The 52,877-nt window shown below is 40.9% G+C and carries 42 protein-coding genes and 1 pseudogene; 20 read left to right on the plus strand and 23 right to left on the minus strand.

The genetic code is table 11. From position 1 onward, the window contains the following. The coding region (locus tag ACE1AT_RS02010; protein WP_374865645.1) for a methyl-accepting chemotaxis protein at nucleotides 1-1,109 on the plus strand (1,109 nt) is incomplete at its 5' end. Between the two features lie 66 nt (nucleotides 1,110-1,175). Beyond that, entirely contained in the window at nucleotides 1,176-2,441 is a 1,266-nt protein-coding gene (locus ACE1AT_RS02015) for a response regulator (protein WP_374865646.1), read from the plus strand. A gap of 415 nt (nucleotides 2,442-2,856) precedes the next feature. On the opposite strand, the gene ACE1AT_RS02020 is transcribed toward ACE1AT_RS02015, so the two are convergent. Together ACE1AT_RS02020 and ACE1AT_RS02025 are read right to left on the minus strand one after the other, a co-directional pair. Beyond that, nucleotides 2,857-4,305: an AAA-like domain-containing protein gene (locus ACE1AT_RS02020; RefSeq protein ID WP_374865647.1), complete on the minus strand. Its 1,449-nt coding sequence runs from the start codon at nucleotides 4,303-4,305 to the stop codon at nucleotides 2,857-2,859. A gap of 10 nt (nucleotides 4,306-4,315) precedes the next feature. Continuing rightward, complete coding sequence (locus tag ACE1AT_RS02025) at nucleotides 4,316-5,089, minus strand: MinD/ParA family protein (RefSeq protein WP_374865648.1); 774 nt, start codon at nucleotides 5,087-5,089, stop codon at nucleotides 4,316-4,318. Between the two features lie 259 nt (nucleotides 5,090-5,348). Between ACE1AT_RS02025 and ACE1AT_RS02030 the strand changes: the two genes are divergently transcribed. Continuing rightward, the gene (locus ACE1AT_RS02030) at nucleotides 5,349-5,696 is read left to right on the plus strand and encodes a type II toxin-antitoxin system Phd/YefM family antitoxin (RefSeq protein WP_374865649.1); all 348 of its coding nucleotides are present in this window, start codon (nucleotides 5,349-5,351) and stop codon (nucleotides 5,694-5,696) included. Beyond that, on the plus strand, nucleotides 5,696-5,986 hold the full coding sequence (locus ACE1AT_RS02035; protein ID WP_374865650.1) for a type II toxin-antitoxin system RelE/ParE family toxin: 291 nt from the start codon (nucleotides 5,696-5,698) through the stop codon (nucleotides 5,984-5,986). The genes ACE1AT_RS02030 and ACE1AT_RS02035 overlap by 1 nt, the downstream gene beginning before the upstream one ends. Before the next feature lie 2 nt (nucleotides 5,987-5,988). Here ACE1AT_RS02035 and ACE1AT_RS02040 read toward each other — a convergent pair. From ACE1AT_RS02040 to ACE1AT_RS02050, 3 genes and pseudogenes are all read right to left on the minus strand, one after another. Then, a pseudogene (locus ACE1AT_RS02040) lies at nucleotides 5,989-6,273 on the minus strand (XisI protein); the annotation flags it as partial. 38 nt (nucleotides 6,274-6,311) lie between these two features. After that, entirely contained in the window at nucleotides 6,312-6,665 is a 354-nt protein-coding gene (locus ACE1AT_RS02045) for an element excision factor XisH family protein (RefSeq protein ID WP_374865685.1), read from the minus strand. A 113-nt stretch (nucleotides 6,666-6,778) separates the two neighbouring features. Then, nucleotides 6,779-7,678, minus strand: coding sequence for a pyridoxamine 5'-phosphate oxidase family protein (locus ACE1AT_RS02050; protein ID WP_374865651.1), 900 nt, complete (start codon nucleotides 7,676-7,678; stop codon nucleotides 6,779-6,781). A gap of 243 nt (nucleotides 7,679-7,921) precedes the next feature. On the opposite strand from ACE1AT_RS02050, the gene ACE1AT_RS02055 reads away from it, so the two are divergent. Continuing rightward, complete coding sequence (locus ACE1AT_RS02055) at nucleotides 7,922-11,575, plus strand: NB-ARC domain-containing protein (protein WP_374865652.1); 3,654 nt, start codon at nucleotides 7,922-7,924, stop codon at nucleotides 11,573-11,575. A 3-nt stretch (nucleotides 11,576-11,578) separates the two neighbouring features. Here the strand turns inward: ACE1AT_RS02055 and ACE1AT_RS02060 are convergent, their stop codons facing one another. Both ACE1AT_RS02060 and ACE1AT_RS02065 read right to left on the minus strand, forming a co-directional pair. Beyond that, complete coding sequence (locus tag ACE1AT_RS02060) at nucleotides 11,579-11,800, minus strand: DUF3368 domain-containing protein (protein ID WP_374865653.1); 222 nt, start codon at nucleotides 11,798-11,800, stop codon at nucleotides 11,579-11,581. After that, nucleotides 11,797-12,045, minus strand: coding sequence for a UPF0175 family protein (locus ACE1AT_RS02065; protein ID WP_374865654.1), 249 nt, complete (start codon nucleotides 12,043-12,045; stop codon nucleotides 11,797-11,799). The genes ACE1AT_RS02060 and ACE1AT_RS02065 overlap by 4 nt, the downstream gene beginning before the upstream one ends. Nucleotides 12,046-12,287: 242 nt before the next feature. On the opposite strand from ACE1AT_RS02065, the gene ACE1AT_RS02070 reads away from it, so the two are divergent. Beyond that, a complete protein-coding gene (locus ACE1AT_RS02070) occupies nucleotides 12,288-12,542 on the plus strand; it encodes a YlcI/YnfO family protein (RefSeq protein ID WP_374865655.1) in 255 nt (84 codons plus the stop codon). After that, entirely contained in the window at nucleotides 12,535-12,966 is a 432-nt protein-coding gene (locus ACE1AT_RS02075; protein ID WP_374865656.1) for a type II toxin-antitoxin system VapC family toxin, read from the plus strand. Before ACE1AT_RS02070 ends, ACE1AT_RS02075 begins: the two co-directional genes overlap by 8 nt. Here the strand turns inward: ACE1AT_RS02075 and ACE1AT_RS02080 are convergent. The 7 genes from ACE1AT_RS02080 to ACE1AT_RS02110 all read right to left on the minus strand — a co-directional run bounded on the left by ACE1AT_RS02080 (nucleotide 12,960) and on the right by ACE1AT_RS02110 (nucleotide 24,978). Continuing rightward, entirely contained in the window at nucleotides 12,960-13,088 is a 129-nt protein-coding gene (locus tag ACE1AT_RS02080; protein ID WP_374865657.1) for a hypothetical protein, read from the minus strand. The two genes, ACE1AT_RS02075 and ACE1AT_RS02080, sit on opposite strands and share 7 nt — an antisense overlap. Before the next feature lie 30 nt (nucleotides 13,089-13,118). Then, nucleotides 13,119-13,862, minus strand: a complete 744-nt coding sequence (locus ACE1AT_RS02085) for a hypothetical protein (protein WP_374865658.1) — start codon at nucleotides 13,860-13,862, stop codon at nucleotides 13,119-13,121. 45 nt (nucleotides 13,863-13,907) lie between these two features. Then, nucleotides 13,908-14,801: a reverse transcriptase family protein gene (locus ACE1AT_RS02090; RefSeq protein ID WP_374865659.1), complete on the minus strand. Its 894-nt coding sequence runs from the start codon at nucleotides 14,799-14,801 to the stop codon at nucleotides 13,908-13,910. Continuing rightward, a complete protein-coding gene (locus tag ACE1AT_RS02095; protein WP_374865660.1) occupies nucleotides 14,788-15,096 on the minus strand; it encodes a helix-turn-helix transcriptional regulator in 309 nt (102 codons plus the stop codon). The genes ACE1AT_RS02090 and ACE1AT_RS02095 overlap by 14 nt, the downstream gene beginning before the upstream one ends. A gap of 707 nt (nucleotides 15,097-15,803) precedes the next feature. Then, nucleotides 15,804-23,066, minus strand: coding sequence for a LamG-like jellyroll fold domain-containing protein (locus ACE1AT_RS02100; RefSeq protein WP_374865661.1), 7,263 nt, complete (start codon nucleotides 23,064-23,066; stop codon nucleotides 15,804-15,806). A gap of 192 nt (nucleotides 23,067-23,258) precedes the next feature. After that, nucleotides 23,259-23,456: a hypothetical protein gene (locus tag ACE1AT_RS02105; protein WP_374865662.1), complete on the minus strand. Its 198-nt coding sequence runs from the start codon at nucleotides 23,454-23,456 to the stop codon at nucleotides 23,259-23,261. Nucleotides 23,457-23,694: 238 nt separating this feature from the next. Continuing rightward, a complete protein-coding gene (locus tag ACE1AT_RS02110) occupies nucleotides 23,695-24,978 on the minus strand; it encodes a flavin-containing monooxygenase (RefSeq protein ID WP_374865663.1) in 1,284 nt (427 codons plus the stop codon). A 257-nt stretch (nucleotides 24,979-25,235) separates the two neighbouring features. Between ACE1AT_RS02110 and ACE1AT_RS02115 the strand changes: the two genes are divergently transcribed. The 4 genes from ACE1AT_RS02115 (at nucleotide 25,236) to ACE1AT_RS02130 (ending at nucleotide 31,335) form a co-directional block, all read left to right on the plus strand. After that, nucleotides 25,236-26,867, plus strand: a complete 1,632-nt coding sequence (locus tag ACE1AT_RS02115; protein ID WP_374865664.1) for a cyclic peptide export ABC transporter — start codon at nucleotides 25,236-25,238, stop codon at nucleotides 26,865-26,867. A gap of 171 nt (nucleotides 26,868-27,038) precedes the next feature. Beyond that, nucleotides 27,039-27,224 (plus strand): DUF4278 domain-containing protein, encoded by a 186-nt coding sequence (locus tag ACE1AT_RS02120; protein ID WP_374865665.1) that lies wholly within the window; start codon nucleotides 27,039-27,041, stop codon nucleotides 27,222-27,224. 55 nt (nucleotides 27,225-27,279) lie between these two features. Beyond that, entirely contained in the window at nucleotides 27,280-27,591 is a 312-nt protein-coding gene (locus ACE1AT_RS02125) for a hypothetical protein (protein WP_374865666.1), read from the plus strand. 159 nt (nucleotides 27,592-27,750) lie between these two features. Continuing rightward, nucleotides 27,751-31,335, plus strand: a complete 3,585-nt coding sequence (locus tag ACE1AT_RS02130; RefSeq protein ID WP_374865667.1) for an AAA-like domain-containing protein — start codon at nucleotides 27,751-27,753, stop codon at nucleotides 31,333-31,335. A 195-nt stretch (nucleotides 31,336-31,530) separates the two neighbouring features. Here the strand turns inward: ACE1AT_RS02130 and ACE1AT_RS02135 are convergent, their stop codons facing one another. Both ACE1AT_RS02135 and ACE1AT_RS02140 read right to left on the minus strand, forming a co-directional pair. Further along, nucleotides 31,531-32,811 (minus strand): fasciclin domain-containing protein, encoded by a 1,281-nt coding sequence (locus tag ACE1AT_RS02135; protein ID WP_374865668.1) that lies wholly within the window; start codon nucleotides 32,809-32,811, stop codon nucleotides 31,531-31,533. Between the two features lie 673 nt (nucleotides 32,812-33,484). Beyond that, the gene (locus ACE1AT_RS02140; RefSeq protein ID WP_374865669.1) at nucleotides 33,485-35,605 is read right to left on the minus strand and encodes an ATP-binding protein; all 2,121 of its coding nucleotides are present in this window, start codon (nucleotides 35,603-35,605) and stop codon (nucleotides 33,485-33,487) included. A 242-nt stretch (nucleotides 35,606-35,847) separates the two neighbouring features. Here ACE1AT_RS02140 and ACE1AT_RS02145 point away from each other — a divergent pair, with 242 nt between their 5' ends. From ACE1AT_RS02145 to ACE1AT_RS02155, 3 genes are all read left to right on the plus strand, one after another. Next, on the plus strand, nucleotides 35,848-36,222 hold the full coding sequence (locus tag ACE1AT_RS02145; RefSeq protein ID WP_374865670.1) for a response regulator: 375 nt from the start codon (nucleotides 35,848-35,850) through the stop codon (nucleotides 36,220-36,222). 200 nt (nucleotides 36,223-36,422) lie between these two features. Further along, a complete protein-coding gene (locus ACE1AT_RS02150; protein ID WP_374865671.1) occupies nucleotides 36,423-36,797 on the plus strand; it encodes a response regulator transcription factor in 375 nt (124 codons plus the stop codon). A 6-nt stretch (nucleotides 36,798-36,803) separates the two neighbouring features. Then, nucleotides 36,804-38,213, plus strand: a complete 1,410-nt coding sequence (locus ACE1AT_RS02155; RefSeq protein WP_374865672.1) for a sensor histidine kinase — start codon at nucleotides 36,804-36,806, stop codon at nucleotides 38,211-38,213. A 349-nt stretch (nucleotides 38,214-38,562) separates the two neighbouring features. Here ACE1AT_RS02155 and ACE1AT_RS02160 read toward each other — a convergent pair whose 3' ends face one another. The 4 genes from ACE1AT_RS02160 to ACE1AT_RS02175 form a co-directional block, all read right to left on the minus strand. Next, on the minus strand, nucleotides 38,563-39,318 hold the full coding sequence (locus tag ACE1AT_RS02160; protein WP_374865673.1) for a sucrose-phosphate phosphatase: 756 nt from the start codon (nucleotides 39,316-39,318) through the stop codon (nucleotides 38,563-38,565). 86 nt (nucleotides 39,319-39,404) lie between these two features. After that, on the minus strand, nucleotides 39,405-40,832 hold the full coding sequence (locus tag ACE1AT_RS02165) for a glycosyltransferase (RefSeq protein WP_374865674.1): 1,428 nt from the start codon (nucleotides 40,830-40,832) through the stop codon (nucleotides 39,405-39,407). Between the two features lie 92 nt (nucleotides 40,833-40,924). Then, entirely contained in the window at nucleotides 40,925-41,146 is a 222-nt protein-coding gene (locus ACE1AT_RS02170; protein ID WP_374865675.1) for a hypothetical protein, read from the minus strand. A 338-nt stretch (nucleotides 41,147-41,484) separates the two neighbouring features. Then, complete coding sequence (locus ACE1AT_RS02175) at nucleotides 41,485-42,186, minus strand: response regulator transcription factor (protein ID WP_374865676.1); 702 nt, start codon at nucleotides 42,184-42,186, stop codon at nucleotides 41,485-41,487. Nucleotides 42,187-42,273: 87 nt separating this feature from the next. Here ACE1AT_RS02175 and ACE1AT_RS02180 point away from each other — a divergent pair, with 87 nt between their 5' ends. Beyond that, nucleotides 42,274-43,674, plus strand: a complete 1,401-nt coding sequence (locus tag ACE1AT_RS02180; protein ID WP_374865677.1) for an ATP-binding protein — start codon at nucleotides 42,274-42,276, stop codon at nucleotides 43,672-43,674. A gap of 41 nt (nucleotides 43,675-43,715) precedes the next feature. Here the strand turns inward: ACE1AT_RS02180 and ACE1AT_RS02185 are convergent, their stop codons facing one another. Continuing rightward, on the minus strand, nucleotides 43,716-44,393 hold the full coding sequence (locus tag ACE1AT_RS02185; protein WP_374865678.1) for a signal transduction histidine kinase LytS: 678 nt from the start codon (nucleotides 44,391-44,393) through the stop codon (nucleotides 43,716-43,718). Nucleotides 44,394-44,811: 418 nt separating this feature from the next. On the opposite strand from ACE1AT_RS02185, the gene ACE1AT_RS02190 reads away from it, so the two are divergent. The 5 genes from ACE1AT_RS02190 (at nucleotide 44,812) to ACE1AT_RS02210 (ending at nucleotide 50,309) form a co-directional block, all read left to right on the plus strand. Continuing rightward, nucleotides 44,812-45,450, plus strand: a complete 639-nt coding sequence (locus tag ACE1AT_RS02190; protein WP_374865679.1) for a hypothetical protein — start codon at nucleotides 44,812-44,814, stop codon at nucleotides 45,448-45,450. A 546-nt stretch (nucleotides 45,451-45,996) separates the two neighbouring features. Continuing rightward, nucleotides 45,997-46,743 carry a M48 family metallopeptidase gene (locus ACE1AT_RS02195; protein WP_374865680.1) on the plus strand — a complete coding sequence of 249 codons (747 nt, stop codon included), beginning with the start codon at nucleotides 45,997-45,999 and terminating at the stop codon, nucleotides 46,741-46,743. A gap of 163 nt (nucleotides 46,744-46,906) precedes the next feature. Continuing rightward, a complete protein-coding gene (locus ACE1AT_RS02200; protein ID WP_374865681.1) occupies nucleotides 46,907-47,206 on the plus strand; it encodes a hypothetical protein in 300 nt (99 codons plus the stop codon). 253 nt (nucleotides 47,207-47,459) lie between these two features. Continuing rightward, nucleotides 47,460-47,675 carry a hypothetical protein gene (locus ACE1AT_RS02205; RefSeq protein WP_374865682.1) on the plus strand — a complete coding sequence of 72 codons (216 nt, stop codon included), beginning with the start codon at nucleotides 47,460-47,462 and terminating at the stop codon, nucleotides 47,673-47,675. Between the two features lie 33 nt (nucleotides 47,676-47,708). Next, entirely contained in the window at nucleotides 47,709-50,309 is a 2,601-nt protein-coding gene (locus ACE1AT_RS02210) for a chloride channel protein (RefSeq protein ID WP_374865683.1), read from the plus strand. Nucleotides 50,310-50,383: 74 nt separating this feature from the next. On the opposite strand, the gene rppB is transcribed toward ACE1AT_RS02210, so the two are convergent. Both rppB and rppA read right to left on the minus strand, forming a co-directional pair. Then, complete coding sequence (gene rppB, locus ACE1AT_RS02215; RefSeq protein ID WP_374865686.1) at nucleotides 50,384-51,712, minus strand: two-component system sensor histidine kinase RppB; 1,329 nt, start codon at nucleotides 51,710-51,712, stop codon at nucleotides 50,384-50,386. Between the two features lie 35 nt (nucleotides 51,713-51,747). Further along, a complete protein-coding gene (gene rppA / locus ACE1AT_RS02220) occupies nucleotides 51,748-52,479 on the minus strand; it encodes a two-component system response regulator RppA (RefSeq protein WP_374865684.1) in 732 nt (243 codons plus the stop codon). Nucleotides 52,480-52,877: the final 398 nt, after the last annotated feature.

The raw sequence follows: 52,877 nt of genomic DNA on the forward strand, positions 1-52,877 counted from the left end.
CTAACAATATTTACGAAGCTGGTTTAACCGATTGTCATATTAACCAACTCAAACCCTTTGCTGTCAAAGCCAATTTAGTTGCACCCATTCTTAAAGATGACCAGCTATTTGGCTTATTAATTGCCCATCAGTGTTCTAGTACCCGTAATTGGCAGCAATTTGAAATTGATTTGTTTGCTCAGATTGCTATGCAAGTTGGATTTGCTCTTGATCATGCGAGGGTTCTTAACCAGGTAGATCAAGCATACCAAGCTGCGGAAGACATTTTTCTCCAGCAGCGTCAACAACAAGAAAATCTCCAAAATCAAGTTTCAGAATTGCTCAAAGGTACTGAAACAGTTGTCCAAGCGTTTTCAACAGAGGTTGCTATCAACCAAGTTGAGTCTATTACATCTACCTACAATCAAATTCAAATGTTGACTGATTCAGCTGAGAAAATGGTTGCTTCTGCTCAACAAGTAGAATTTCAAGAACAGCAACTTACTCAGATTGTAAAGGATGAATATGAATCTATTAACCAAATTTTAGATAGCATCTTTACGACGCAAGAAATACTTGTGAAAGCTACCAAAAAAGCCCAGTGTCTTGATCAACCTTCTCAACAGCTTTCTGAGATCGTAAGTCTTATTAGTAACGTTGTCTCTCAAATCAAGCTCCAAGCGATGCATACAGCACTGGAAGCATCTCGCACTGGAGAACCAGGTCAAAAATTTGCTGTGATTGCGGAGAAAGTACTTTCTTTAGTGCAGCAGCTAGACTCGGATATGACAAAAATCAAACCACTCATTGTAGAAATTCAAACAGAAACCAATGAAGTTGTTGCTGTGATGAAGTCTGGAGCAGAACAAGCAATCAGTAGGATGGAATTGGTAGAAAAAACTCAACAGCAATTTGAACAAATTATCACTGTCAATGACCAAATACAAGCACTGGTAATAGAGATTGCTCAAACTGCTACTGTCCAAGCACAGACTTCTACCTCCGCAAACCAATCTATTTTGGAAGTTGCTGATATTGCTAGCCAAACTTCAAAGCAAGCTCTAGCAGTATCCGAGTCCTTAGCCAAGTTAGCGATATTTGTTCAAGACTCATCGCAGGCTGTGAATTAGTTCAACAATTTCCTGCTACTAATTTCAACATTTGTGTCATCTTAACTTAAACATAGGAACACAGTGATGGTTCTGGAATTTGGTATAAAAGAAAACGTTTTTCCGCACTTTGTTCAAACAGCCGTCTCCAAGATGAGGTTCACCACAGAGGTGGCTCAGGCGTTAGAACACCTAGAAATGATTCTGGCTCACTCTCAAGGTGATGAATTAGTTGAGCAACTCACAACAGAGATAGAAGAGTTTTTGGAGTTGGGCGAATTCTTCCAATTCTCAGAGTTGATCGCGATCGCTCAAACGACTCTAGCTAGCCTACAAGCAAGCCCCCAAGTAGCTCAAACCCTTGGTAAGCTTGCCTTAACAGGTTTGCGTGCAGCTTATGAGGAAATTTTGAAAAGCGATCGCATCCATAGCTCTACACATCCACTTAAACTTGCAACTTCTAAGCTACTTGTCTGGGCTAATGGTTGTCATGTCTTTATCCTGAACTCTGACAGCGTTGAAGAAATGTTAATTCCGGAAGCTGATCAGATGATCGACTCCAGACAAAAGCGATTTTTGCACTGGCGGGAACAAATGATTCCAACCTATCAACTCTCAGAACTACTAAGCTACACCAATTCAGTACTAGAAACAACAGCGGTTTACGAGCCTAAAAATCAGCCAGAACCCATGTTAGTAATCAGCAAAGGTCAACAAATTCTAGCTTTAGAACCACAGATGGAGTACCTAATCACAGAGCCAGAGTTAGTTATTAAACCTTTGGGAGTGGACATCGAGCTTCCTAGTTATATCTGTGGCTGTACCATTTGGAAAGAGCGCCTGTTCCAAGTCATTGATATTAATATTCTGTTGAGCCAGATGATTAGTCACACAGCTAAAGTGTCTAATTTACCAGGCAAAGCAATATTTAGCAAAGCAGTAGTTGACAATAGAATAACATCAGCAATGACAAAGGCCAAAAAGGCCACTATTCTAGTCGTAGATGATGCCAAAAGTGTGCGACATCTCATATCCCTGACTCTGCAAAAAGCAGGTTACGAAGTTTTACAAGCACAAGATGGAAAAGAGGCGATCGCAAAATTGCAGCAAAATCCAAGCATTCAATTAGTGATCTGTGATATTGAAATGCCTAATATGAATGGCTTTGAGTTTCTCAGTCATCGACGGCAAAATCCTTTGTTAACAAAAATACCAGTCGTTATGCTTAGTACTTGCAGCACCAATAAACATCGCCAGTTAGCAATGCAATTAGGAGCAACTAATTACTTTACAAAACCCTATATTGAGCAAGAATTTTTAGCCGCGCTCAAAGTGATGAGTAAAATTCAGTAGACCCTTAAGTTTTTCTAGAAATCCAGCACGTTTTTTGCTGTTGGCTAAAAGAGCCATAGAACCTAGTAGTAATCTTTACATTACACCATTTTTACACCACTTTTGTATCTAAAGGTATCCAAAAACAACCAAAATTGACATAAAGACTAGAACATTTGTCCTCTATTTTACACGGGTGAAAAAGCATAAACCCCTTGAAATGGTTGAATTTCAAGGGGTTTGATTTTGTATGCCAGGAACCGGACTTGAACCGGTGACACGAGGATTTTCAGTCCTCTCTCAACCTTCATTTATCAGTACTTTCACGCTTTACAAAACTCCTTTACCCCCAAATTACCCCAAAAAATTGCGGACAATATTTACCTTGCCTAATTTATTTGGGTGTTGCTCTTTTGAAAAGACGCTTTTTATCTGTCTATAACTCATCTACTGTCATAGCTCTCCCAAAATACCGTCGATATAATTCACAACTGATTGCCACCTGATTCTCTCGTAAAGTAACGAGTCCCATACTGTGTAGCTTAAATGCTAAAAGCTGTTCTAACTCTACAGGTTGTGATGACTTTAAAACCTGCTCGTATGCTGCTGCCAATTGAGGATGCTCTTGAAGATTTCGTAAATGCCGATGCAGGTGATTGCTATAAATTCCTGCATCTGTAGCAGCCATTTGCACTAGCTGATTGAGAGTTAGATCATGCTGTGCTAGGTGATAAAAAGCTTGTTGCACTAAATAAGGATGTCCTGCCACAAGTTCCATTAACTCAGATATTTCACTTTCTGATAGATTCAATCCATAACATGAAAGCAAATCAAATACTTGCTCGGTTGTAAACGCTTGCAATTCAATTGCCAATCCTACATTAAAAGGAGACTTATTAATATCTAAAGGAATATAAACCTCTGTAGAATGAACAATAATTAAGCGTAGATTTTGCCATAGAGGATTGCCGCTATCTCCATAAGCTGCCTCTTCGTACCACGATCGCAACAACGTAAAGAAATCATCGGCAATTTCTGGATGCAAGAATACTTCATCAAGTTGATCCAAAGCTAAAACTAAAACACCATTTATATCTGGTAGCAAACAGTCTTCAAAGTAAGCTGTACAGTTGCTCTTGCTACCAAATGTTTCACTCCAATAATCCTCTACTCTATGAGGCAAGTGGAGCTTGCGAGTAATAGATGCACAGAACCAACGTAAGAACCGATCCAAGTCAGTGAAGGCTAATCGATCTGCTTGCTGTAAACTCAGGGCTACAGTATGTACTTCCAGTCCATCGTCGCTATCAAAATTCTGTTTTTTCGCATGAGCGAGAATTCTCACCATTAGAGAAGTTTTACCCATTTGACTAGGCGCTTTGATGCGGATTAGCGCTCCTGATCGAGTAATTTCTTCATAACAACGTGATTCTGCGGGAGGACGTTCTACGTAAAAAGCAGAGTTCAACACTACCAGTCCAATCGGTGGTTCTAATTTTGAAGAAGATATGGAGATGGGAAGACGTGGTGACACGGCGAATCTCTCAAGAATAATCTCCCTATCTCTGTTGTCCCGTTTCCCCGTATCCTCTTCCTGAATAGCTCGCTGTGCCAAAACCGCCATAAAATTAGTTTTATTGACTTTCTCTCCCAGGCTAGATGAAAGGATATGCCACAGTTTTGGTCCAACATCATGTTTTATGTATTCAGGAGTATAACCACTCTCTAGTGCAATTTGGTCATATTTTTGACCTAGCCAAGCTCCTCGTAAAACAGCAACTTCAATGTTTCTCAAGTGTCTAGAGTTCTTGGCAAAAACAGCCGCATTTGCTACCTTTAAGGCTAGTTCAAAAGGTATAATTTGCTCTCCAATACTATCAGCCATTTGTCTTCACTTATACCAGTTGGCAAATTTCCATAATTGCTTTTTCTGCAATCTGTTTAAACATCCCAGTTAAAGGATGATTGGGATATTGCAAACAAAACAAACCACAACTACCTAGTTGCACCATATCTTCTGACAGTGGCAAGATCCCTGCTAGGGATATGTTATAAGTTTTTTCTACTTTTTGTTGTAGTGCTGGTAAGTCCGTCTTTATTGGTGTTTTATTAACGACTAGCATCATGTTACGGACTTTGATCTGACGAGCAACATCGATTGTAACTGCTGTTCCCTCAAAGTCTTGGCAATCTGGGCGCATGATCACCAACAATAGATCAGAAATAGCGATAGATAATAAAGTTTCTCGACTCAGACCAGGGTGAGTATCAATAAATAGGTAGTCTAAATTTAGTTCTGCGATTAATTGTCGAAATCCACTATTGAGTAGACTAACGTTGTATCCTTCATACTCAATTCTGGCAATTTCATCAGCACTTACACTAGAGGGAATGAGGAAAAGTTTACCTTTGCCTTCTACCCTCACATGAGAGCTAATATCGCAAGCCGTTTCACAAATAACACTACGATGCCACAAATAATCATTTAAAGTATTTTTAATAACAATCTGATCAGTGTGAAACAGGTTATGAATACCTGGAGACTTAAGGTCAGTATCCACGACTGCAACTCGGTTTCCCTTTTGGGCGATCGCCACTGCTAAATTTGCTGTTAAGTTAGATTTACCAGTTCCGCCCCGAAAAGAATGAATAGCAATAATTTTAGACATAAGACACCTCGCCAGCGTTGGGAGCCTACTGAGCGTGGGAGTATTCTCCTAACTGTTCCATTTCTTAGAATGGCGCGATCGCACTGGAATGCGAAAGATCAGTTTTGCGGCGAAGAATAACTTGAAAAACTGGTCTTGACGAAAATATGTGTTTGTGTATTTAAATGAGCGATCGCTTCAATTTACGATATCAACGCAGTAGTAATTTTGATAGTATTGAATTAAGACTTAATTGAGCCTTTAATTCAATATTTAATTTATGATTAATCTGGAGAATATTCACTCTCTGACAGACTTCAAGCGCAACGTTAAGCAATTCCTAGAGCGCATCAAGACGACTAAATCACCCCTTGTTCTTACCGTCAATGGCAAAGCAGAAGTCGTGATTCAGGATGCAAGTACTTTTCAGGAAATGATAGATAGGCTTGAGCGTACTGAGGAAGAACTGCGAAAGCTGAAGTTAGAAGCATTACAGCGCGATATTGCAATTGGAGCCGAACAACTCAAGAATGGCGAGTACACCGAATACGATGATGAATCTTTACCCAGTTTGTTGGAAAATATCAAGGTACGGGGACAGCGTAAGCTGCGCCAGGAGCGCGCTTAATGAATCGCTACAGACTTTCCCAGCAAGCCGAACAAGACTTGGAAGATATCTGGACTTACCTCTCTCAACAGGATCAACTTGTAGCTGATCAACAGATAGCTCAAATTCTAAATCGGTTTCCAATGCTTGCTCAGTTTCCTGATATGGGCAGAAAGCGAGATGATTTACTCAAGGAACTCAGAAGCTTTCCAGTCCAACCTTATGTGGTGTTTTATACCAAAATTTCTGATGGGATTGAAATCGTCCGAGTCTTACATCAATCAAGAGATGTTGAAAGCCAATTTTCTTAAAACTAAGCCACAGCAAAGCCTGTATAAGGTCTAACTTCCGGCTCATGAAAGCCCAACACAATATCATCTTTAGAAATACCAGCTTGGACTAATTCATTAGTAATTCCATCTTCTGTCCCATCTCTTTGTACCCAAACTTTGCTATTAATAATACTGACGTGAATTAGACATCCGTGAATGCGACCATCCTTATCCCAACCAACAGAAACAATTAAATATTGGTCTGTCTCCGGGTCAAAAACAGCTTGATTTTCGATGTCAGCATTTGCATAGGAAATATTCACATATTGTTTAAGAACTTACCGGATAATTTGACGATATTTATCTAATTTATCCATTTTAAAATCACCTCAGCTTTGGGGTCAAAAATAATCAGTTTAATCAATCTTTTTTCCAACAAAGTCTTACCAATAACTTCTTCAAATAGCTCATTATAAACATTCTGGCGGATAGCAAGATATAATTCTCTATCTGGCTGGGCTAGTTCCAGAGAATTCTGATAAATAATATATTGTCCTACTGCATTTTTGAGGTCTTCAATTTCAGATGCACCCACAAAACTTTTAATTTCAACAGCAATTTTGCGACCATCTTTTTCCGCAGCCAAAATTTTCTCTGCACCCAAGTCTATAAACAAGTCTCTTTTACCAACTCTCAGTGTCATAGGATCATGAGTAATTGTCTACAAGTCTTTGATTAAGGCATTTCTAACACTGTCATGATAGATATCTTTTGCTGGCACTCTAAATTTTGAGAAACGAACAATTATATTATTCAGTATATTTCTGCTTTTTAGCCAGGATTCACTGGCGAATATTCCCCAAATCGCCAGCGCAAGGGAGTAGCATTTTGGGTTTCCAAAATTTGGTCTACCTCAAACTCAACTAAACGCTGCGCCCCTGCAAAACTACTTAAGCGTTCTGCATCCCAAATTACTTTTGCTTTTCCAGTTAATTGCAGAGTATATCCTTGTTCAAAATCAATAAACAATAAACCAGCATTAGGATTCACAGCCAAGTTGCCGAAGGTTTGAAACATATTGTTACCAGCGTAATCGGGAAACACCAGCTTGTTACTATTTAAAACTTGCACAAATCCCGGATATCCGCCTCGATGTGATGCATCTGTACCAACTTCCGAATGGGAACTGGCAATGAAAAAAGTATCGGCTTGGGTAATCGAGTGTTTGTCCTTCTCATTCAAAGCCTCTCTAGTAAAGATTACAGGGTTTTCTAGAGATTCTGTTGTTCCTGTTTCTAAGTGACGCACTTGAATATACTTAGGACAATTAAAAAACGCTTGCTCAATACTGACGTTTATCTTTCCTCTTGACTGAATTTCGGCTTTACCATTGAGACGCAAGCGCCTACGATTTACCAAATCAATTACAAGTAAACCGATTTGTGGATTATCACCCAGGTTTTGATGTAACAAATCGCTTGCTAAGAAAAACCCATCAATCTGTAAAGTCTGCTGGTTTAACACTTGCACAAAACCGGGTTCTCCTGTAAGCAACGATGCCCAAACTCTACCTTTTGCATCAACTGTACTCGCAATAGCCAATTGCTGGCTACGCAAGAATTCTTGAGCAGCTGGTTTAATAACACTGCTGATGAGACTACACAGACGCTGCGCCTCTTCTCTCACCCCCGCCTGGGTTTGGACGGCGATTTCTCCAGAATGGAAAGACATTGGAATTTTAGATTTTGGATGAGTCAGTAATTCAGTAACGTCATTTCTTAATATTTCATTACATAACCTGAATTGCTCAAGATCAGTTTGGCAAAAATTCAGCACAATCAAAACTGATCTTGGCGAATATTTATTAATATGTTATTGCAAATGACATTCTGGTTCTGCAATATTTATACCTAGAAAGTTGAGGTGATTCTCAGCAATTTCTATTCATACTCAGGTGAACACACTTAAAAAATCGTGGCTACTCTCAAAGCTTCTCAACAGGGACTAGCAAAAATTAAGCAAGCCAGAATTGCAAAGGAGTGGTCTGTCGATGATTTTAGATGGATTCAGTCAGCTAGTGAAGTTTTAGGAGTTTATTGGCAAGAACAAGGGGTTCTGGCGAATGGTATCTCAGAAGGAACTTGGAAGCGCTTCTTAGCAGGAAAACACCCTATTAACGCTGAGGCGTTTAAAGCTTACTGCCAAGTTTTGGGGGTGAATTGGGAAGAAGTTTCACAGAAGGAGTCAAAAGTCAAGGGTCAAGAGTCAAGAGTCAAGAGTCAACAGTTATTCCCCGCGTCTTCCTCTCATCCTCACGCAGACTGGGGTGAAGCGCCTGATGTCTCAATTTTTTATGGACGTGCAGAAGAATTAAACACAGTTCAACGCTGGATTGTACAAGAAAATTGCCGCTTGGTGACGCTACTGGGTATGGGTGGAATTGGTAAAACCTCTTTGGCTGTCAAGCTAGCGCAACAAATCTTTGTAGAGACGCAAAATGTAGCGTCTGTTATTTGGCGGAGTCTTCGTAATGCTCCTCCAATTGAAGATATTTTGGCTGAGTTGATTCAATTTTTATCCAGACAACAGGAAACAAATTTACCAGCTAACTTAGAAGGCAGAATTTCGCTGTTACTAAAATATTTACGTTCGTCGCGTTGTCTGTTGATTCTGGATAATGCTGAGTCAATTTTACGCTCAGGCGATCGCACTAGTCGTTATCGAAGTGGATACGAGGGGTATGGTGAACTTTTGCGATGTGTGGCGGAAACTTCGCACCAAAGTTGTTTAATTTTAACTTCGCGAGAGAAACCACAAGGACTCGCAAGATTTGAAGGAGAAAGTTTACCTGTGCGTTCTCTGCAACTTACAGGTTTAGCAGAGACAGAAGGACGCTCATTATTTAATGTTAAAGGAAAATTCACAGGCTCGGATGCTCAATGGCAAGCTTTGATTTCGCGTTATGGTGGAAATCCCCTAGCGTTGAAGATTGTCGCTTCTTCTATTCGCGACTTTTTTGATGGTAGTATTTCGCAATTTCTGGAAATTTCCCAGCAAGGTGCATTTATATTTGATGATATTCGCGACTTACTTGACCAACAGTTCCATCGTCTCACTACGTTGGAACGAGAAATTATGTTTTGGATTGCAATCAACCGCGAAAGAGTTTCATTATCAGAATTACAAACAGATTTCGTTACCCATATTCCACCGCGTGAGTTGCTAGAGTCTCTTTCGTCTTTACAAAGACGTTCTTTTATCGAAAAAAGTGCTGGTGGCTTTACTCAGCAACCTGTTGTGATGGAGTATGTCATTAACCAGATAATTGAGAGGCTATCTGAGGAAATAGTTACTCAAGAAATTTCTCTGTTTGCAAGTCATGCATTAATTAAAGCTTTAGCCAAAGATTATGTACGGGAGACACAGATAAACCTGATTTTGCAACCTATTATCAACGAATTGACTACACAGCTTGGTAGTTCTGAAAATATTTCCTGTAATCTTAATCAAATTCTCTCAAATTTACGCGGACAAACACCCAAACAAACGGGGTACGCAGCAGGAAATACTCTGAATTTATTACACCAGGCACAGATTGATATCAGTGGCTTTGATTTTTCGGGTTTAACACTTTGGCAAGCATACCTTCAAGGCGTAAACTTGCATGATGTCAATTTTTCTAATTCAGATTTATCTCACTGTGTTTTTACGGAAATTTTAGGTAATATTTTATTTGCTGCCTTTAGCCCAGATGGTGAGTTATTGGCGACTTGTGACACTGATTGTCATGTGCGTCTGTGGGAAGTGAAATCAGGAAAATTATTGTTGATTTGTCAAGGTCATACAAACTGGGTGCGCTTTGTAACCTTTAGTCCAGATGGGGAAATTTTAGCAAGTTGTGGTGCTGACCACACAATTAAACTTTGGAATGTTGCTGATGGTGTGTGTATAAAAACGTTAATTGGACATGCTCATGAGACATTTTCTGTAGCATTTAGTCCTGTAGGCGAAGCCTTCTCTGAAGGAGTTGGTAAAATCTTAGCTAGTGCTAGTGGCGATCGCACAATTAAACTCTGGAATATCCGCGATGGTATTTGCCTGAAAACGCTGACTGGGCATACAGATTGGGTACGTTGCGTTGCTTTTAGTCCCGATGGACAAACTTTGGCTAGTGGTAGTGCTGACCACACAATTAAGCTATGGGATGTAAGTGAAGGTGAATGCTGGAAAACTTTGACTGAACATCAAGGTTGGGTACGTTCAGTAGCGTTTAATCCGGATGGGCAAACTTTAGCGAGTGGGAGTGGCGATCGCACAATCAAACTCTGGAATTATCATACTGGTAAATGCATTAAAACTTACACAGGACACACCAACAGCGTCTATACAGTTGCTTTTAGTCCCCAAGGTGAAATACTTGTTAGTGGTAGTGGTGACTATACTGTTAAACTTTGGGACTGTCATACCCACACTTGTATTAAAACACTACACAGACAAACCAATGAAGTTTGTTGTGTTGCTTTCAGTCCAGATAATCAAACCATCGCTTGTGTCAGCTTAGACCAAACCATGCGGTTATGGGATTATCGCAATGGACAATGTTTAAAAACTTGGTACGGTAATACAGATTGGGCGCTGCCTGTTATATTCAGTCCCAATGGGCAAATTATTGCTAGTGGTAGTAATGACAAAACTGTGAAACTATGGGACTGGCAAACAAGCAAATGTCTTGTCAGCCTAGAAGGACATACAGATTTTATTTACGGGCTGGCTTTTCATCCCAATGGAGATATATTAGCTAGTGCTAGTACTGATGCCACAGTGCGATTGTGGAATGTGAACACAGGGCGATGTTTACAAATTTTACAAGGACACACAGACTGGGCTTATACTGTGGCTTTTCACCCCCAAGGTAATATCGTTGCTAGTGGGAGTGCTGATTGTACGATTAAACTGTGGAACTGGCACACCGGGCAATGCCTGCAAACTTTTACTGGTCATCGCGATAAAATTTTTGCGATCGCCTTTAGTCCAGACGGAAAAATTTTCGCTAGTGCCAGTGTAGACCAAACTGTGAGATTGTGGAATTGTGAAACTGGTCTTCTGCAAAATTTAGCAGCTCATGATGCCAGGATTTACGCTGCGATATTTAGTCCAGATCATCAGATTTTAGCAACTTGCAGCACAGACCAAACAATTAAACTTTGGGATTGGCAGACAGGGAAATGTCTGAGAATTCTCACAGGACATACCAACTGGGTTTTTTCTATAGCTTATAGTCCTGATGGGCAGATTCTTGCTAGTGCTTCCCATGACCAAACAGTGAGAATTTGGGATGTGAAAACTGGGGAATGTCGTCATATCTGTGTAGGACATACGCATTTGGTGTCTGCCGTGGCTTTTAGTCCAGATGGGCAATTTGTTGCCAGTGGTTCCCAAGACCAGACGGTGAGGGTTTGGGATGCGGAGACGGGGGAATGTGTAAGAATGTTGAGAGCAAAAAGACTTTACGAGGGGATGAATATTACTGGTGTGAAAGGGTTGACAGAAGCGACGATTTTGACTTTACAAGCGCTGGGTGCGGTGGTGGGTGGGATAGCGTTCGCCCTCAACCCTCAACCTCCTTGAACATCATGCTTCATCCACCATCTCTAAAATCTGATTGTATAGAGATGAAGATACTCTAAACTCGGACGTAGCAATCAGGGCATCCATTAACGGCTTGATAGCAACAATGAGATTTTGGTGTTTAGCCTCAACCAAAATACCCAGCAACCCAGTAATCCTTAACCCCAAACGATTGGCTTCTGCTCTACCGCGACGCTCATCAATCAACAGTAAATCGGCATTCAAAGCCGTCCCAACTCCCGCAGATTCTTCAAGTCAAGTTCAAAGTCTTCAACGTCGTAGGAATAGAGAGGGATATTTCGCTGCTTCAGGAGTTGACGAAAGTCGTTTGGTTGCATATCTGCTAGTTGGCTGGCATAACCCAGTGTTAAACGACCTGTTTGGAACAGGTATAGTGCAATCTCTTGGCGAAACTCACTCTTAGTAAGCCCAGATGCTTGCAGGATTTCGTCTGAAATTATGACACTCATAGCAGGATTGTCTCACCAGTCATATTTTTAGGGTAGCTCATTGCTCGTCTACCAACTCATAGACTACATAATTCGCGATCGTCCGTGATTAATTGAGAAATCTGTTGTATTTTGAATGGGCGATCGCTCACAGCAAAGAATCACTCTAACCTGAGTCTATATTACTTGTGCGAATTGTTTACCAGCCAAGTAAAAATGGTTGTATAATATGGTATTAGAAATTGGTTGCATAAAGTGTAATCATGGAACGTGAAGCCTTAACAATTCGCTTCCCGGCAAAATTGCTTGAGAAAATCCGGGCATTGAAGCGAGACAATGAATCTCTCAATGATTTAGTCGTTGAAGCCCTGGAAAAAGAAATGAAGTGGCGTAGTGCTTGGTTAGCCCACGAACAAATTCAAACTATTCGAGAGCAAGTCAAGCAGCGGACTGGGGTACATCCCGATCCAGTACCGTTGATTCGTCAACTGCGCGAAGGAGAAGGTAGACGTGACTGAGGCACTGTGTATCGATACCAGTGTGATGATGAAGTACCTCTGCCCAGATGAACAAACATCAGAAGCGATCGCTTTAATCACCAATGCCTTAACTCAACAAACCAGACTTGTAGCACCGTGCTTTGCCTGGGCAGAGGTGGGTTCAGTTCTTCGTAAAAAAGTGAGAGTCAAGCTATTGACTTCGACTGAAGCCCAACAACTTTACACCGCCTACATCAGCCTACCGATTGACTACATCGACAGCGAAATTCTGCGACTCGAAGCTTGGCAACTTGCTGAACAATACGAGATGCCTACGTTGTATGATGCCGTTTTCTTAGCCTGTGCCAAGGCAGAGTCTGCCGACTTCTGGACAGCGGATGATGCAATGCTCAATCTATGTTCTCCTCGACCCGCTTACGTCTACAGACTGGGAGATTACTGATGGCGATCGCCTTTGTTATGAGCCTGTAATTCCCTGATTAATTGAGAAATCTGTTGTATTTTTAGTAGGCGATCGCTCAGAGCAAAGAATAACTCAGCTTTGACCACTTTAGACTCATCCAACTGCTTATTTCGCTCAAGACCTATAGATCACTAAGCAGCCGAACTCGTCATCTCATTGACTTGAGATAATCGCTCAAGCCAAAGCTCCTTATAAAATTCCATCTGATGTGGGGTGAAAAGGAATTCATTATAAGAACCATCACGAATCAAATAAATCAACACTGCCTGTTCAACAGGATATAGAGTTTCAATTGGAATATAATAAGCTGCCAATTGAAGAATTTTGTCTTGAACCCAATCTATAGAAAGCTTGGGCTTGAGAGATGTTTTCAAATCACTGAGAGTTAGATTTTCCCGATAAAAACCTAGCTGATCAATCTTCCCCAAGTATTGATATTTGAAGCTCACAACAAATTGTTCTGATAGAAGCGTATCTCCAAAATTTGGCAATAATGTATTCAGAGCTTCCAGATAAAATTCATAGGACTTGCTAACAGGTTTGATTTTTCCTCCAGTCAAGTAGGAGTGAAGATATGCATGAATAGCATTTCCTGCACCAATTGCTTCATCTCGAATACGTTTAGCTTCTTTCTGTCCGACTCTAGCTACCCACTTGCGAAGAGCCTCTTTAGAACTGTTGTCTTGTGTTAGTTTGAGAATATTGCTGACGCTACGTAGAGCATTCTGTCTCTTGACTTCTGTACCTTGGGGTACATAATAAGACTCGCCATCGAAATTTACTCTAGAAAGGATGGGTAAGTTCTTTTCACTAGAATTGAGAGGATGGAGTGTTCCATCAAAATGACGATAGTAGAGTGCTGCTTCTGTTAACATTGTTCTTAATCTATTGAATTGAATATTTATTTAGATTTCATCTGCTTAGGTATCATTAGCTTTATTAATTTGCTGTGCTTGCGATTCTAAACCCCTCAATCGCTGTGTCAATTTATCATATTTTTTAGAGTCAGTTTCTACACATATTTGCTTGCGGATATTATACATTTTCTTATGTTGTCGATTAGGGGTCTTCAAAGTGTTTCTTTGAATAATGATTCCAGTAACCTCACGTGACTTTTTTCCAACGTAATACTTCTCTTTCTTCTTATTGCTACGTAAACCACAACGATGAAACTGCTTTTTAATTTGCCAAATTAGCTCACCCGTTACAGAATTTCCTGAGATTGTTACGTCATCCATATAGACAGTCAGAGTGCAACCTGCACTCTCAACAATATCATTGATATCCTCCCACATATCTATATGAGCAAAGTAGGATAAAATTGGACTTAATGGACTTCCTGTTGGCAAATGTTCTTTATAAGTTGACAGCTTTGTTAAAATCCCAGCGACATCTGAAGAACATTTCATCCGTTTGTGGAAAAACCAATAAACCCGTTTTGATGTTGTAGATGGGAAATATTTCTCTATGTCAAGGCTTCTCACTACAGCACTATTTAGATGAGCTTTTGCGTTACTGACGTAAGAGTGGCCCTTGGCTGGGCCATGAATATAGTTAGGGAGTTTAATTTGCTTTAAAAGCTCTTCAATTCGCTTCTGAATTCGCTTTAATTCAGGTTTTGGTTTTTCCACAATACGAGATTTTTTTCTCTCAGGATTAAAGATTTCTTTTTCTACATACATATCCTCGGAGAGAGTAAATTCTTTGAGCTTAGTGAGACTTAAGCACAGGAGCCTTGCAAGTTTTGCTTTAGATTGCAAACAATAGAAAGGCGATTGATCTAATTCATATCCTGTTTTTCTACTCCTCAGCATAAGTATGAGCAGACCTTTCAGCTATAAAATTGAGGATTGCAAGAATCTTAGAAGATACAAACATCCTCAACTTTTCTGTTCTTACATCTTTGTTCAAGCTTTCAGAAAAGAACATAATTGAAGAGACAGGTATATCAAAGAACTCTGAATAGCGATTGAGTAAATCAAGCGTTGGAATCTTTTTCCCTGACTCTATTTCAGAAAGATAGGACTTGGATATTCCTAGTTTCTCGGCTAGCTCCTTTTGAGATAAATCATGGAATACCCTCATCAACCTTAGAGCTTCATTCAACATATTTAGTTTTCCTTGGCTAGAGGGTTTGCATGGGAGTTGTATAAAAGAGTTAGCAGTCTAGTCCTGCAACAAATCGATCAACCACTTCAAAAGTTTGAAAATGATTGGACCGGCTTGAAATAACAGACGAAGCGTTTGAGGTTTACGGAGCCATTTTAGGAACCGCTGATAACGCTTTTTTGACTGCTCCTGCCGTTTGTCGGGATGTTGGTTATTCATATTGAATCTCCTCAACTATGGGTTTGATTGCACTCACTCACTAAACGTGAATGAGCTTTGCCTCAAACAAACCCGGAGAACGGCAGTTTTAACCCTCCTTATACCGGCGCAGCCGCTTTGCCTTGGCTGCGCTTGTGTGCTGCTCCTTCAGTACCTTTGCTTCGTTACTTATCTCAGTTGGATTCACCGCGCTCGCACTGCTTACTACTGAGTAGTTGATGAAGCTTGCTTACTGTTTAGTTAGCAAAACACGGTAGAAGATCAAACATCTTCCTCAGATCGTAATAACGATCCAGTGAGTGGCAAACATCTCCTTTAACCCGACTAAACCCAATTTAGCACAATTTTGTGAATTTGGTTCGCTATTAGCGAACTTAAAATTATTGTCTTAATCGATGTTCTAGAACTGTTTCCTTGATTGAAATAAAGATGCGTGAGGCTTTTCGTCTCACGCACCCTGCATTTTAAGTCTTATTCCCTCGTGTTAACTAATTCACTCCCTCCACACCGAAATAATTAGCCAACGCCAATACAACCTCCTGAGTCAAACCCTCAGACAACTCTGGTAAATAAACGCGGATGGCATTCCTCACAGCAGCGTCGAATTGGGCAGCATTAGCCGTAGCATTACGGACAAATGGCTCAACTAATTTGATTAATTCGTAACTGCTGCTTAAGTCAGTATTTTGAATTGCCCGATCTAGAGGTGGGGCTGTGGGGTCGGGAAATTCTGGGAGGATGCGGCTAACGAAGGTAACGCGGTGGAAGATGCGCCAGCAAGCGGGGCCGCCTTGGGGTTGTCGTGCTTGGCGGAGTGCTTGAGCGTTGGGGGAATTATTCTCCTCTAACCAGATGGGATCGACGACTTCATTAAAGAAAGCGTCGTAATTTTGGGTATCTGGGGTGAGGTAGAAGCTTAAGAAGCGATAGGCGTTGACTTTACCGGGAGCATCCAAAGGATTACCATTGGCATCGAATTCGCGGATGGGGCGACCGGCTTCATCTCGTACCAAGTTACCTCTTTCATCTAGCCTAAATCTCTGTAAATCGCCTTGGGTGTTATTTGTCAGATCGATTCTAAAAGATTGGCTGGCTTCTTTGGTTTTGGATTTGGTGAGGTTTAAACTACCACCGAAAGATGCTTTAGTTTCTATGTTTAAACTGATACCAACTACTTCCCCGGTGGCGGCAGCACTGAAGGTGGCGTTACCTGTGAAATTATAAGCCCCACTGGTAGATTCTTGCTGTACATCTGTGGTTTCTGTGGATTCAGCGAAGAGTCCACCGTCTGCTGTCCAAATGTAGCTGTTGACTAAGTTACGTTTACTGTATTGTTCTGGTAAATCGTTGTTGGAAGTCAAGGCATCGATTAAACCACCGGCGGCAATTCCCGCAGCCGCTACAAAGGGTGCGGCTGCGCCAGCAACTGAAGCTCCGGCGATCGCGCCTGTGAGTCCTCCAGCTAAAACACCAGTGGCACCGGGGGGGGTGGTGCGGAAGTCTTCGTAGTAGGTACGCAAGCGGGTTTCTTCGGCTTGGATACGCTGACGTAGGGCGTAAGCTTCGCTGGGTTTGAAGTAGCTATACTCGCCGTAGGTTGTAGCTTCGGGATAATTCGGATCTAGGACTTTGCCGTTTTGGTCATAACCGACAGCACCATCTAGTGTGCCTTGTTTTGTGTAACCAGGTTTGATGGGGAAAGGAATGATGTTGGTATCCTTGGGAATATTGGGATTAGGAAGCATCCTGAAGGTAACGAGGGCGCGATTATGTGCCAAGCGCAAGGCATAGATATCAGCGGTTTCCGACTCTACTAGAGCAAAGCCGACGTTAGATGGTTGGTAACGACGAGGCATGGCTTTATTTAGCCGTCGGTTAATATTTGGATCTTCCCAAGCGCCACCCAAACCAACAGTTGTCATTTTGCTAACATTGGTTTTGTTAGTTTGTTGCTGGTTACTCGACCATCTCAACTCGGTGTCTAATTTGACTGAGCCACCAAATTTAACACCGCCAGCAATAATATCTCTAGTGATAATACCGAAGCCTAAAGGAGCAACTACACCATCGATATTTTGACTCACTTCTCCAGTGATGGATGCTTCAAAGGAGGAGTTGAAACTACTGCTTTTACTCGCAGAAATTGTGTAGGAAACGCTATCAGCTTCGACAAATTCTACAGAAGTGGTATTAACGTAAGTGCTGGAAGAATCATCAATTGGCCCGGCGGTGAGGTTTTCGGAAGGAACGGGGGGCGCACCTTCGATGTAACCTTTGATTTGCGGGTCGAATTGGACTTGACTAATCCATTCGGTAATTAAGTTACCAACTTTGTAACCTGTGAGCAAATACCAATGACTGTCTTGAATGAAAGCGTAACAGCGTTTGTGAACTCCAGTGATTTCGCCGTTGTCGGCGGTTTGGATGTCTGCGTATTCGGCGATCGCTGGGCGGCTGGTAATATTACTGTTGTATCTGTTACTTACACTACCCAGAGCATTCCTGACTAAAGGTATGTCATCAGACAGGGGTGCGCGGGAAAAGGTATGTTGAATATCGGCATTGTTGCTAGCTGTGAGGTGATTTCCCCGCAGGCTGCTGTCGTTGACGGTGGTGACTTTTCCTGCGGTTGTAGGATCAGATTCAAATTCGTAGTAAGCTAGCAGGTTTTCCCGTTCGCCTTTGAGTTGTCCAAACAGGTTATCGAGAATTTGTTCTTGAGTGCGGAACTGTTTCCAAATGCGGACTTCATCAATTGCTCCCCGGAAATCTCGACCCAAGGTAAACTGATTTTGTGGCAGGGTGACAGAGTTTATCGGGTCAATCTGGGCAGGGATACCGTTGATGTATAAATCTAGTCTGGTAGCTGTGGGTGCAGGGTCAGGAACCCAAGTTGCACCGATGATTCTGGCTTCATCATTACCGATTAAATTGGCGGTAGTGTTACCGGAACCTTCATTAATCCGCCACTCACCTGCTAATTTATCGCGATCGCTATTATTTTGGTGTAATTCACCCATACTTAAAGCACGGTTCCACACCCGCAAGCTGCTGATGGTTCCCAACAGATAACGAGGATAGCCATTAACAATTGTTGTACCTTGGGGTATACCATTACACCTACCTACTTCCAGAGGTTGTAAACTGGTGACTGGTTTACCGCTACTAGTTCCAGTTCCCCTAAATTGTCCGTTCCAGTATAAGTTAACTGTGTAGCCATTATCAGTTTGTGTACCTGTGACGGCGATGTTCACCGGAGTACCAGGGGTAGGTGCGTTAACGGGGGCGATCACCAGGCGTAGTTGTTGATTATCTTCATAACCAAAGCACAGGCTGTAGTTTGTTGCAGAATCTCGTCTGACGTATAGCCAAGCAGTAAGTTCGGGGTTGTCTCTGCCAATTCTACCTTTGTGCAACAAGGGGAAGAACATTTGATTGTTGTTAGGTAGAGTTACAGTCAATTCAATTGTTAGTTCGTTGTCTACCCCTAAACCAACTTGATTGCCACAGTCGAGGTAATTATCTACACCATTGAATCTCAAGGCATAGGCTTCAGCGTAGGTGGCGGCGATGTGTTCCCAAGTAGTTGTCCACATTGGTTCAGTGCTGGTGAGGTAGCGGTCTCTCACCCCAGCGACAACGTTGTAGGCGGTGAGTCCTGATTCTACTCTGGGGAGACTGCCGAAAATTTGCCCATCATTGCTGGCGTTACCAGTGCGATCGCTTGCTGTTCCATCTTCAAAGTGATAGTATGCCCGCAATCCTGATTCGTTGCCATCTAAACGACAGTCTTTAGTATCATTAATCTCAGCTTGGCTACGTACTTTCCCCCAAACCCGGATTTCATCAATCGCACCTTGGAAATAAAACTCTTTGGAGGGATTCTCTATTGTTCCCATCAGTAATGCCCCTGTACCTTGATAAGCTGCGGTGGCAATATCATCAGCAACACGAGTCCCATCTCTATAAACAATGCGTTTGCGACTTTGGGCATCAAAAGTACAAGCCCAGTGATGCCAATTAGTATCATTAACAACACCAGTTGGTGTATTCAAATCGTTGCCATAAAAGGCGAAGGTGAAGACTCCGTTCTTACGGAAACCGAAGTGTAGTTGATTATTATTAGTAGGTCTTCCTTGGGTGAGAACTGCGGAAAATAAGGCATTAAGGCTAGCAGAATCTCGTTTTGCCCAAAATTCGATGGTGAAGGATTGATTCGCCAAGTTGAGGTTAGCGGCTTGGATATAGTCACTTTGTCCATTGAATCGGAAGGCAGAATTTACAGGCTTTCCTTGAACCCCCAAGGAATATCTAGATGTGGGGGAATTTTGCGAGACAATCCAAGTAATGTTACGAGAGATGTCTTTATCAGGACGAATCCAAGCTTCTAGGGAAATGTCGCCTTGATTTGATAACTCGGTAGCATCGCCGCTTAAATGTCCACTGCGAATTTGCAGCGCATTTCCTGGGGTGTCGGAAATCCAAGCGTTGGGTTGAGATAAGCCAGTCAGGGGACGGGTGGCGAGATTTTCAATGTTACCTGTGTTGGATACCCCAGCCACTTCTACCAAAACCGAACCAAATTTGAGATTATAAGGAGCATTCATCAGCTCGCCTGTGTTGCTGAAGCTGCTGTAACTGTCATAACCGTATTCAACCAAGTTGATGGTTGTACCCGCAGGTAAGGTATCTGTAAAGGTAATTTCGCTAATGCTAACTTCTTTTTCGCCGGGTGCGATCGCTTTCCTTAAAGTCAGAGTTCCTGTACCAATTACCAGGGTTGCACCTTGTTCGTAGCGTTGAGTCACAGGTTCCGCCAGGGTAATTGTATCAACTTTGCCTGTGACAGCTGCACCCAAACGACCGAGATAAACCACCTCCCGCGCCTGTCCACTCAACACTCGTGCTAATCCCATCGGGTTGCGGGGGACTCGTTGCCAAGTTTCTGTGATTTTCAGCAGGCTATTTTCCAGGGTGACATTGCAAGTATTAGCATCTTCCCCATCGGTAATCTTGACAGTAGTAGTATCAGGATTGGCATCACTAGCCATAATCACTTTCACTTCACTGCGTCCCAATCCTGGAGAACGTTCCTGTAGTTGCACGCTATTAGAAAGTAAAATACTAGCACGGGCAACATTGGTGTTGTAACTAACAGCAAAAAATTGGTCTGCACTACCCCGGAAATACAACCGCAACATTCCGTTAGCACTTTCAAACAATTGCGGTGCATCATTTGTCCAAGCAAAATCTAGCAGTCCACCCACCACATTCAAACCATTGGAGTCAATATGGATTAATTGCATGGGAAAAGCAAATTTACCTTGCAATTGGGCGCGTAAATCAGCTAGTTGGGCTTTGAGGTTTTGCAGATGTTCTGTTTGTGCTATCAGCTGCTTATTTAAGTTGGGAAGAATTACTGTTTGAATGTTGGTAATTTGTTGGTTGTAGCCCTCGATTTCCGAGTTGTAAGTATTCAGTTGATTCTGAAAACTTGCAGTAGTACGCACCCTCGCACTCATGTAATTACTCAAGAAATAAGTGCCACCTAATCTGCTTTCGTCCTCATATTGGGCGCGGGAAGCACCTTGGAAGTTTGGTTGTTCATAGAGGATGACATACAAACCTGGATCTGGTTTTACAGAGTTAATCGCAATTCGTAATGTTGGATGTTCGCCTATGCCTAATCTTTGACTAGCACCTGTAAATTGAGGCTGGGAATATCCTGTAACACCTGTACCGTTTTCAAGATTTGCTCTCAATCGTTCTCTGTTTGCCCTCTCTATAATTAATCTTTGAATTGTTGCTTGTTGCGTAGCAATTTCTCTATTGAGAGAGTCAATTTCCCGTTGGGTATTGGGAATTTCAGTTTGTTCTAATTGAATGATTTGGTTGATAAAGGTATTCGGGTCTTTTGTCTTTGTGTCTATCAACGGTAGATTGATATTGTCGGGAATTTGCGATAACCGACCCCGTTTACTCACAGCCAAGTCCAGAACAGCTATTTTTTTGACATCCAAGTTTTCATCGGCTGTTGCTACCGCAACTAACACACGGGCATTTTGCTTGATGGGTGCGGGTGTTCTATCATATCCTGAAGGTACTTCCTCTTGCTGATAATACAGCACAGATGAGATACCTTTACCTGCCACAGTGCGATCGCCAAATCCAAAACTCGTCCGTTGGATACCTGGATTATCGCCTACAGGTGCGTCAGATTGTATCCACTCGGCTTGTCCTTCGACAATACCATTGTTGAGGGAATCAGTGTGATCGTAAACCGTTGTACCGTTTCCTTCGTCAAATTGCCAATAAGTAATTAAACCAGGTTCATTTCCCGCCTTACGGAACTTTTTAGTTTCTCTAACTTCCAGTTCTGAACGTTCCCGTTCCCAAATCGATAATTCATCAACAGTTGCAACAATAGGTAAAGCGGGTTGCGAACCACCGTACAACGAACCGACATTTCTGCCAACAACCATGTAAGTTGTCGTCGCGGTAGTCGTGGGAAACAATAAATATTGATTTTCTTCCCCAGCACCGTTAACAACCGCATCCCCTACTTGAATTTTCACCACACCAGAATTTGCAGGTGCATTGATATTATCTGGAGCCGGAGCCAGAGAAATACTAATATGATTCCATTGCCCCATTTTGATCGCATTAGCCGCAGAAGTAACTGTCTTGGAGTTAGCAGTTACCTGAATACCGTAACCAGGAAGAAATCGTCCATCAGTATTTAACTGAGTTTCAACCAATTTTATTTGGAAAACTGCTGCTGGTGTTCCTTCGGAGTAAATTACACCAGTAGTTTCTGGTTTAATCCAAGCGGAAATATTAAACTCTTTTTTGTTGATGACTTGCGCTTTACCTGCAACATAGGTATCAGCATCTAACTTTATAGCTGATTCTGCATAACCCATTTTCGTAAACGCATCTGGACTTTCTGTACCTTGAGTATTGAAAAATCCATCAGCAGAACGTTCGATATTGTAAGCATCAATTCTGTTAGTCCGTTGATTATGGACAAATATTTGCCAACGTTTAATATCAGGAATACCCGTGGGGACTTGCAAAACTGTAAACCGTCCATCAACCAAATTCCGGACAAAACCTAACTCCATAGTTGGTTCAAAAAATGGACGATTATCCATATCTGTAGCACCGAGAGTATCTTTTGCACCATTCTTGAGAATTTTATGGCGACTGCGACGATAGCGGACTTCTCTAGCTGTTTTCAGTTGCGTACCAGAAAGAATAAATCTATCTACTAAGAGTGTTTGATCAACAACTGGAATTGGTCTTGAATTATCTGAATTGCTGACAGTAACGTTATCAGGATGATTACCATCAATAGACTGTCGGAACAGGTAAATATATTGTCCATCACTCAAAGCTTGAAACGGTGCATCTGCTGTTAATCTTGCCGTTGTAGAACGGAAGAAATCGATTTCTGAAAGATTTATTGCAGGTTGACCATTGCTTCTCACTGTCGGTAAAACTTTGTTGGGCAGAATACCAAACCCAACTTGTGTAATTTCGTTGGGAAAAACCAATTCTTGGGGTGTAGATGACCAATTTCTCGCATCAATTGGATTGGGGTCATCTTGCTGGTCAAGAACAGTGTAATATATACGGCGATCGCTATCCATTGCCAATGATATCAATACCCCTGTATGCTCGACCAGAGTTGTATACTGATAAGATTTGTTAGTATATGTCTGTAAATAGTTGTCCCATTGTGGCTGCATATTTTTCTCCTAGTTGCTAGTTCATGTGGTGTAAAACTTTTCGTTTTATCGCTTAGTAAAACAGAATGCAGGAAAGAACTTACACAAAGTTTCTATGTGTAAGTTCTATGAATTTTGACAAATGAATCGGGAGATTCAAATTTTCGGAAACTTTTGATGAAAGATTAATCTTGCTGATGCCAGAAGAAGAATTTAATTACCACCATGATTGAGTGGAGATTTAACAGAATTCTGAGCAATAGATGATGTAGGATTAGAAGGATTGTCTTTATCGCTCAAAATTCTTCTTGGCGCACAAGCTTGTGTAAATAACAATATGCTGATTGGTAAAGCAATGGTCAAAAATTTGTTCCAGCGCATATTGTTCATAGAATTCATTACACGATTCATCAGTTCAACTCCTTGATTTCAGATATTCTGTTATCTTTATAGAATTTGTAAATAAAAAAGTCGATACAGAAAAGTTAAGGAATTAAAACTGGAAGCTAACTTAACTCGAAACTTAACTTTTATGGCATCAAAAAATATTGATAAGTTTGTAGTAAGCATTTTATGCTTAGAAAATAAGGACTAAAGTCCTTACTACGAACAAGTTTAACTTGACTATCACAATTAATTAGACAGACCACTAGAGTAAAACATTATATTCTTGACGCGATGAAAATTGGCTTTCCAGCAATTGCAAAGCAATTCTTTTACCTGTACACCAGCCATAATATCCATAAGTTGCGGATGCACCCACTATTTTCTCAAAGCCTACAAAGTAAAGTGTAGGGTCAATAATAGATTGGCATTTACCATCTGTTTTTGGTAATAACCTATCATTCACATTTAGATACAACTCAGGCTGTCTCAAAATTTTATTAATACCAGGGCGAAAGCCAGTACCTAAAATAATTGCATCATAATCTTGTGCTACACCATTGGCAAAAATTACGCCTGTTTTTGTGAGTTGCTGAATACTACTACTGGTGACTTGAATATTGCCTTTTTTGATTTGTTTAACAGTACCTCTATCCACCCAAGCTACACGGCCATGATTAACTTCCATATCCATTGGCCCTTTATCATCTGGATAGATAGAGTACGGACTCAAATCTAAAGCAAAACGCTGAATAAATTTATCTGTTTCCTTGATGTCTGCTTGTAATTCTTCTGGAGAGAAATCTATTGCTCTCTCCATAGCTGCTATTCTCGTATCTGTTGTATTTTGATTAAACAAATTTTTAAAATATGACCTACTGCGCCATAACAAATATTGTAGCGATCGCAGTCTCGGATAAAGAGGAAATACCCAACGTTTACCACGTATTAACATATCTACACGAGCAGCACCGTGTTCATATAAATCAAGTGCTATTTCTGCTGCTGAATTTCCCGAACCAATGACTAAAACTTTTTTATTTTTATAAGAAAAACCATTTTTATAGGCACTACTATGAATAATCTTCCCTACAAAATATTCTTGCCCAACAAATTTTGGTATCATAGGTTCATTATTTAGTCCAGTACATATAACAAGAATCTTGCTGTATAGAATGTCTTTAGTTGTTTGTATCTGCCAGTTATAATCTGTTTGATTTTGATTATAAATCTTGGTAATACTTTGTACCTCCTCACCAAAACGAATATACGAATAAACCTGAAAATGATCTGCATATTCTGTTAAATACTGCACCATTTCCTCTTTGCTCTTAAACGTGGAATATTTTCCCTTGCCCTCAAAGAAAGGTAGAGTAAAATAAGGATTTTGAGTAACTAATCGTTCATAGGCATTTTGCCAGATAGTTGCGACAGTTTCACCCTTCTCTATCACAACAAAATTCTTAATCACAAATTTTTTTAAACTTGCAGCTACAGTAATACCGCAAAAACCAGCCCCAATGATGATCACGTCTAGTTTAGCGTTCATAAAATTGACTTTGATGGCAAATCTTAACTGTTCTCTTTCTTTATAAAATGTGGGGCTGCAATAGTCGATGTAGATTAGTTAGGGAATTTGAGCCGTTGCCAACCTACTGAAATCTCGTTTCTACCTTCTCTATTTATTTGTTAAGTTTGTAAGTTAAGTTATTTTCCTCCCTATTTCCTTAACTTTTCTGTATCGACACTGCAATCATCCAACTTCTATATATAAACAGCAAGACTATCTATCACAAAAGAGTTGGCATGAACTTAATAACTTTACTGTTACGTTCTTCTTGGAGAATCCTGATTCTTGCTGCCTTCATGGGTTTATTAAGTGGGGTTAGCACCGCTGGATTGCTTGTTACAATCAATACTCAAGTTAATCATTCATCACAGATGACAGCATTAATTTGGAGTTTTGTCAGTCTTTGTTTTATAAAATTTATTACTAACATCATTTCTAAATATTTACTAATAAATCTAGCAGAAAAAGCAATTTTAGAATTACGACTCATTTTGAGTGAGAGAGTTTTAGCTGCACCACTATATTATTTGGAGAGTTTAGGAAAGCATCGCATTTTAGCTACACTAACTGATGATGTTTTGGCAATTTCTAACACGGTTTACGTTATTCCTACATTATGTATTGACATTACTATTGTAGTGACTTGCCTTTTTTATTTGTTTTGGTTATCTCCAACAATATTTTTGCTGGTGGTCATTTCTTTACTACTAGGAATATTTAGCTATCAACAGGTAGCACACAAAGCAACCTCATTCTTTATTTTAGCTCGTCAGCAAGAAGATAAATTATTTAATCATTTTCAGAGCATTGCTGAGGGAACCAAAGAACTGAAACTTCACTATCAGCGACGACAAACATTTTTAAAGAAAGAACTGAGAGAAACTGCACAATTATATCGGCGTAACAATGTAGTTGGGATGACTATATTTGCAGCGGCTGCTAGTTGGGGAAATATTTTATTCTTTGTAGTTGTTGGACTGGTAATTTTTGCTCTGCCTAATCTCCAAACTATCCCCATTCATATTTTATCTGGATATGCGCTGACTATTCTCTACCTGCTTTCACCTTTAGACTACATTATGAGTGCTATTCCTACTTTCAGCAAAGCAACTGTTGCTTTAAAGAAGGTTAATTCTCTCAAAATATCATTGTCCAATCACTGTTATGCAAGTAATTTAATGAATTGGGATGAAGCAGATAATTTTTGTCACCGTTTAGAATTTGTGGGTATCACTCATACCTATCATCAAGACTCAGAAGATACAGCTTTTACTCTTGGCCCAATTGATTTGACTGTTTCGAGTGGTGAAATTATTTTTATTGTCGGTGGTAATGGTAGTGGTAAGTCTACTCTTGTTAAGCTAATCACTGGTTTATACGTTCCTGAAAGTGGAAAAATCTATCTCAATGGCAAATTAGTTACTACAGAAAATCAAGAGTGGTTTCGCCAACATTTTTCAGTTGTATTTTCCGATTTTTGTCTCTTCGATAATTTCTTGAATTTAGGTAAAACTATTGCTGACAAGCAAATATATGATTATCTAGTCAAATTACAACTCGATAAAAAAGTTCAAGTTAAAAATGGTAGACTTTCGACTACCTTATTGTCTCAAGGACAGCGAAAACGTCTTGCTTTATTGACTGCTTATTTAGAAGACCGACCTATTTATGTATTCGATGAATGGGCTTCAGACCAAGACCCTATATTTAAGAAGCTTTTTTACACACAATTATTATCTGAGCTAAAAAATAAAGGTAAAACTGTGGTAGTGGTTACTCATGACGACCAATATTTTTATTTATCAGACCGGATAGTAAAGCTAGATTATGGCAAGGTAGACAATGTTTATAACTGTGTGATGTCTTAAGTGTTAATTTTTGCAGGATTATAGCTACGAGAAGCTTGATATGTAAAAAGTTAAGAATTTCCATCAAGAGTTAAGTCAATAAAATCCTTAACTTTTCTGTATCGACTATTGTTTGTCTCAAACCTATAAGTAGAGATGTAAGTGTTATACATTCCCTCGCAGAAAAACACTATGCAACTAACTTATCGAGCTGCTAATTACGAATCTAACCCTTATGAAACCTACATCACCGAAGAATATAGAATTGGTCTCTATAGAGGTGTAAAGACGAGATTTCATTTACCCAAAGTTGTAAAACAACAACAGTTACCACGACAATTGAAGTATCGTGGTATTACTTACATCAGCTGGCGATGAAATTTGTTGACAACTTGCATAAGACGGAGTCATTCATTTAGGTGTATTTAAAACTATGCAAATATTTAATCGCGAGGTAGATTCTCAAGCTAACCAGCCTCTTAAACCTGAAGCAAGTATCTGCAAAGTACAAGCTTCTACAGATGCTAGCGAACCAAAGAAAATTAAACTTATCTACCGTGCTTTGATTTTTGAGCGTCTTCTTACTCCGGAATGTCCTTATCGCCAACCCCGTGCTGTTAACTGGCGATTTCGCATTCCTGGCAAAAACTATAATTTGACTTCTATTTCTGAACTTGTACCTTTACGCCCCTATCCTCAGGCTCGTGCTGTTAACTGGCGATTTCAACCCCGCTCTCAGTCTTGAATTAATTAAAATCTCTTCCCTAATCCCCGATCCCTGATCCCTAATAATTCTAAGTTCCCTCTGTTTTCAAAATCCTTAACTTTTCTACATCGACAATTGACCGCTCAAACCCTAAAAATAAAGTCAGTCAACCTTTGATCAATGACGCAGGCAATCAGAATGCACGAACTGTTGTCACCCTACGAATATCAAGTTGGTGGTCGCCTGCCAGTAGATGCACCTAGCTATGTCATGCGCCAGGCAGATCAAGAACTCTACCAGGCTTTGAAAGCAGGTGCTTTTTGCTACGTTTTAAATTGCCGCCAGATGGGGAAGTCTAGCCTGCGGGTACAGGTGGCGAAGCAACTGCAAGAAGATGGCTTTGCATGTGCAACGGTTGACTTGTCTGGGATTGGGAACAAAAACATTACACCAGACCAATGGTATGCTGACATTATTATGCGTCTGGTGCGAAGTTTCCGTTTATCTAGCCAAATTAACGTCCGCAATTGGCTAGCAGAACGACAAGATTTATCGCCTGTAGGTCGTTTGGGCGAGTTGCTGCAAAACGTACTACCAGAATTAATCACTCAACCAATTGTGATTTTTTTCGATGAAATCGACAGTACCCTCAGCTTATCATTTAATACAGATGATTTTTTTGCTCTCATCCGCTCTTGTCACGAATATAAACGCCTGACCTTTGCCTTGTTGGGAGTAGCAACACCCTCAGATTTAATAGCAGATAAAACCCGGACGCCTTTTAATATTGGTCGGGCGATTGAGTTGAATGGTTTCCGTCTGCATGAAGTTAAACCATTAGAAGGAGGATTGGCTGATTCGGTAGATAATCCCAAGTCCGTACTCAAGGAGATACTTGCTTGGACGGGAGGACAGCCATTTCTGACTCAAAAACTATGTCAGTTGGTAGCACAGAAGGAGTGGGGGAACGAGGGAATAGAAGAGGGGGAGACACGGGGACGCAAAGACGCGGGGACGCACAAAGGAGGAAAATTTTCTAGTCCTCAGTATCCATTCTTGCAAAAGTTGATGGGGGAGATATTAACGCAGCATGAGGAAATTGCTGATCAAGTATCTGGAATTGTGCGATCGCGTATAATTGAAAATTGGGCGGCCCAAGATGAACCACCGCATTTAAGAACAATACGCGATCGCCTACTTAGCAATGAACAACGTGCCAGTAGACTGCTGGGACTATATCAGCAAATTCTCCAAGATGGCAGTGTCCCTGCTGATGATTCTCCAGAAAAAATAGAGTTACTCTTATCGGGATTAGTTGTTAAACATCAAGGCGTATTACAAGTTTACAACCGCATATATGAGGAGGTTTTTAACTCCGAATGGGTGGAAAAGCAACTAAAGAAATTGCGAATTTACGCAGATTTACTGAATGCTTGGGTAGCATCTAATTATCAAAATGAAACATATCTCCTACGGGGACAAGCACTCAAACAAGCTCAAGCTTGGGCAAAAGGGAAGAGTTTGAGTAACCAAGATTATCGGTTTTTAGCTGCTAGTGAGGAACTCGATAAACGAGAGGTACAAAATGCCCTCAGCACATCCGAACAAGCAAATCAAATTCTGCTTAACGCCCAACAGCAAGCGAAAAAAACCATTCGACGTGGCTTGATGGGTTTATCAGTGCTTTCGGTGGTAGCTGTGACTCTAGTGGGACTGTCAGGATTACTGACATGGCAAACGGCGCAACAAAAACGACAGGTAACTATTGGTGAGATTAAAGCGCTCACTCTTTCATCAGAAGCTGCTTTTGAATCTCACCATAACTTGGATGCCTTGCTATCAAGCATGAAAGCAAGTATTCAATTAAACCAAATGGGATGGAATAATGCGGGTACAAATTTAAAAGTGCAGGTAGAAAAGGCACTACGGCAATCTATTTACTGGGTGCGCGAAAGTAACCGCTTAGTAGGGCATACAGATGTAGTGACACGGGTAAAATTTAGTTCTGATGGACAGAAACTTGCTTCTGCCAGTTGGGACAAGACGGTAAAAATCTGGCGGCGTGATGGTAAATTACTTCACACCCTCCGGGGACATACTGATGGGGTGTGGAGTGTTAATTTTAGCCCGGATGGTAAGATGTTAGTCAGTGCCAGTCGGGATAAAACTGTTAAGGTTTGGCGTGTTGAAGATGGTCGAGAACTTCTTACCCTGCGTCATCAAGACTGGGTGGCGTGCGTAGGCTTTAGCCCCGATAACAAGATGGTGGCGGGGATGGAATGGGGTGGCACAATGCGGTTATGGAATTTGGAAGGTAAAGAATTGCGATCGTTCCATACCCATAATGCACCTACTGTTGCTATTAGTTTCAGTCCTAAAGGAGGAATGATCGCTACTGCTAGTCGGGATGGTACTGCCAAGGTTTGGAACCTCAATGGTCAAGAACTATTGACACTCAAGGGACATCGCGATTGGGTAATGTATGTTAATTTTAGTAGGGATGGTAAAATAATTGCCACTTCCAGTAAGGACAAAACCGCGAAACTCTGGAGTCTAGAAGGAAAGGAATTAGTAACCCTGCATGGACATACTGATACAGTTGGTAGTGTAGTATTCAACCGCGATAGTCAGACGATTGCTACTGCTGGTTGGGACAAAACTGTGCGACTCTGGAATCGCCAAGGCAAACAACTGCAAGTTCTCCAAGGTCATACAGATGCGATTTGGGGTGTCAACTTTAGTAAGGATGGTCAGCTACTTGCTAGTAGTGGTGAGGATGGGATGGTCAGACTGTGGAAATTGGACAATAAATCTCACCCCTCCATACTCAATCTTGGTGAAGCCGCAGCTGCTAGTGTCAGTTTTAGTCCCGATGGTCAGATCCTTGGTACTGCTGGTCGCTACACTATGGCTAAACTGTGGAATTTACAGGGACAAGTACTAACGAAACTCGGCGGTCATGACGATACTTTGAGAAGTTTGAAATTCAGTCCCAATGGCAAATTCATTGCTACCACCAGCCGAGACAAAACTATAAAACTGTGGAATCTAGCTGGTCAGGAAATTGCTACCCTACGGGGACATCAGGGGGATGTGAGAAGCGTTAGTTTTAGCCCTGATAGTCAGACTATTGCCAGTGCCAGTTGGGATACAACTGCCAAATTGTGGAATCTCACAGGTAAAGAATTGTTGACTCTACGGGGACATCAAGCAGGTGTGAGGAGTGTGAGTTTCAGTCCCGACGGTCAAATTATTGCCACCGCCAGCGAAGACGGTACAGCCAAACTTTGGAGCCGGGAAGGTAAAGAAATATTAACCTTACACGGGCATCAAGCAGGAGTAAATTCAGTCAGTTTTAGTTCTGATAGCCAGATGATCGCTACTGCTAGTAAGGATAAAACGGTCAAGCTTTGGAACCGACAGGGTAAAGAGTTGTTAACTCTCCGGGGACATGAGGGTGAGGTAAATGCTGTAGTTTTTAGCCATAACGGACAGACTATTATTACGGCCAGTGAAGATATGACAGTTAAGCTTTGGAACCTTAAGGGAGAAGTATTGCAAACCCTTGGTGGTCATACTGCTGGGGTCAAAAGTCTAAGTTTCAGTGCTGATGGTCGGGTGCTGGCTTCATCAGACTCACTAGGTAATGTCATTCTCTGGAATTTAGATTTTGATTCCAGCCCAGAGAAATTATTGATGCAAGGGTGCAATTGGGCCAAAGACTATTTGCAAAATAGCGCAAATGTCAAAGAGGAAGACCGTCATTTGTGCGATCGCACCTGATACATCTTCCTGGCTTTGTGGAATCAAAAGCAAGCAAAGTAATCAGCAGGTGGTTTGTGAATAAACAAATAGATGCAATAGACACTAGAAGAAGCCCATCTTCTGCACATCTTCATTTCCTGCTTCCTGCTAGTGGACTTCCTGTGAAAATACCGATTCAAAAAATGTTTACAACACATCCTGATGTAGAGACAGTTACTTCCTTAACTGATTCAAATTGATGTCAGGCGGTATTAAAACTTCATTAATCGCATGGATAACACCGTTACTTGCTTGGATATTCGGCTGAGTCACACTCGCATCGTTCACCGCGATTTGATTAGTGCCAGGATTAATTTGAATATTGACAGGTCTGTCCTCAAGCGTTTTCAGTTCTCCACGCTTGAGTTCATTGCTAGTTAATTCACCAGACACCACATGGTATTTCAAAATCTTAGTCAGTGTTTCTCGATTCTCAGGTTGTAATAATCTGTTCAGAGTCTCTTTAGGTAAAGCAGCAAACGCTTTATCAGTTGGAGCGAAAACTGTATAAGGGCCTTTGCCTTTGAGAGTGTCTGCTAAACCTGCTGTTTTCAATGCAGAACTCAATGTTGTAAAGTTCAATGTAGAGAGAGCATAAATGTCACCAGGCTCTGTTGTGGAAGTTGTTGAAGTGGTTGCGTTAGTGGAACTACTACTATTTGATGTAGATATAGTCGTGGAATTGGTTTGACTGACCGTATTATTGCGACCCACAATGTAATTAGTAGCCGCCACATTGTTAGCAAGTGGTTCTATTTTTCCTTGCCTTACCAAGGCTTGATACAAAAGTGCTGCGGCTTCCGCACGAGTGAGATTTCGGAGCGGATTGAGAGCTTTTACATTTGGGTAGTTGACAACAATACTTGCCTCTGTCGCAGCAGCTATAGGATTGATGGCATAGGCAGGTATCCATCCAGCATCTTGGTAGTAACCTCTAAGAATATTTGCCGACGTACCATTAGGAGATAAACGCAAACCATTTGCTAAAGCAGTTATCGCTTGCGCCCTGGGAATAGTTTGCTCTGGGAAAAACAATGTGCCGCCATAGCCTACCATAAATCCTGTTTTATAGGCCTCTTGTATTTCAGAAGCCGCCCAGTAATCACCAGGAACATCTGTAAATCCAGATTCTGTTAATTGTCGAACTTGATTTTGATCAAAAGCCTTAGCAATCATTGCAGCAAATTCTGCACGTTGCACAGCCTGCTGTGGTCTAAAGGTTCCATTGGGAAAGCCTGTAATGATGTTTCTCTGAGCTAGAGCTTGAATAAATGGTCGCGCCCAAAAATCAGGTGCAACATCAGAAAAGTTGACCTCTGCACCCGGACTTGGAGATGGAGAAGTCGTTTGAGCAACCACGGGAGCAGAAATTGCTACAGGAGCGATCGCACCAAATGTCACACTAACAGATAGCAAAGCGGCGCTACCTGATGACCAACGTAAGAAGCTAAACATTGAAAATATCCTCCAAATGTGGGGTTAGATTTTATCTTGAGTACAATTGTTGTTAGGGTATGAGGAAAGTAAACAGAGAGACTATTACCTGTTAACTTTTGCTTTTTAACTTCTTTCACTACACCCCTTTTCCAAAGAGACTGGATAAGTAGATAAAACTTGACTTTGATAAAACTTGACTTTGTGTCACAGGATTTTAATTTGATGCCAAAAAATGTTGAAACTCAGCAAAAGCACATAACCTCTGAGTTTTCCCAACTTAATGAGAAGAAATAGGCATTACACAATTAAAAAATGATTTAATGCTGTATTTTTCTTTTTAAATCATTTCAAATGTGCAATACCTAAAAGTTAGTTAAAAAGGATGTTGAGGTTAAGTTGTTGAACGCTAGTTCAGTGATTGAACTGCTTCTAGTTTGAGGATATCTCTAAAAAGTGGAAAAGTTGTGGAGCATTGAGCATGTTGCCAAAATTGCTCATTTGGCTTCAACCTTTGGTTAGTTGTGTAATTTCAGGGGTGACGCGCTCGCGGAAACGATTTGTCGGAGTTTCAACGAGTACAGAGAGCAACAGTTTGAGTGCGATCGCGAGAATCATGTTGTCATACGGAAATTGCTTTTGTTGGTTCTAAACGGTTACAATAATCGACCTCGATATGTGCCAAGAGAATTGCTCAAAGTTTTCCAGACATTCTGCCAAGGCTGGCAACCACTGCAATCAACTCGGCTGCTCTGACTGGTTTTGCTACGTGTAGCTGAAAGCCTGCTGCAATAGCCTGTCTGCAATCTTCTATCCTCGCATATCCTGTAAGTGCCACAGCAGGAATGCGTCCACCCATTTCCGGTTCAAGTTCTCTAATTTTACGGATAAGCGTGTATCCATCTTCATCTGGCATACTGATATCGCTCACTAACACATCTGGTCTGAATTTTACGAGCGATGCCAGTGCTTCACCTGTTGAACCGACGGCAATAACTTCTGCTCCGCACTCTTGCAGTACTGTACTAATCCACTTGCGCGTGTCCGCTTCGTCGTCCACAACTAGGACACGCAAGGTGTCAAATTTTGGAGGATTGTCTAACGGTACTGCATTTTCCCCAATCTTTGGCGGCTGTATCTGGTCTGTATCGTTTGTTTGAGCATCTTCTGACGAAGGAACGGTTGTAAGCGGCAGCTTGACTATGAAAGTTGCCCCTTGCCCTATTCCCAGGCTTTGAGCATCGATAGTACCGCCGTGTAATTCTACCAAATGATGAGCGATCGCCAGTCCTAAACCTAACCCCTTATTTGAGCGAGTACTCGTGCTGTCTGCCTGACGAAAGCGGTCAAAAACATACGGCAGAAACTCAGGATTGATACCCTTACCTGTGTCGCTGACAGTGATTTGGGCATAGGGAATAGGGAATTGGGCATTGGTGATTGGGTACTGGGAAGACGCGGAGACAGTAAGACGCGGGGACGTGGAGAAGAAACAATTCCCCGTGGCGACCTGTCCTCGTGGCGACCTGTCCTTCAAGCTTGACAGCCGAACCTCAACCCGTCCGCCGTCGGGTGTAAACTTAATTGCATTGGAAAGCAGATTCAACACGACTTGTTGCAAGCGGTCTGAGTCACCCCAAATCGGTTCTAGCGAGGTATCAAGCGCCGATTCAATTTGAATAGATTTAGCATCTGCCACTGGTTGTACAACTTCTAAAGCTTGGGCGATCGCTTCTAGCAAGTTAACTCTGCCAAAATTCAATGAGAGATTTCCTTGAACAATGCGCGAAATATCAAGTAAGTCTTCAATCAGTTGCATCTGCAAGTTAGCATTGCGCTCAATTGTTTCCAACGCATCTTTTGCTCTATCCTCATCCAGCCTACCTGTTTGCAACATCCCAACCCATCCCAGAATTGCGGTCATAGGGGTGCGTAATTCATGAGAGACTATTGCCAAGAAATCATCTTTTGAGCGATTTGCTGCTTCTGCTTCTGCACGTGCGGCTTGTTCGCGCAGTAGTAGTTGCTCGCGTTCTTCCTCAGCCTGTTTCCGCTCAGTCAGGTCTTGCATAATTTTTGAGAAGCCGCGCAGATTTCCGTCTTGATCTCGTAAAGGTATGATGACACAATGCGCCCAAAAATGTGTGCCATCTTTACGAACGTGCCAGCGATTTTCCTTAGAAAAACCCTCCCTAACAGCCATTCTCAATACTTGCTCAGGTCGTCCGCACTCAATTGCTTCTGGTGTGAAAATGTGCCGGAAATGCTGACCAATAATCTCTGCTTCTCGATAGCCTAAAATGCGTTCTGCTCCAATATTCCAATTGAGAAACAATCCGTTCGGATCAAGCATAAAAATTGCATATTCTTTCACTCCTTCCACAAACAAACGGTAGCGTTGTTCGCTTTGATGCAGTTTTTCCTGACTTTGACGTAGATCATTGTAATTGCGTTGTGCTTGGTGTGCATTAATTTCGGCTCGTCGTTGGGCAGAACGTAACATCTGGTTTAGTATGCTGATTAGCAGTGACACTAAGACAAACTGAACCAGCCCTACTGTATTGAAACCAATCACAGCCAGTGAATAAAGTGGAGGTAAAAAGAAGTAAGCACAAGCTAAAGCAGACAAAACAGTCGCCATTAGACCTGGTTCTAAACCACCATACCAAGAGCTAACCATGACAGCAGCAAAAAATAGTGGGTAAGCACTAAATCTATGCAGTAGCCATAGTGACTGTGTAAGTAGTAGTGCTAATAAAACTGTTAAGATTGCAACACCGTAGCGTTTTAGCTGAGAGCGCGTTAATTTTTGCATCTTTTGTTTTTTCTAGTTGCACCGCAGGTATAGGCAAACACCAAAGAGCTATTTACTTGTTTAGGAATTCTATATTTTTACACCAGATTTTCACTTTTAAGTCCTATCTTAAGAAGTGAATATTATTATTTTGATTTCAGATACATATACTCGTTTCCTAACTTCAGGCTTTCCTAGACTAGAAAAATGTTAATAGTAAGCGATCACCTTTTTGGTGATTCAAAGATAGGAAGAAAATAACGATGACTGCCAAGCAAATCCTTGTTATTGATGATGAAGACGACATCCGTAAATTGATTCAAACCTGTTTGGAGATCATGGGGGGTTGGCAGGTATTGACTGCGAAAAGTGGGAGTGAAGGACTACTCTTGGCTCAAACTGCTCACCCTGATGCCATCCTCTTAGATGTGATGATGCCTGATATGGATGGTCTGACAACCTTTAAAAATTTACAAGCAAATTCGTCAACCAAGCATATTCCTGTAATTTTTTTAACAGCTAAAGGGCGTGTCACAGAAGCACTTCAATTTGCTGAATGGGGGGTTACAGGGGTGATTAGTAAACCATTTAATGCTCAGAAACTTGCTGCTCAAGTAGCAGCAGTGTTAGGCTTTTAGGCTTAAGCGCGTAAAATGTCTATACAGCCAAAGTTTAGACATCCATCTATCATGCTTATATAACGATGAGGAATTTCTACAGCAATTCCAGGTGAATTGGAAACTCTGTCTTATTACAATGAATTTCTATTCTTGGAAAGATGTTTGAAAGATGAAATTAGATTATATTTCTCATCAAAACTATTAGCCTCAGAGAAACTATGCCCCACGTATTACTAGTAGATGACGAAGAAGCTTTGCGAGAAAGCCTGTCTTACAGTTTGCAAAAAGAAGGCTATAGCGTAACAGCAGTAGCAGATGGTCACAGTGCAATCAAACAATTCCATAAGGAAGTACCAGATGTAATCTTGTTAGACTTGATGTTGCCAGAGGTTGACGGTATGGAAGTTTGCTGGCGGATTCGTGCTTTTTCTGATGTACCGATTGTGATGCTGACAGCCAAAGACCAAGACGTGGATAAAATATGGGGATTAGAGGCAGGAGCAGACGATTATGTAACAAAACCTTTCAATACTCGTGAACTGATGGCACGCATCAAAGCAGTGCTGCGTCGTCGTGCTGAAAAGCAACCGTAAGCGATCATGAGTTGGTTGCAAATCAAGTGGAATTCGATTCACACCAAGCTCTTAGCAACTTACCTATTGCTGACTGCTTTGGGAACCTCGCTGATGGCAGGGTACATTCTTTGGTCATTCCATGCCTACTTTATGAGAGCAAGGCAAGTAGAGATGCAGAACTGGAGTACTGCTATCAATGAGAGTATTGCTGATGCGCTGGAGAAAAACGATCGCCAACAAGTACAGCTTGTTGTACAGCGTTATGGTGCAGCTGAGACTATCACAATCCGAGTTTTTGACAGTAAAGGTCAACTACTCGCTACATCTAACTCCAAACAAGACCGACAAGTGACAAACTGGCTAGTAGTACCTGGGATAGATGCAGCTTTAGAAAAACAACAAGCGCAAGGTATAGCAAAAGGAGTTTTGTCCAATGATGATAGATTATTTATCGCTCAACCGATAGTCCGTAATGGTCAGTTGTTAGGTGTGTTGCGAATGTCTATTACCTTGCAACAATTTCAACGTCAGTTCGCCATAGTTATCTGGACAGTGCTGGGAACGCTTTTGTTTACACTTTTACTTTGCACTATCATTAGTGAATGGCTAGCACGTAGCCTTTCCCGCCCCATTCAAATTATGAAAAATTTTGCTATCCGTTTGGGTAGTGGGCATTTTGGTGATAAGCTACAGATCCGCCAAAGCAACGAGTTAGATCAGCTAGCAACAGAACTCAATCGCATGAGTGAACGTTTGGCTTCGTTAGATCAGGAACGGCGAGCGTTTCTGGCAAACGTGTCTCACGAACTTCGTACTCCCATTAGTAATGTATTGGTAACGGTTGAAGCCCTACGGAACGGTGCTGTTGCAGATTCAGCAGTGAGCGATCGCTTTTTGAAGAATGTAGAAGACGAAACCAAACGATTATCACGCTTGATTGATGATTTACTGGACTTGGGACGCTTGGAAGCTGGAGTAACACATCTGGAAAAACAACGTATTAGGCTTTCTAGTCTAATTAGCCGTGCAGTTAGAGCAATGGAAACGCGAATGCAAAATTCGCACATTTCCGCTCAGTTAAACGTAGCTGAGTTACAAATACAGTGTGATTCAGAAAGACTGTTGCAAGCACTTCTGAATCTACTAGATAATGCCATCAAGCACTCAGCCCCTAATTCTCAGATATTTATCACTGCCTACAAAAAAGGTAAACAGGCTGTTGTCACTATCGGTGATCAAGGTCAAGGCATCAAAGATAGCGATCTCCCCCGAATTTTTGAGCAATTTTACACTGGCGATCGCTCTCGTCAAGGTCGGGGAGTTGGGTTAGGTTTAGCGATCGCCAAACGCATTATCGAAGCACACGGAGGTAGCATTACTGTTAGCAGCAAAGTTGGTGAGGGATCTACATTCACAATTTATTTACCCCTATAGCCATGTATTTGCACTATTACCACTTTTCCACAATTGTTAGTTAATTTAAAGCTAATAGCTGCTATTTTTTATTTCCTCAACTCAATATTATTAACGTAAATATGATTGGCGCTCACTTTTTTGGTGGAGTTACTTCTCTGGGATTAATTGAATGGCTAGAATAATAATATTGATAGAATATTGACATCATCTATTAAGTATTACTAGTCCACAAAAATAATTTTGGTAGATGGAACAAGCTGGAAGGATCAAGGAAAAATATTTACTGAGCTTACCCTTAAACCTTTACTATTTGTTCAAACTAATACCCTTTTAGTTTAGTGAATCAAAACTACATTTTTACGTAAACTTATCTAGTATCTATTTGTGAAAACGGCAACACATTAAAATAGACAAAACCTTCAAGAATACCTACAGCATAAGGGTAATGAGTTAGATAGTGCCGAGGGTAACGCGTTTTGTAATACCACCAAAGAAGTTCTGTCTGAGCATTGCCAACGATAATACCTGGTGATGGCAGTCGAAATAGACTAATGTCATTTCCAGAACCCCCGCAAATAATGGTTGCATTTGCTTGTATCTCCAGCAATTGTTGTAGATATACAATAGCTTTACCCTTATCACTGCTCTGGGGTAGGATATCAACATCCAATCCATTGCTGAAAATTACTTGAGTCCGCAATCCAGCAAAGTTCAATAAATCTCGCAAATCATCAATAACATGAAGTGAGGCAGTCATATCCAACGCAAAGCTTAACTTCCAAGGAGTTTGTTCGCTTTCAGGTTGAGGTTTTAGTGCAGAAAATTGGCTAGCAATTGCCCAAATTGTATCCCTATTCCAGTCTTTTGAAATGTAATTTGCCCAATTCTCTTCTAAAAGAACACCCTGTTGATAAATCTCACTACCTACACTAGTAATTAAGTAATCTGGTTTTAAAAACTTTGCTTGTACTATTTGCTTATAGCTAGAAGCATAAGAGTGACTAGTAACATAGACTAAGTAAATATAATTGCGTATGGCTTCCAGCCGTTCGTTTAAAGTAGCATTAGCTTGCTCGTTCCTAATCAAAGTATGGTCTAAGTCAATAACTATAAGTCTTTTCATGTTTAGTTTTTCCTATGTTAAAAGTATTGATGTTGAGACTGAGAAATTTGACTTAAATCAGGTGATAAATACTTTTTACTTTGTACTTAGCTATTCGCCCACTTCACAGTGCCGCTAGAGAAAGAATCAATTAATTTTTCTAGAGCCATAATTTCACTAGAATTCAAAGCATTTGATTTCAATAAATTTTGAATTTGTCTTTCTAAGTTCGGAGATAAGTTTTTAGATTGAATAATTTCTTGAACAAACGCACCTAATGTTAAAGATTGGTAGAGTTCATAAATTTGAGTAGTCACTACTTGAGTACTGAAACGAGACTGAACCCAATTGCGTGCAGCATTGCCATAGCACTGCCGAACAATAGGATCTTCCAACAGATTCCGAATCGCGATCGCTAAAGCATTGGCGTTGCAAGGAGGAACTAAAAGTCCGGTTTCACCATGCACCACTGTATGTTGCAATCCTCCCACTTCGCTAGCAATTACGGGTGTTCCTGCTGCCATTGCTTCAATAGCAACTAAACTAAAAGGTTCATAATAACTAGGCACAACACAAACATCTACTGCGGCATAGTAAGCAGGTAACATTTGTTGAGAAATCCGTCCTGTCAAAACCGTAACTGCTTCCAATCCCAGCTTTTTTATCAGGGTTTGAATGCGTTGTTGTTCTTGAAAGTCTGCTCTATTTTCACGACTATCACCAACTAAATAAAGTTTAAATGGATGAGGCAAATAGCTACAGGCTTTGACTAGGGTTTCAACCCCTCTATGGGGATCAAAGCGTCCTACATGTAAGATGATTCGAGAATCTGGGGCAATTCCTAACTGTTGGCGGGCAACTTCTTTACTCACAGAACTAAAATGTTCCGTATTAATACCACAAGGAATTACTTTGATGCGACCATATTGCGAAATTAGCTGACGCAAATCTTCTGCTTCTTGAGGACTGGTGGCAATGACACAATCTGCTTGCTCTAAAATTGCCTTCTCTACATGATGGCGAATCGAAGCCATCTGCGGTAAATGTTCCATATACCGATATTTAACTGCTCCTATGGAATGATAGGTATGGATTTGAGGAAACCCCAGTCTAGCTTTAAGTCTTAGTCCCACCCAACCAGAAAGCCAGTAATTAGTGTGAATCAGTGCATAGTTACGCCCTGTTTGATGTTGAAAATTAAGCCAAGCTCTCACAAATTCTGGTAAATGCTCAAATAACTCGTTTCTGGGAATGAATTTTGCTGGCCCTGCGGTCAGACGAATTGTGCGACACCCTGGTACTAGTTTCACAATTTTCTCTTGATGAGGATGTTCGCGCCGAGTAAAAATATCAACCTGACATCCCTGTTTTGCTAATGCCAATCCTAGTTCGCGCACATATATATTTTGTCCACTCACTCCTTCTTTGCTAATTTCATCTGTCGGATCGCTATCAATTGAAATTAATGCGTAAGTAGGTTGAGAGTTTTGCATTTCTGGAGACTTAACTAAACTTAAAGAGTTAAGAGTATTCATTTTTAAATTTCAACTTGCAAATAATGAAGGAAATGTATCCAGAGCGTAAAACTTCAAAGTTTTTTAAAGCGTTATTTCCACTAAAATTAAAATTATTGAATATCAAAAAAAGTTTGCAAAAACCGCCTGGAAAATATAAAAGGATGGTTTCTACCTAAATCTTTACTAGTTTTGGAGCGTTCTGGAAGAGCATCAATAAGTAACCGAATTGCTTCATGGACTGATATTTTATGATCTTCTGCATAAACTTTGAGTTTACAATACTGATCATTAGTAAGAACAATATTAGAAATATTCACTGAAAAATGAGACATAGAGATTGACCCAACCCTGAATATAGTATTCCAAACTTTATTCTCTCGGAATATTACATTTTATAAGTCAAAAAAATAGGTAAAAATCGGGTAAAAATCGGGTAGATAAATATCAGTTTCATTTCTCATTTCAATAAATTTATTTTTGTATCAAGCTATTCTGATTTAATTTTGAAGACTATATATTTAAAAGCATTAATGTCAAAATTAAAATTCTCCAAACCAAGTTGTTAAATTGGTTTGGAGAAAGTATGGTGTCAAGGAGTTATTTTATGTGAGAGTCTAGCAATCGATTGTACAGATAAGGAGCAAAAATTGGGTAGAAATCGGGTAATTTCCTAAAGCTGCTTGAGGCGATAGCCGAGTCCATGAACTGTCTCAATCAAACCATCAGGAGCACCTGCCTCTTTCAGTTTATTTCGTAAAGTTTTGATGTGAGACTTAACAGTTTCTTCGCTGGGTGGGTCATCCAGTGACCAGATACGCTCAATAATTCCAGCTCGACTTAGGACTCGCCTACCACTAGAAACCATTAGTTCTAGGAGGACAAATTCTTTTGCTGTCAGGTGTAGGGGTTGGTCAGCATAGGTAACTTCATAAGTAGTGGGATTTAAATGCAAATTACCCCAACTGAGGTCTGGGAAAGAAACTGCGGCACTATTACGACGTAACAATGCGCGAATGCGAGCCATTAACTCTGGCATTTCAAAAGGTTTGACCATATAGTCATCTGCTCCAGCATCCAACCCGGTAACTTTGTCACTAAGGGTGTCACGTGCTGTTAACATGAGGACAGGTAGTTTACTATTGTGTAATAAACTACGTCCCAGTGTAGGCGATCGCAAGCGTTGGCAAAAACTTACACCGTCTAACTTCGGTAACGTAATATCCAGCACTACTAAGTCATATTCCAACGTATTCACAAAATCCCATGCTTCTTCTCCATCTTGGGCTACATCTACAACATATTGACGATCAGTAAGAGCTTCCATCAGCATCTCTGCTAGCTGGACATCATCCTCAACTACCAAGATACGCATTGTCAGAAATATTTTTTGAATTAACTTTAATGTAAGGTTTTATAACAAACAATGCCGACTTCAAACCATTAACTAAAATTATTTTCTATGAAATGGTCATTGGAAGGGAAATGGATTGCCTCTGGTTTTGGCTTGTCTTTGTTGTTAATGGGTATTGTCAGCTTCATTTCTTACCAAAACGCTACTCAATTAATTGACAGTGGCAATAAAGTGAAGCACACTCATGAAGCAATGAAAAGCTTAATTGATATCTTCGCTACACTAACCGACGCAGAAGCAGGACGTAGGGGTTATATTCTGTATGGAGAGCGTTCAGAACTCAAACGGTACAATCAGGCAATGCAAAGCCTAGATGCCAAAGTCGAAAAATTGCAGCAGCAACTTGCTAATGACCCTTCTCAACAGCAGCAACTGAAAAGGCTAAAATTCCTCATATCTCAAAGGGTTGAACTATCCAAGCAATCGATTGAACTTCAGCAGCAAGGTAAATCAACCTTTGCCCTTCAAGCATCCCTAGTTACTCAAAGCAACCAAAATCGTAGTGAAATCCGCAAAACACTAACCCAAATGCAAACTAGAGAAGAACAGTTATTGCAAATATCGGTTAGATATTCCCAGGATAATACTCATGATCGCATGTTGATTGAATTTCTCGGCACTTTGCTGAGTTTTAGTATTTTGTTAGGTGTTTATGCTTTGCTTTATCAACAATTAGTTAAGCGTCAACAAGCAGAAGCTATCCAACGTACATTAGCTCAAGAAAAAGAACTCAGCGAACTAAAACTGCGCTTTTTTTCTATGGTGTCTCATGAATTTCGTACGCCTTTGAGTATTATTTTAGGGTCGGCTCAATTGTTAGCTCAAAGTGAACAGCAATGGACAAAAGAAAAGAAGCTCAAAAATTTACATCGGATTCAATCTTCAGCTAGGTCAATGAATCAACTGCTGACGGATATTCTCACTTTGACGAGAGCAGAAGCAGGTAAACTAGAATTTCATCCAGAACTTATAGATTTAGAGGCATTTTGCATTAATTTGATTGAGGATCTTCAGTTTTTAACTCAACCACAACATAGTATTCAATTTGTCAGCCAAAGTAACTGTACTCATGCTAAATTAGATGAAAATTTGCTGTACTCAATTCTCAGCAATTTACTTTCAAACGCGATTAAATATTCACCTCAAAAAGAAAAAATTTCATTGATTCTCAGCTGTACCCCAGAGTTGATAATTTTCCAAGTTCAAGACTCTGGAATCGGTATTCCTTTAGAATCTCAGCAGCATTTATTTGAGCCTTTTCATCGTGCTAATAATGTGGGTAAAATTGTTGGCACTGGACTCGGACTGGCTGTGGTGAAAAAATGCCTAGAACTACATCAGGGAGAAGTTTCTGTAGAAAGTGAGGTAGGAGTTGGAACAACTTTTACAGTGAAAATTCCCCAGAAGGTGACAGCAATGGCAAGAAGTAAAATAGATTTGTCAGTGTAGAGAATGCGATCGCTCCAAATCATGCGATCGCTCGATCATATCTAGAGAGATTGCTCATCCCGTTTATCAACAATTTCCACTACATCCTCATCAGTAGTAGTTCCTGTATACCTCTGTGTAGTCCGATCCATGCTATTCATACCAGACATATCAGCAGAAGCTACATCACTAGATACATCGTATACAGCCCAGTTCCGAATATTCTGATTTCTCAAAATTGATGCAGCACGCTCAATTTCATGCTCATTACCATCTACAATCACCAAAAATTCACCTTGGGATACTCTTTGACTATAATCTCTGGCTTCTTCTTCAGGAATACCCAAACCAGTCAGCGCTCCTACTAAACCACCTGCTGCTGCACCAATACCCGCACCAGCTAAGGTCGTCGCTATCGTCCCAGCAGCCAAAAAAGGCCCGACTCCTGGAACAATTAAAGCTTCCAAGCCAACGAGTAAACCACCAATACCACCCAAAACAGTACCCGTGACTGCACCAACTCCAGCACCTTCTTGAGCTTCATTATCACCGCGATCTTTCATGTCAGATTTATCTCTGACAGTAGCTCCACCTATTTGTTCATTGCGGTCTGTGTCTTTTGCCAATACAGAAACTCGATTCATAGAGAAACTTGAGTCTCTGAGTTTATTCAGCGCATCTTCTGCTGTTCGACGGTTGGGGAATGTACCAACTGCACGCTTATGTTGTTGGATTACCATTTTTGTCTCCTCATCAAATTACAACTTTGTTTTGTTTAGGTAGATTTTTATTTAGCTTCTCTCTCAAAACATATATATTCATCAGTCTATAGATTTAGTTTTTTATCCATCAAAAGAAGAAGATAATAACTAATAATTTGATTAATTCTATTTCGTAAGTAGTAATTTAACAAAATATAGAAAATCTTCACGAGTTTTCCACAATTGAAAGTTAAGCTGTGTTTAAAGACTTTTGAAAGACTCCTCTGATAGTTGAGCGTCTCAACTTTTTTCTCATTCATGCAAATTCATCTTCTTGATAGTTTTGCACAACAAAATGTTGATTTTTACTACTTAATCAATAAATTACTTAATGATGAGAAAAATTATAGTAAATTCTAAATTTTGAAAAATTTATATTGCATTTGTGGAGGTATCTATGAATCTACCAAGTCAGAGCAGCAAAAACAAAGCCGGGCTATTGGGAGGTATTTTTAGCGGTTTATTAATAGGTCTGCCAGCTATTCCTCTTGCTGCGTTAGCAGCTCCTTCTTCTGTGGTCAATCCCTGTCCTAGTATTTTCTACGAAGAACCACATAACAATCAAGTATTGGTTCCCCAGGGATGTCCACCGAATGCTTACACGCTGAGACAACAAGGTCAAATATCTGGGGGGCAAAACGGCGTGGTTGTTCCCATTAATCCTAATGTCAGAGGTGTAAATCCCATACAGCCACCTTTACCAGGAAGAAGACAGAGTCCAGTCGCTACTATTACACCAACAGCAGGTGGGGTAAATGTGAGATTACGAAATAACACTAATGCTTCTATTTCTTACCAAGCGATCAGCTATACCCAACCTCGAATTCTCTCAGGTGGACAAGAAATCGTTCTACGAAATCTACCAACACCTGTAACTATCACAATGATACGAGAAGATGCAGGTTTTATTCATGCTATGCCTATATCTACATCTGAAGATGGAACACTAACTGTTTCATTGGATGAAACAGCTAACTTTTCTAACAGTGATACTGCGTTGAGAATTCAAAGAAATGGTCAAGTATTTCTGAATTAAGAGTTTGTAATAAGCACTTTATCCTTTATCCTTCTTCTGTCACTTTCCGGAAGGGCGATCGCTAGAAGGCTGATGAGGCAATCAATGCAGGCTATACTATTAGAAAAAAATTGGTCTTGTATTTGTTATTAGAAAATAATCGCGCCATCGCTTGCTCTACAAAAGCTCTAGAATTCAGAAATGGCAAAACTTTTCGGAGAGTGACAGAAGCGGGTTATACCAATTTCCTATGAAGATGCATAGAATAGCTAGATTCAAAACTCTTGCTATACAACGATTGTAGACTTCAAGATTCTATGCAAGTTCACAAATAATTGGTATTAGTGCTTATTCTTCATAAATTCAGGAGATTTTACTAACAATAAATCGGAGGTTTACAGGGATATTACTCTACCTTGTAGATTGGACACACACATTGGACGGAGAGATAAGAGAAGGGAGAGTATCTTAGCTAATGGAGGAAAATAATCAACTGATTCTTTATATTTACATCTCCATTTTCTTTACCAGTGAAAGTTTGTTGCAATTATTTTTATAGTTAGTGTTATGTCAAATTATTTCATTTTTCTTAGTTTCTATCGTCGCTGGTTGTATGTGTTGGTGTCAGTGGTGGTATCCCTTGGTATTTGTGTAGGTTCACCCCAAAAATCGCAAGCAATTTCATGGTTCGATCTACTGTTTCAAGGTGTCCAGATATTACAATTATCTAATATATCCGACAAGGAAGAAGTCCAGTTAGGTAAAGAAATTAATCAGCAATTAGTTAACAGTAAGATTCAGCTTTATAGCAATAAAAATGTAAATCGCTATGTCAATCAAATTGGTCAGAAATTAGCAGCAAATAGTACTCGTTCTGATATTCCTTATAAATTTCAGGTAGTCAAAGATGAGAGTGTAAACGCCTTTGCCACAATGGGAGGTTATGTTTATGTTACTACCGGATTGCTAAAAGCCGCAGATAACGAAGCTCAATTAGCTAGCGTTATCGCTCATGAAATTGGACATATTGCTAGCCGACATGCAATAGAACAGATGCAACAAACAGCGATCGCTCGTGGTGTGGCCACAGCAACCGGATTAGATCGCAGTACAGCAGTTCAAATTGGTGTGGATTTGGCTTTACGTCGTCCCCATAGTCGCCAAGATGAATTTGAAGCCGATAGAAAAGGACTGAGAACTTTAAGACGTGCTGGTTATGCTCAGTCTGCCATGATCGCTTTCATGCAAAAGTTACTCAATCAGCCATCGCTACCGACATTTTTGAGTACCCATCCCGCAACAAGCGATGTCTGACGACAAGCTGCTTCGCATCTACGCATCACTGCTTTAAAGCGTGAAATTGATTCTCAAAAAGTTTCTGGAAGCGGAGGTTTAAACAATTCTATATATGAGGCGAAAATTCAACCTTTAAGTTAGTTATTAATCAAGCTAAACAAATTTAACAGTAAGAAAAAGCATGGCTTTGTACAAACTTGATGAATACAATCCTGACTATACAAATGAAATTTTTTATGGTAATGATAATAACAAACAACCTCAAAAAAATACAGCAAATATCCCAGCTTTACCCCAAGGTTGGGACGACTTGAAATGGTTAGCAAATCAACCATGTATAGCGACATTTAAGTCATACAAATATACGCATCTCATCGAGATATTTGGCGATCGCCAATATGAACCCCTTAATAGTGATTCCTCCTCCATCTCATTAGAAGCATACGGCTATCGCTGGTTTCGAGTAAATCAAATGCGTTAGGTTTAGATATGTCCTAACCTTTCCTACCCGATTTCTGCTCGATTTCTCCCCTGTTTTTCAACTTTTTTTAGGTAAATTAAGAGTAAAACCAAATAGTTAAATAGCGTATGAATTATAACAAATATTAAGTAAAAATACAGAGTTGATAAGCACCTAAAAAAATTAATTACATATTCTTCAAGCTGTTAAGAGTCTCCTGACATCTACGAATGAATTTAATTTTGCATAACCACTTATTATGTGAAGGTTTTGTATGAGACATCATCAAATTGATGAGAACTTAAATTTACATCCATCCAGCATAGGCGAGAACTCAGGCGGTAAGTTTGTCCACACACAATTGCTTATGTTATTAGTGCTGTTTATTACAGGTATTTGTGTAGATGTTTGGTTTAATCGTCACCAATTACCGTGGCAATTATCAAACTTTCATCCACAGATGTCAACATCAACATCAGTGCATTCATAGCATCTATAAAATTTATTTATATTACAACTGAAGATGTTACGCATCGGGCAAACTCTTTGGAAGCGTCTATATTGGTTACTTGTACGACCCAAGCGTCTTGCTATTTTTGAAGCTTGCCTGATCGGTTTAGTCTCTGGATTGGCAGCAGTCTTGTTAGCACAGGGCGTAGCATGGCTGGGTGGATGGCGACAAAGTGCATCTCACTTACTCCCCGCTTACTATGTACTACCAATCATTGGTTTGCTAGGAGGATTTCTCGCAGGCACTTTGGTAGAACGTATAGCTCCCGCCGCCGCCGGTAGTGGGATGTCAGAAGTCAAGGCTGTACTAGCGCAAGTGCCAATGCCTCTTAACCTCCGCATTGCATTGGTAAAATTAGTTAGTGCAACGTTAGTTTTGGCAACTGGAATCCCTTTAGGAAGAGAAGGGCCAACGGTGCAAATCGGAGCAGCCATAGCCAATCAGTTTAGTCGCTGGTTTCCCACCTCCCCCGATCATCGCCGTCAGTTGATTGCAGCTGGAGCGGGAGCGGGACTAGCAGCAGCTTTCGATGCTCCGATTGCTGGGGTGTTATTTGTGGTGGAAGAACTCCTGCAAGATGTCTCTGGAATTACTTTAGGAACAGCAATTCTGGCTTCATTTATCGCTGCTGTTGTTTCCCGAATTTTGGGTACTCATAGTCTGGATTTAGATTTGCATTTAGTCACACCGAACACCAGCTTTTTTGCCCTAGAAATTCCCTTTTACTTACTTCTAGGAATTCTAGCTGGATTGGGAGGTGTATTATTTAATCGAGGTGTCCTTACTAGCCTTAGTTTCTATGGTCGTTTCTTAAAGATTAGCTTGCCTTGGCGAATTGGACTGGCTGGACTTGTAACTGGTTTTGCACTTGTTGTTCTGCCCCCAGTTTTTCGGGACAACGCTGGATTACGAGAACTTTTGTTATCGGGTGATGCCAATTGGCAACTGGTAGCACTGGCATTCTGTATTCAGTTTTTGCTGATCATCTTCACCTATGGTTCTGGTGCGCCTGCTGGCTTGCTGGTTCCGACTTTGGCACTGGGAGCAGCCTTGGGCTATTTAGTAGGAATTTGGGAATCTCACTGGCTGGGGTTGAGTTTGCCAACAACTTATGCACGGGTAGGGATGGGGGCATTTTTCTGTGGAGTTGCTAGAGTCCCGATTACGGCAGTCATCATCGTGTTTGAGATGACGACTGACTTTAATTTGGTGTTGCCTCTGATGATTGTCTCGGTAACTGCTTATCTGATAGCAGAACTGTTCGAGGCGGGGTCACTTTATGATAAATTGCTGGAATTTAAAGGCATTCATCTTTCTAAAGAAGCCACATCCCCAGGGCCTTGGCTGGAACTGACGGCTGCTGATGTTATGCAACGTCGTGTGGAAACCCTCTCCAGCCGCATGAGGTTGGATGAGGCTTTGCAGGCGTTTTCGCAATCTTCCCACCGTGGCTTTCCAGTATTAGAAGATGGGAAAATAGTAGGTATTTTAACTCAGAAAGATGTAGCCAATCTCTCCCAACGAGGCTTGAATGGCGATCGCTTTGTAGCAGAAGTGATGACCCCAGAGCCAATTACTACTTACCCCAAAGATACGCTTGCCCATGTCTTGCACTTGCTCAATCACTACAAATTGAGCAGTTTGCCAGTTGTGGAAGGACGGCGTTTGGTAGGGATTATTACCCGCAGTGATATTATTCGCACAGAAGCTGCCTATCTCAACACCACCGAAGACGTGGCAGGCCCGAAAGCAGAGCCATCCCAGGTGATTTACCGCATCCGTGCGCCGGAAACTGGACAGGGAAGGTTACTTGTACCCTTGTGTAATCCCAAAACAGCAGAAAAACTATTGCAAATGGCTGTGGCAATTGCCCGCGATCGCCATTATGAAATAGAATGTCTGCATGTAATTGTTGTGCCTCGTCACCAAGCTCTTACCGAAACCCATGTGAGTATGAGGGCTGGTCAACGCCTGTTGCGTCAGGCAATGCGGTTCGGGCAAGCATGGGATGTACCCGTGCATACTCAAATTCGGGTCGCTCATGATTTATCGGAAGCAATTTTGCAAACTATCAAAGAGCGTTATATCAATTTGGTGCTGATGGGTTGGAAAGGTAGCACAACCACGCCAGGAAGGGTTTTCAGTCGGGTGGTAGATACGATTATCCGACAAGCTGCCTGTGAAGTGGTATTAGTCAAGCTCCAAGACCAAAGCCACTTTGATCGCTGGCTTGTACCGATAGCAGGTGGCCCCAATTCTCAGCAAGCGATCGCACTCTTGCCAGCCCTCACTTCACTGAGTAAAACACCAACTGTTAACTTATGTCAGGTATTCGACCCAGATGAAACCAAACCAGACACCACATCTCTCAACAAAGCTGCTCATTTCCTTGAACAAAGGCTTGATGGCAGCTTAAAAATAGCTCCAATTCATGCCACTTCAATTGCAGATGCCATATTAAAATCTGCCAAACACAACAATACCGATGTAATTATTTTGGGAGCTTCTCGTGAGGGGTTATTGCAGCAAGTTGTACACGGCAATATTCCTGCAACGATCTCGCGTAATAGCCAGCAGACGGTAATTTTAGTACGAGCAGCTTCTACTGTTTGAAAAAGGTATTTCTACTCTATGGGTTTATAGTATCTGTTAATTGTGGAATTTTCGGGTAGTAGTTAATAAGTAATTTAAAGAGGCAGGCGAACTGTAAATGTACTACCCAACCCTGGTTGACTTTGAACGTGAATACTGCCTTCGTGTGCTTGGATGATCGCTTGAACGATGGCTAAACCCAAACCCGAACCACCAGAGGTGCGGGAGCGATCGCGATCGACTCGGTAGAAGCGATCAAAAATTCGCTGTTGATGTTCGACAGCAATGCCGATTCCTGTATCCTGAATTTTAATAATGGCATAAAGCTCACTATCTTCTAAAAAAACAGTGACTTTTCCCCCACTAGGCGTTGCTTGGATTGCATTCACAATTAAGTTAGAAATTAAACGATAAAGCTGTTCTTCATTTCCCATAACATAAACTTTTTTTGCAACTTGCACCTGCTTAGAGAGATTTACCTGAGTCTCTACTGCCAAAAATGCTAGTTCCTCAACTAAGTCGCTAATTAAATCATTCAAACAGCAAGACTTATATTCTCCTGTTAGTTGTTTTTGGTCTATCCTTGTTAACAGCAACAAATCTCCAACTAATTGTGATAAACGACGATTTTGGCGTTTAAGAACATCTAAAATTTCATTATTTGACTTTGGTTCTTGCTGTAACTTGATAGCAGCTTCAATAGTAAAGTGCATTGCTGCTAAAGGTGTGCGAAATTCATGGGCAGCATCAGCAGTAAATTGTTGCATTTGTTGATAGGAATGATATACAGGTTGCATTGCCCTTCCTGCTAACCACCAACTAGACAAAGCAACAAAAATCATGGAAACTGGCAACCCCAAAATCAAAGTTAATCTCAAATAAGTAAGATGTTGGTCTAAGTCATTCAGGCTTCGCGCCACTTGTAGATAACCCGAAAGCTGTTTTTGAGTATACAAAGGTAAAGTGATTTGGCGGTATCGAGTGCCAGAAGAATTTGTTAGAGTTTGCCAATGCTGAGATAATGAGGTAATTGGTAATTTATCAAATTGTATACCTGCACTAGCAAACAATTTTCCCGAACCATCCAATAAGCGTATATAGTAATTAACCTGGTTAGCTGACTCTACTATTGGTTGTTTAATAATAGTTGTTTTAGGCAAGCAGTTTATTGGAGTTATACATAATTCTAAGGAAAGTTCTTTAGCAAGTTGCTGTAAATGTCCGGGTTGTTGCCAAGCAGATTCAATACTTTTATGAAGTGCCTTTGCTACTGATTGCAATCCTTGGTCTATAGTTTCATGATAGGCATGAGCAACTACACTATAAACCCCCAAACCAGATAGCCCTAAAATACCGCCCATTACGAGGGTATACCAAGCTGCTAGCCGCAACCGAGTCTGGTGGAAAATGGGATTGCCTTCCATATTTCTATAACCTTGCTCAAACCGTTGCTGTTGAATTAGCAAAAATCAGCACCATGAATGTTGAGGCGATAGCCCACACCATAAATAGTTTCAACTAAAGATTCACTATCTTCTTCTCCTAATTTGCGTCTCAATAAGCGAATTTGTGCTGCTACTACATTGCTTACTGGTTCTGCACCAATTTCCCAAAGCTGGTTAATAATTTGGTCGCGACTGATAATTTGGTTAGGATGCCTCATGAAATATTCCAATAATTGAAATTCCTTGGCAGTTAGTGAAAAGACTTGCTTTTCTCCATGAGGATACTGACGAGTAAGTTGATGAGTGCTGTAATTTAGAGTTAGATAACCTACTTGTAAGCGTCGGGGTTGGACTTGAGGTGTCAACGTTGATCCTACGTAAGATGCTCGCCGTTGTAATGCTCGCAATCTTGCTAGCAGTTCTGCCATATCAAAAGGTTTAACTAAATAGTCATCTGCACCGCTATCTAAACCAATAATCTTTTCTTCCATTTTGTCTTTAGCCGTTAGCATCAACACAGGTAGAGTTAGGTTTTGAGAGCGCAACCATTTACACAATTCTACCCCCGAAACTCCTGGCAGCATCCAATCCAAAATTGCTAGGGTGTACTCAGTCCAGCCAGTTTCTAAATATTGCCATGCCTGAGTCCCATCAAGAAACCAATCAACTATATATGCCTCATGACTCAGGACTTGTTTGATGGCTGCACCTAAATCTGCTTCATCCTCAACTAATATCAGTCGCATAGTAAATCCAGGGGTAAAAGCCTTCTTTAATTACGCTTTCACGAAAAAATGAAATAACTGTGAAATTTTGATTCTACTTAAGATATAGCGATCACCTATTCAATCTTAATTGCTGAAATCCTATCGGCATAGTTATTAGCTTCTATCAAGACAGAAAGTACCAGCGCACTCAATCCAATCAAATGACAGAAAAACCGTGCCAGATGCGAATATTCCCACTGATTGCGGAGTTGTTGCCAGTTTGCCGGAACTGATTCCTGTACGTTCGCTCATTTTTGAAGGGAGAGAGGAATTAATGCCTTATGGTTCAAGGAAAAAAACCTAATTCAGAATCCGATCATACTGACACCATGTAATACTTGGGAAAAGCTTTGGGAGATGAACGGTGTATGACATGG

Source organism: Pelatocladus sp. BLCC-F211, assembly GCF_041928655.1.
GTDB lineage: Bacteria > Cyanobacteriota > Cyanobacteriia > Cyanobacteriales > Nostocaceae > Pelatocladus.

Excerpts from the sequence above, each read along its gene's own strand:
- ACE1AT_RS02195 (WP_374865680.1), top strand. The coding sequence starts at position 45,997 with ATGTCAAATTATTTCATTTTTCTTAGTTTCTATCGTCGCTGGTTGTAT.
- ACE1AT_RS02050 (WP_374865651.1), bottom strand. The coding sequence starts at position 7,678 with ATGTCTTTCCATTCTGGAGAAATCGCCGTCCAAACCCAGGCGGGGGTG.
- ACE1AT_RS02145 (WP_374865670.1), top strand. The coding sequence starts at position 35,848 with ATGACTGCCAAGCAAATCCTTGTTATTGATGATGAAGACGACATCCGT.
- ACE1AT_RS02015 (WP_374865646.1), top strand. The coding sequence starts at position 1,176 with ATGGTTCTGGAATTTGGTATAAAAGAAAACGTTTTTCCGCACTTTGTT.
- ACE1AT_RS02190 (WP_374865679.1), top strand. The coding sequence starts at position 44,812 with ATGAATCTACCAAGTCAGAGCAGCAAAAACAAAGCCGGGCTATTGGGA.
- ACE1AT_RS02110 (WP_374865663.1), bottom strand. The coding sequence starts at position 24,978 with ATGAACGCTAAACTAGACGTGATCATCATTGGGGCTGGTTTTTGCGGT.
- rppA (WP_374865684.1), bottom strand. The coding sequence starts at position 52,479 with ATGCGACTGATATTAGTTGAGGATGAAGCAGATTTAGGTGCAGCCATC.
- ACE1AT_RS02020 (WP_374865647.1), bottom strand. The coding sequence starts at position 4,305 with ATGGCTGATAGTATTGGAGAGCAAATTATACCTTTTGAACTAGCCTTA.
- ACE1AT_RS02115 (WP_374865664.1), top strand. The coding sequence starts at position 25,236 with ATGAACTTAATAACTTTACTGTTACGTTCTTCTTGGAGAATCCTGATT.
- ACE1AT_RS02175 (WP_374865676.1), bottom strand. The coding sequence starts at position 42,186 with ATGCGTATCTTGGTAGTTGAGGATGATGTCCAGCTAGCAGAGATGCTG.
- ACE1AT_RS02135 (WP_374865668.1), bottom strand. The coding sequence starts at position 32,811 with ATGTTTAGCTTCTTACGTTGGTCATCAGGTAGCGCCGCTTTGCTATCT.
- ACE1AT_RS02125 (WP_374865666.1), top strand. The coding sequence starts at position 27,280 with ATGCAAATATTTAATCGCGAGGTAGATTCTCAAGCTAACCAGCCTCTT.
- ACE1AT_RS02165 (WP_374865674.1), bottom strand. The coding sequence starts at position 40,832 with ATGAATACTCTTAACTCTTTAAGTTTAGTTAAGTCTCCAGAAATGCAA.
- ACE1AT_RS02030 (WP_374865649.1), top strand. The coding sequence starts at position 5,349 with ATGATTAATCTGGAGAATATTCACTCTCTGACAGACTTCAAGCGCAAC.
- ACE1AT_RS02100 (WP_374865661.1), bottom strand. The coding sequence starts at position 23,066 with ATGCAGCCACAATGGGACAACTATTTACAGACATATACTAACAAATCT.
- ACE1AT_RS02120 (WP_374865665.1), top strand. The coding sequence starts at position 27,039 with ATGCAACTAACTTATCGAGCTGCTAATTACGAATCTAACCCTTATGAA.
- ACE1AT_RS02140 (WP_374865669.1), bottom strand. The coding sequence starts at position 35,605 with ATGCAAAAATTAACGCGCTCTCAGCTAAAACGCTACGGTGTTGCAATC.
- ACE1AT_RS02065 (WP_374865654.1), bottom strand. The coding sequence starts at position 12,045 with ATGAGTGTCATAATTTCAGACGAAATCCTGCAAGCATCTGGGCTTACT.
- ACE1AT_RS02085 (WP_374865658.1), bottom strand. The coding sequence starts at position 13,862 with ATGTTAACAGAAGCAGCACTCTACTATCGTCATTTTGATGGAACACTC.
- ACE1AT_RS02180 (WP_374865677.1), top strand. The coding sequence starts at position 42,274 with ATGAAATGGTCATTGGAAGGGAAATGGATTGCCTCTGGTTTTGGCTTG.
- rppB (WP_374865686.1), bottom strand. The coding sequence starts at position 51,712 with ATGGAAGGCAATCCCATTTTCCACCAGACTCGGTTGCGGCTAGCAGCT.
- ACE1AT_RS02025 (WP_374865648.1), bottom strand. The coding sequence starts at position 5,089 with ATGTCTAAAATTATTGCTATTCATTCTTTTCGGGGCGGAACTGGTAAA.
- ACE1AT_RS02150 (WP_374865671.1), top strand. The coding sequence starts at position 36,423 with ATGCCCCACGTATTACTAGTAGATGACGAAGAAGCTTTGCGAGAAAGC.
- ACE1AT_RS02090 (WP_374865659.1), bottom strand. The coding sequence starts at position 14,801 with ATGCTGAGGAGTAGAAAAACAGGATATGAATTAGATCAATCGCCTTTC.
- ACE1AT_RS02035 (WP_374865650.1), top strand. The coding sequence starts at position 5,696 with ATGAATCGCTACAGACTTTCCCAGCAAGCCGAACAAGACTTGGAAGAT.
- ACE1AT_RS02130 (WP_374865667.1), top strand. The coding sequence starts at position 27,751 with ATGCACGAACTGTTGTCACCCTACGAATATCAAGTTGGTGGTCGCCTG.
- ACE1AT_RS02155 (WP_374865672.1), top strand. The coding sequence starts at position 36,804 with ATGAGTTGGTTGCAAATCAAGTGGAATTCGATTCACACCAAGCTCTTA.
- ACE1AT_RS02170 (WP_374865675.1), bottom strand. The coding sequence starts at position 41,146 with ATGTCTCATTTTTCAGTGAATATTTCTAATATTGTTCTTACTAATGAT.
- ACE1AT_RS02095 (WP_374865660.1), bottom strand. The coding sequence starts at position 15,096 with ATGTTGAATGAAGCTCTAAGGTTGATGAGGGTATTCCATGATTTATCT.
- ACE1AT_RS02105 (WP_374865662.1), bottom strand. The coding sequence starts at position 23,456 with ATGAATCGTGTAATGAATTCTATGAACAATATGCGCTGGAACAAATTT.
- ACE1AT_RS02205 (WP_374865682.1), top strand. The coding sequence starts at position 47,460 with ATGAGACATCATCAAATTGATGAGAACTTAAATTTACATCCATCCAGC.
- ACE1AT_RS02070 (WP_374865655.1), top strand. The coding sequence starts at position 12,288 with ATGGAACGTGAAGCCTTAACAATTCGCTTCCCGGCAAAATTGCTTGAG.
- ACE1AT_RS02200 (WP_374865681.1), top strand. The coding sequence starts at position 46,907 with ATGGCTTTGTACAAACTTGATGAATACAATCCTGACTATACAAATGAA.
- ACE1AT_RS02185 (WP_374865678.1), bottom strand. The coding sequence starts at position 44,393 with ATGGTAATCCAACAACATAAGCGTGCAGTTGGTACATTCCCCAACCGT.
- ACE1AT_RS02210 (WP_374865683.1), top strand. The coding sequence starts at position 47,709 with ATGTTACGCATCGGGCAAACTCTTTGGAAGCGTCTATATTGGTTACTT.
- ACE1AT_RS02160 (WP_374865673.1), bottom strand. The coding sequence starts at position 39,318 with ATGAAAAGACTTATAGTTATTGACTTAGACCATACTTTGATTAGGAAC.